The sequence below is a fragment of the Micromonospora sp. NPDC049004 genome (assembly GCF_040649315.1).
Classification (GTDB): domain Bacteria; phylum Actinomycetota; class Actinomycetes; order Mycobacteriales; family Micromonosporaceae; genus Micromonospora.
On record NZ_JBEZFG010000004.1, the window covers coordinates 1 to 57,213 of the forward strand.

Below are 57,213 nucleotides of genomic sequence, written 5' to 3' on the forward strand. Positions count from 1 at the left end.
CGGCGGGTTTGGGCGGGCCGGGCTGGGCACGGGCGCCTGCGGGCCGGGCCGGGCCGGGGTGGGGGCCGGCGCGGCAGGCGTGGGCCGGGCCGGGCCGGCCGCGAGCTCCGTCGAGGTGTCCCGCCGTGGCACGGCCGCCCGTCCGGCCGGCGTGGGCCGCTGGTGGCCGGGCCGGTCGGGTTCGGCGGCGGGGACCGGCCGGGGTTGCGGCGCGACCCCGGCCCGGGGTGCGCCGGGCTCGTCGTCGCCGGTCGGCCCGGTGGGACGCTCGTCGTGGTCCCGGGCCGCTCCTCTGCCAGTCACGACGTTCATTGCACACCGGTGGCGGAGGCAGATCGGGCAGTTGGACCGCGTGTCGACGACAAATCGGACCAATGGGCGGGGTGGTCGGTCCGGTCCGACGGCCCAGCACCCCCCATTGGTTCGCGGACGCCCCGGGCGGGTCACTAGGCTTGCTGCTCATGAGTCACGTTCTCGCGGCAGTGGCCTGGCCGTACGCCAACGGCCCCCGCCACATCGGCCACGTCTCCGGTTTCGGCGTTCCCTCCGACGTCTTCGCCCGGTACATGCGGATGGCCGGCCACGACGTGCTCATGGTCTCCGGCACCGACGAGCACGGCACCCCCATCCAGGTGCAGGCCGACGCCGACGGGGTGACCCCGCGCGAGCTGGCCGACAGGTACAACAGGGTGATCGTCGAGGACCTGCACGGCCTCGGGCTCTCCTACGACCTGTTCACCCGCACCACCACCCGCAACCACTACGCGGTGGTGCAGGAGCTGTTCGAGGGGATGTACCGCAACGGCTACATCGTGCCGAAGACCACCATGGGCGCGATCTCGCCGTCCACCGGGCGCACCCTGCCCGACCGGTACATCGAGGGCACCTGCCCGATCTGCGGGTACGACAGCGCGCGCGGCGACCAGTGCGACAACTGCGGCAACCAGCTCGACCCGATCGACCTGATCGACCCGAAGTCGCGGATCAACGGGGAGACCCCGAAGTTCGTCGAGACCGAGCACTTCTTCCTGGACCTGCCCGCCCTGGCCGACGTGCTCCGTCAGTGGCTGAACACCCGCGACGGGTGGCGGCCCAACGTGCTGCGGTTCTCCCGCAACCTGCTCGACGACCTCCAGCCCCGGGCGATCACCCGGGACCTGGAGTGGGGCGTGCCCATCCCGTTGGACGACTGGCGGGACCGGCCCGACAAGCGGATCTACGTCTGGTTCGACGCGGTGATCGGTTACCTGTCCGCCTCGATCGAGTGGGCCCGCCGCTCCGGTGACCCGGAGGCGTGGCGCAGGTGGTGGTCGACCGACGGCGAGGGCAAGGACGCCAGGTCCTACTACTTCATGGGCAAGGACAACATCGTCTTCCACTCGGTGATCTGGCCGGCGCTGCTCTCCGGCTACTCCGGCGAGGGCTCCCGCGACGGCGAGCCGGGCGAGCTGGGCCGGCTCAACCTGCCCACCGAGGTGGTCTCCAGCGAGTACCTGACCATGGAGGGGCGTAAGTTCTCCTCGTCCCGCAAGGTGGTCATCTACGTCCGTGACTTCCTGGAGCGCTACGACGCCGACGCGCTGCGCTACTTCATCGCCGCCGCCGGCCCGGAGAGCAACGACACCGACTTCACCTGGGCCGAGTTCCTGCGCCGCAACAACGACGAGCTGGTCGCCGGCTGGGGCAACCTGGTCAACAGGTGCGTCTCGATGGCCGCGAAGAACTTCGGGGCGATCCCGTCGATCGACCCGGCCGGCCTCACCGAGGCCGACGAGGCGCTGCTCGCCGTCGCCCGCGCCGGGTTCGACACGGTCGGCGACCTGATCGGCCGGCACCGGCAGAAGCAGGCCATCGGCGAGGCGATGAAGGTCGTCGCCGAGGCCAACAAGTACCTGTCCGAGCAGGCGCCGTGGAAGCTCAAGGCCGAGGCCGACAAGCCCCGCCAGGGCACCATCCTGCACGTCGCCCTCCAGGTGGTCAGCGACGCCAACACGCTGCTCACCCCGTTCCTGCCGCACTCCGCGCAGCAGGTGCACGAGCTGCTGGGCGGCACCGGCGTGCACGCGCCGATGCCGGTCATCGAGCAGGTCGACGACCTGGACGGCGGGCCGGCGTACCCGGTGCTGACCGGGGACTACACGGTGGGCGCGCGCTGGGAGTCGGTGCCACTGGAGGTCGGTCGGCCGCTGGCCGCGCCGAAGCCGGTGTTCCGCAAGCTCGACCCGTCGATCGTCGACGAGGAGCTGGCCCGACTGGCCGGCTGATCAGCGAACGGCGGGCGGTGGTGGGCGCTCCCACCGCCGCCCGCCGTCACATCACGTACCGGGTGTCCATGACCTGGTCGTTGCTCACCTCGGCGCCCGGCGCCCAGGTCTCGTAGACACCCCGGTCGTGGCACTGCGCGCCGGTGGCGACCACCGCTTCCGGGTCCGGGAAACGCAGCCGGAGCCGCAGCCAGCCGGCCTCCTCGCGCAGCACCAGGCACGACACGCCCCGCCACTGCGCGAACCGCAGCCGCCGGGCCACCGCCTCCACCGGGTAGCGGGCCGCCCGGGTCATCGCCAGCACCCGGAACCCGCCGGGCAGGTCGGCCACCGCCTCGTACTCCGTATCGCCGTAGAGGCCTACCAGCTGGGTGGAGCGCGGGGCGTCGCCGGTCGGCACGTACTCCTGGTCGGGGGAGAGGCCCGGCACCGCGGCCAGCAGGTGCCGCCACTGCGGGCCCACCATCCGCAGCCACGCGCGCTGCTCGGCCTGGTAGCTGTAGAGCACCACCTCGACGCCCTCGGCGGGGTAGGCGACAAGCGTCGCGTTCGCCGGCATGGGCAGGTCCGCGAAGTCCCGGGTGATGAACTCGGGGATGAGCTGGCCGTTGCTCGGGACGAAACCGGTGCCCAGCACCGGAGGGCCCAGCCGGTCCCGGGACGCCAGCGCCGTCAGCCCCCGGTGCGCCTCGCCCACCGGCACGTCGTAGTCGTCGGGGTCGGCGGCCCGCCAGCGTAGCGCGTACGCCACGTCCGAGCCGTCCCGGCCGACGTCGCCGTCGGTGCGCAACACGGTGGTCGTCGACGGCGTACGCAGGTGCGCCACGTCGTGCTCGCGGTAGCAGAAGCCGTGCGGCAGCCAACCCCGCACGTACCCGGCGAGCTGCCGGGCGGAGAGCACCTTGACCATCCGGGTGCCGCGCCGGATGACCGCCGACGCACGCACCGCGGCCAACACCGGGTCACCCGCCGCCGACGGCTGCTGGCTCAACTGGTGTACGTGCGACCAGCCGTGCTCCCGGTGCGCCGGCATCATCAGCGGTGTCTCCGGCTCCTCGGCCGGCACGACGGCACCGTGCACCGCGCTCACCTCGGTGACGTGCACGAACCGGCGCCACGGCAGGGCGCTGCCCGGACGGGGCGCCCACTCGAAGCCGGCCACCTCCTCGGCGCTGAACAGCTCGTACGCGGCGCCCCGGGCGATCTCCTCGGCCGGGTACACGCCGCCGCCGAACGCCACGCGCAGCCCGGTGCGCTCACTGGCGGGACTGCTGAGCTCGCTCACCCGGCGACGGTAGAGTCGCGCGGCGTAGTCGAGGTGAACGCCGGGTGGCGGGCGGATGGACGGCCCCGGTGTGTGATGCTGTCGCTGATGAGCGAGCCGACTGAAACCCGCCGCGAGCGTGCCGCCCGGCGGGCCGGAGAGTTCCCGCCCGCCCCCGAGCCGCTGCCACGGCCGGTGCTGGACAGCCACACCCACCTGGACATCACCGTCAGCGAGGCCGGCGTACCCGGCGGCGGGCCGTCCGACGACCCGATCGGCACGGCGATCACGGTGGCCGCCAAGGTGGGCGTGGACCGGCTGGTCCAGGTGGGGGTGGACGTGGCGTCCTCGCGGTGGGGCGCGGACATCGCCGAGGCGTACCCGGCCGTGCTGGCCACCGTGGCGCTGCACCCCAACGAGGCCCCCCGGCTGGCCGACCTCGACGAGGCGCTGCGGGAGATCGAGTCGCTGGCCGCCCGCGACCGGGTCCGGGGGATCGGCGAGACCGGCATGGACTTCTTCCGCACCGGCGACGAGGGGCGCGCGGCGCAGGAGACGAGCTTCCGGGCGCACATCGCCATCGCCAAGCGGTACGGCCGGACGCTTGTCATCCACGACCGGGACGCGCACGCCGACGTGCTGCGGATCCTCGACGACGAGGGCGCACCGGACACGGTGGTGCTGCACTGCTTCTCCGGCGACGCCGAGTTCGCCCGCGAGTGCGTGCGCCGGGGCTACCTGCTCAGCTTCGCCGGCACTGTCACGTTCGGCAGCGCCACCGCCCTGCGTGCGGCCGCCGCGCTCACCCCGCTGGACCAGATCCTGGTGGAGACCGACGCCCCCTACCTCACCCCGACCCCGCACCGTGGCCGGCCGAACGCGTCGTACCTCATCCCGCTCACCGTCCGGGCGCTCGCCCAGACCACCGGCAGCGACCTGGACGAGCTGTGCGCGGCCATCTCCGCCACCGGCGACCGGGCCTTCGGCCCGTGGTGAGCCCGGCCCGCCGGCCGGTCCCGACGACGCCGCTACGCTGCCAGGCATGACCGGTCTCCTCGGCCCGGCGGAGATCCGGGAGCTGGCCGCCCGGCTGGGCGTCGCGCCCACCAAGAAGCTCGGCCAGAACTTCGTGCACGACCCGAACACGGTGCGGCGGATCGTCACCGCCGCCGGCCTGACCCCCGACGACGTGGCCCTGGAGGTGGGCCCCGGCCTCGGCTCGCTCACCCTGGGGCTGCTGCCGGTCGCCGGGCACCTGCACGCCGTGGAGATCGATCCGACGCTCGCCGGTGCGCTGCCGGAGACCGTCGCCCGGCACGCCGGTGCGGACGCCGCCCGGCTCACCGTGCACCGCGCCGACGCGCTGCGGGTCAGCGCCGCCGAGCTGGGTGACCCGCCGCCGACCGCGCTCGTCGCGAACCTGCCCTACAACGTCGCCGTGCCGGTGGTGCTGCACCTGCTCGCCGAGCTGCCCAGCCTCCGGCACGGCCTGGTGATGGTGCAGAAGGAGGTCGCCGACCGGCTCGTCGCCGGTCCCGGCTCCAAGGTGTACGGCATCCCGTCGGTCAAGCTCGCCTGGTACGCCCACGCCCGGGGCGCGGGCAAGGTGCCGCCGAACGTGTTCTGGCCGGTGCCCAACGTCGACTCCGGTCTGGTCGCCTTCACCTGCCACGAGCCGCCCCGCGCCGACGTGCCGCGGGAGCGGGTCTTCGCCGTCGTGGACGCGGCGTTCGCGCAGCGCCGCAAGACCCTGCGCGCCGCGCTGGCCGGCTGGGCCGGTGGCCCGGACCGGGCCGCCGCCGCGCTGACCGCCGCCGGCGTCGACCCCGGCGCCCGGGGGGAGTCCCTGACCGTCGAGCAGTTCGCCGCCATCGCCGCGTCGGCCCCGGCCGGTACGGTGGCCGCGAAGTAGGCTGACGCCGTGTCCGCCGACTCCGCCGAGGAGCTGATTTTGAGCAAGCCGTTCGACATTCGCCTGCGCACGCGGGACCTCACCCCGTGACCGAGGCCTGGCGACCGGACGACGAGGACGAGCGACGCGGGGCCGCCGGTCCGGTGAAGGTCCGGGTGCCCGCCAAGGTGAACCTGCACCTCGGGGTGGGCCCGCTGCGCCGCGACGGCTACCACGAGCTGAACACCGTCTATCACGCCATCTCCATCTACGACGAGCTGACCGCCCGGCGGGGCGACACGCTGGCGTTGACCATGGAGGGCGAGGGCACCGGCGAGCTGGCGCTTGACGACTCCAACCTGGTGATCCGTGCCGCGCACGCCCTGGCCGGCTACGCGGGGGTGCTGCCGCACGCCCGCCTGCACCTGCGCAAGCAGATTCCGCTCGCCGGTGGGCTGGCCGGCGGCAGCGCGGACGCGGCCGCCGCGCTGGTGGCCTGTGACGCGCTGTGGGGCACCGGGCTGTCCCGCGACGAACTGGCCGGGATCGCCGCCGACCTGGGCTCCGACGTGCCGTTCCTGATCTACGGCGGCACGGCGCTGGGCACCGGCCGGGGTGAGGCGGTCAGCCCGGTGCTGGCCCGAGCCACCTCGTGGCACTGGGTCGTGGCGATCGCCGATGTCGGCCTGTCCACCCCGGCCGCGTACCGCGAGCTGGACCGGCTGCGCGACTCCGGCGCCGCCGGGGCTCCGCTGGGCAGCACCGACGCGCTGCTGGGCGCGCTGCGTCAACGTGACCCCCGGGTCCTCGCCCGAACGCTGGGCAACGACCTGCAGGACGCCGCGCTGGCCATGCGGCCCGCGCTGGCCGACACCCTCAAGGCCGGCGAGGCAGCCGGCGCGCTCACCGGCATCGTCTCCGGGTCCGGCCCGACCTGCGTCTTCCTCGCCGCGGACGCCGCCGACGCCGAGCGGATCGCCGCCGAGCTGACCAGCGCCGGTGTGTGCCGGGAGGCGCGGGTCGCGCACGGGCCCGTGGCGGGCGCCCGGGTCGGCTGAGGTCGCGTCCCGGGCGGCCCGCGCGGCGCGGGTGGCCGGGACGTCCGCGTACCCTTGGGTTCAGGCGTCCCGAGGTGCCCGCCGGCACCCGGACGCCTTGATCTTGAAGGGTGGAACGTGGCCAACATCGTCAATCTGGACCGGGTGTCCAAGGGGTACGGCGCCGCCGGGCGGCTGCTCACGGACGTCTCGCTCGGCTTGGACGACGCCGACCGGATCGGTGTGGTCGGCCTCAACGGCGCCGGCAAGTCCACCCTGCTGCGCCTGCTCACCAAGCAGGAGGACCCCGACGACGGCCGGGTCACCCACCGCCGTGACCTGCGCGTGCTCTGGCTGCCGCAGCAGCTCACCCTCGCCCCGGACGCCACAGTCCGGGACGTCGTGCTGGGCACCGCCTGGCTCGGTGAGGGCATGGGCGCCGAGCACGAGTGGGCCGGCGACGCCGGGGTCCGCAACATCCTCGACGGCCTCGGCATGCCGCACCTCGGGCTCGACCAGCCGGTCGGCCCGATGTCCGGTGGCGAACGGCGGCGGGTGGCCCTCGCCGCGTTGCTGGTCCGCGACTCGGACCTGCTGATCCTCGACGAGCCCACCAACCATCTCGACGTCGCCGGTGTCGACTGGCTGGCCCGGCACCTGGTCGGCCGCAAGGGCGCCCTCGTGGTGGTCACCCACGACAGGTGGTTCCTGGACGCGGTCTGCACCACCACCTGGGAGGTCGCCGACCAGACCGTGCGGGCGTACGAGGGTGGCTTCGCCGCCTGGATCCTCGCCCGCGCCGAGCGTGAACGTGTCGCCGCCGCCACCGAGGCCCGTCGGCAGAACCTGCTCCGCAAGGAGATCGCCTGGCTGCGCCGTGGCCCGCCGGCCCGGACCTCCAAGCCGCAGTTCCGCATCGACGCCGCGAACGCGCTGATCGCCGACGTGCCGCCGGCCCGCGACACCATGTCGTTGCAGCGCATGGCCGTGTCCCGGCTCGGCAAGCAGGTGTACGAGCTGGAGAACGTCGAGCTGCACGCCGGGCCGAAGGAGATCCTGCGGGACGCCACGTGGCTGGTCGGCCCGGGTGACCGGATCGCCATCCTCGGCGCCAACGGCGCCGGCAAGACCACTCTGTTGCGGATGCTCGCCGGCATCACCCGCCCCGACGGTGGCCGTCTCGGCACCGGCTCCACGGTGCGACCGGCGTTCCTCTCCCAGGAACTCGCCGAGCTGCCCGGGCACCTGCGGGTGCTGGAGGCCGTCGAGGAGGTCGCCCGCCGGGTCCAGCTCGGCGACCGCGAGGTCTCCGCCGCCCAGCTCGCCGAGGTCTTCGGGTTCGACGACCGCCGGCTCTGGACGCCCGTCAGCGACCTGTCCGGTGGTGAGCGTCGCCGGTTGCAGATGCTGCGGCTGCTCGCCGGCGAGCCCAACGTGCTGCTCTTCGACGAGCCCACCAACGACCTGGACACCGACACCCTGGCCGCGTTGGAGGACCTGCTCGACTCGTGGCCGGGCACGATCATCGTGGCCAGCCACGACCGTTACCTCATCGAACGGGTCACCGACACGGCGTACGGGATGTTCGGCGACGGCCGGCTCGTGCACCTGCCGGGTGGCGTCGACGAGTACCTCGCCCGGACCGCCGAGCGGGCCGGCGCCACCCGGGCGGGCGGCACCGGCCCGGTCGCGCCGGCCGGGCCCACCACGGGTGGCATGTCCGCCGCCGAGGTGCGCCAGGCCCGCAAGGAGCTGACCCGGCTGGAACGGCAGCTCGGCAAGCTCGACCAGCGCGAGGTCACCCTCCTCGACCAGCTCGCCGCCGACGCCACCGACTACGCCAAGGTCGCCGACCTGGACACCCAGCTCAAGGATCTGCGCGCGGAACGGGAACGGATCGAGGAGACCTGGATGACCCTCGCCGAGGACCTGCCCGAGAGCTGAGCGGGTCGGGCACGCCGGCGCGGGGGCCGTGTGCGGCGTCACACCGACACATGCGGGACAATCGTCGGCGACACCTCACCCTTGGAGACCCAGACATGGCCCACACCCCCATCAACCACCCCGCGCGGCCGATCTACCGGGCGATCGGCGGGCTGACCGGTCTGTACCTGGTGGTCTTCGGCGTGCTCGGCATCATCGCGGGCGCCGGCAACGAGATCCTCGCCCAGGACGACACCCGCGTCCTCGGCCAGGGCACCAACCTCGGCTTCTCGCTGCTGTGCGTGCTGCTCGGGCTCGTCGTGCTGGCCGGCACCGCGCTCGGCCGCAACATCGACGTGGCGATCAACCAGTGGCTGGCGTACGCCCTGATGGTGATCAGCCTGGCCGGTCTGGCGTTCATCCGGACGGACGCCAACTTCTTCAACTTCAGTATCTTCACCGTGATCGTCGTGATGACGGCCGCCCTGGTGCTGCTCATGGCCGGCATGTACGGCAAGGTCGGCACGGAGGATGAGGCGGAGGCGTTCCAGAAGGCTCGTCTCGTTCTCTGATCTTCTTCCGCGGTTGCGGCCGTGGGTTTTCGCCGGAGCCCGAGCTGCTCCGGGCGGTCAGGCTTGATCCCTGCGCAGCTCGGGCTCCGGCGAAAACCTGACCTGGTCCAGCCTCCGGCGGACCTCCCGCCATTGAGGTTTTCCGGACAGTCGACTCGACCCTGAGCGACAATTCCCCTGAAACGGTCAATTCAGGGGGTCTTGGTATGCCGCACTTTCCGGTGAACCATCCGGCACGGCCGCTCTACCGGGTCCTCTCCGGCCTGATCGGCGTCTACATCCTGGTCTTCGGCGTCTGGGGTGTCGCCGAGACGATCGGCGACCCGCTCTTCGCGCGGAACAGCACCTGGGCCCTCGGCCTACGGACCAACCTGGCCTTCTCGCTCGCCTCGGTGGTCTTCGGCGTCGTCCTGATCATCGGGGCGTCCCGGCGCAGCAACCTCGGCCACTACATGAACCTCACCGCCGGGGTGGTGTTCCTGGTGACCAGCATCCTCATGATGTCCGTGCTGCAGACCGACGCGAACTTCCTCAACTTCTCGATGTCGACAGTGATCGTGTCGATGCTGTTCGGCCTGATCCTGCTCGGCACCGGCCTCTACGACAAGATCGGCCCGTCGGAGCACGCCGAGGCGGAGCTGGCCCGCCGCAAACATCCGGTGGCCGACGCGCACCGGAGCTGAACCGCGGTCAGCGGCGACGGGCGGTGATCAGCGTGGGCTTCGCCTCCAGGTGCGACAACCCGTTCCACGCCATGTTGACGAGGTGCGCCGCCACCGTCTCCTTGCGCGGCTTGCGCACCTCCAGCCACCAGCGGCCGGTCAACGCGACCATGCCCACCAACGCCTGCGAGTAGAGCTCGGCCAGCTTCGGGTCGTACCCGCGGCTCTTGAACTCGGCGCCCAGGATGTGCTCGACCTGGTGGGCCACGTCGTTCATCACGCTGCTGAAGGTGGCCGTGCCGGACATCAGCGGCGACTCGCGGACCAGCACCCGGAACCCGCTGGTCTCCTCCTCGATGTAGCCCAGCAGGGCCATCGCGGCCTGCTCCAGCAACTCACGCGGATGCCCCGCCGTCAGCGCCGTGGTGATCCGGTCCAGCAGGGCCCGGACCTCCCGGTCGACGACTACCGCGTACAGCCCTTCCTTGCCACCGAAGTGCTCGTACACCACGGGCTTGGAGACCTTGGCGCGGGCCGCCACCTCCTCGATGGAGGTGGCGTCGAACCCTCGCTCGGCGAACAGTTGTCGGCCGATCGCGATCAACTGCTCCCGCCGCTGCGCGGCGGACATGCGTACCCGTGAGGGGGGCTTGGGTTTCGCCGCCGCAGCCGGCACTGCGCGCCGGCTGCCGGCTTCGTCACTGACCTCGGGCATGTCGCCGCCTCGCTGGCGCTCGGTGACGCCCTGCCGTCCGATGGTGCTTCCGCTGTGCCCGCTCACGTCGTCGCCTCACTGGCGGGCGGCCGGGCCGCCCTGCCGTGCCGTCCGACCGTACCCGGATCGGGCCCGGCTCCCCGTGCGCCGAGCCGTCCGGTCCCCCCGCTCCGCTCGGTCACCCGGCCATCCTGCCAGGCGACCTCTCGTGGCACCGCCCGGTTTACCGGGGTGCGACAGGCTTCACGAGCTTGGCCGCGAGGCGTTCGGGCTTCGGCCAGCGCACCTGCGACGCCGCGCCGACCTTCTCGAACAGCCAGATCACCCGGGCCGAGATGTCCACCTGACCGCGCAGCACACCGTGTCGCGCGCTGGTCGGGTCGGCGTGGTGCAGGTTGTGCCAGCTCTCACCGAACGACAGGATCGCCAGCGGCCAGAAGTTCGACGCGCGGTCGCCCTGGCGCATCGCGAACGGGCGCTCGCCGTACACGTGGCACACCGAGTTGATCGCCCAGGTGACGTGGTGCAGGAGGCCGATCCGGACCAGTCCGGCCCAGAAGAACGCGGTGAGCGCGCCCTGCCACGACCAGGTCACCAGACCGCCGATCAGCGCCGGGCCGAGCAGCGAGACGGCCACCAGCACGGGGAACAGTCGGTCCACCCGGCTGATGTCGCGGTCGGCGATCAGATCCGGTGCGAACCGCTGCCGGTTGGACAGTTCGCGGCGGAACAGCCAGCCCACGTGTGCGTGGAACAGACCCCGCGTCAGCGCCCAGAAGCTGGTGCCGAAACGCCACGGCGAGTGCGGGTCACCCTCCAGGTCGGAGAAGGCGTGGTGCCGCCGGTGGTCGGCCACCCACTGGATGATCTCGCCCTGGACCGCCAGCGAACCCGCGACCGCCAGGGTCACCCGCAGCCACCGCTTGGCCTTGAACGAGCCGTGCGTGAAGTAGCGGTGGAAGCCCACGGTGATGCCGAGCCCGGAGACCACGTACCAGACCAGGCCGATGACCACGTCGGTCCAGCCCAGCCAGCCGCCCCAGGCGACCGGCACGGCGACCAGCAGGGCCACGAAGGGGATCACGACGAAGGCCCACAGGGCGGCCAGGATCCCGGAGGACTGGCTGCCGTCGGTGAGCGGTTTCGGGCCGGGGCCGGCAGTGTTGGGTTCGAGGACGGTAGTGGACATGGCACCTCGCAGAGGGGACGGAAACGATCACTAACCTACGCCTACGTCACCGTAACTTACGGCTCGGTAGATCGCACGGGGAAGTTTGGAAAAGCTGTCGTACGTAGGTCCTAAGGACCTGGTCATCGCGGTTTTGCCCAGCGCCGTGGTGTGCCGCCGGGGCGGCCGTTCGAGCGGGTTTTCGCCGGCACCAAGGTCATGAACCACGCGCGCTGGGCGGCCAGGTGGAGGGGATCATGAAGGGCGTGAGTGCTGGCGTCGCGGCCGTCGGGCGTTAAGGTGTAGCGGCAGGATGCTCGCCCCAGCGGCGACGGTGTTCTTGACGTTGCAATCGGCCGTGGTGTAATTGGCAACACCCGGGTCTTTGGTACCCGTATTTCAGGTTCGAACCCTGGCGGCCGAGCTGTCCCTACAAGTCCGTTTCGGGTTCTGCTGGGGGTAAGAGGACGCGCTGCCGGGCTGCGTGGTTAGCATGGCCGCGAGAGTGTCCGCCGTCCCGACGGGAGCCACGTCGTGCCCCAGCCCCACCTTCGTACCGTCGTCGTGCTCGCCGCGGGTGAGGGCAAGCGGATGAAGTCGACACTGCCCAAGGTGTTGCACCCCCTGCTCGGCCGTACGCTGCTCGGCCACGTGCTGAGCGCTGCCGGGCCGCTGGCCGCCGACCGCACAGTCGTCGTGGTGGGCCACGGCGCCGACCAGGTCCGGGCCCACCTGACCGAGATCGCCCCCGACGCCACGCCCGTGCTCCAGGCCGAGCAGCTCGGCACCGGGCACGCCGTGCGGATCGCGTTGGACGCCGTGCCGGAGGGCGCCGGCACGGTCGTGGTGATCAACGGGGACGTGCCGTTGCTGCGACCGGAGACGGTGGGCGCGCTGGTGACCGCGCACGAGGAGGCCGCAGCCGCGGCCACCGTGCTGGCCGCCGAGGTGCCCGACCCGGCCGGGCTCGGGCGGATCGTCCGGGACGCCGACGGCCGGCTGGAGCAGATCGTCGAGGAACGCGACGCCGACGCGACCCAGCGCGCGATCCGGGAGATCAACGCCGGCATCTACGCGTTCGACGCGGTGCGGCTGCGCGACGCGCTGGGCAAGCTCTCCACCGACAACGACCAGGGCGAGGAGTACCTGACCGACGTGTTCGGCCTGCTCCGCTCCGTCGGCGAGCCGGTCGCGGTGCACGTGGCTGTCGACCACGTCGAGACGCTGGGCTGCAACGACCGGGTGGAGCTGGCGTCGCTGCGGCGGCTCCTGCGTGACCGGGTCAACGAGGCGTGGATGCGCACCGGGGTGAGCCTGCTCGACCCGGTGACCACCTGGATCGACGTGACGGTGGCGCTGGACCGCGACGCGGTCATCGACCAGAACACCCAGCTGCGCGGGGCCACCGTCGTCGGCGCGGGCGCGCTGGTCGGGCCGGACGTGACGCTCATCGACACGATCGTCGGCCCGGCCGCCTCGGTGGTGCGCAGCCACGCCGTGGGCGCCGAGGTGGGCGCGGGTGCCAGCGTGGGCCCGTACGCGTACCTGCGGCCGGAGGCCCGGCTGGGCGAGAAGGCGAAGGTCGGCACGTTCGTCGAGGTGAAGAAGTCCGAGATCGGGCCTGGCTCGAAGGTGCCGCACCTGACGTACGTGGGCGACGCGACGATCGGCGAGCAGACCAACATCGGCGCCGCGTCGGTCTTCGTCAACTACGACGGGGTCAACAAGCACCGCACGGTGATCGGCAGCCACGCCCGGACCGGGGCGGACAACATGTTCGTCGCGCCGGTCGAGGTGGGTGACGGCGCGTACACGGCGGCCGGCTCGGTGATCGTGGACGACGTGCCGGCGGGCGCGATGGGTGTCGCCCGCGCGCGTCAGCGCAACATCGAGGGCTGGGTGGTGAAGCGGCGGGCCGGTACGGCGGCGGCCGAGGCCGCGCAGCGCGCCGGCGACGCGAAGGGTGCGTCGGAGATTGCCGGGACCGCAAGCGACAGTGAGGCAATGCACGGGCGGGCCGAGACGGTGGGCGGTGCGTCCGGCGCGGGAGATACTGCAACCGAATAGTCCCCGACCCACCACCACCGGGCCGGGTACCGCCGACAAACGGGAGCAGACGGGCCCATGGGCAGCATCGTCGCCGAAAACCGCAAGAGCCTGATGCTCTTCTCCGGACGGGGTTTCCCGGAGCTGGCCAAGGAGATCGGCGAGGTGCTCGGTGTGGCACCGACGCCGGCCGACGCGTACGAGTTCGCCAACGGCGAGATCTTCGTACGATTCAAGGATTCGGTACGTGGTTCGGACGCCTTCGTGGTGCAGTCCGTGACACACGGGGTGAACACCTGGGTCATGGAGACCCTGATCATGGTGGACGCGTTGAAGCGGGGGTCGGCGAAGCGGATCACCGTCGTGCTGCCGTTCTACCCGTACGCGCGGCAGGACAAGAAGCACCGGGGTCGGGAGCCGATCTCGGCCCGGCTGGTGGCGGATCTGCTGAAGACCGCCGGTGCGAACCGGATCCTCACTGTCGACCTGCACACCGCGCAGATCCAGGGCTTCTTCGACGGGCCGGTGGACCACCTCTTCGCGATGGACATCCTCGCCGAGTACGTGGAGCACAAGTACGCGGGCCGGCCGATGACAGTGGTCGCCCCGGACTCGGGTCGGGTGCGGGTGGCCGAGCGCTGGACCGACCGCCTCGGCGGGTGCCCGCTGGCGTTCATCCACAAGACCCGCGACCCGATGAAGCCGAACCAGGTGGTCGCGAACCGGGTGGTCGGTGAGGTGGAGGGTCGGGTCTGCCTGATCGTCGACGACATGATCGACACCGGTGGCACGATCTCCAAGGCCGCCGACATCCTCAAGGAGTCCGGTGCGGCGGAGATCGTGGTGGCCTCCACCCACGCGCTCCTGTCGGATCCGGCCACCGAGCGGTTGAAGAACAGCCCGATCAGCGAGGTGGTGGTCACCAACACGCTGCCGTTGCCGCCGGAGAAGCAGCTGGACAAGCTGACCGTGCTGTCGATCGCGCCGCTGCTGGCGAGGGCGATCCGGGAGGTGTTCGACGACGGCTCGGTGACCACCCTCTTCGGTGGCCTGAGCTGAAGGTGGCCGAGTCGGCCGGCAGGACCTGACAAACTGGTCGAAACGGGCTGGCACGCTGGCGGGAAACACCGTCGGCGTGCCGGCCTGGAGCCGTGATCGGGGACTGCCGGAAACCCGGGAAACACCTCGGGTAGACTGGTGCGGTTGCCACGGCGAGGGTGCCCGGCGGGCCGCTGAAAAGCGCCGCACGGAGGCACCGTCATCGACGCGGTGCTCCGGGCAGTCGTTCATGACGCATGAGCCCCAGCGAGCCCCTCGCCCCAGCACCGCAAGACGACAAGCCGCCGCAGCGAAAAGCATCAGGAGTTTCCCCGTGTCCGAGGTAAAGATCAGCGCCGAGCCCCGTACCGAGTTCGGCAAGGGTGGTGCCCGCCGTACCCGCCGGGCCGGCAAGGTGCCCGCCGTGCTGTACGGCCACGGCGAGAAGCCCAAGCACATCGCGCTGCCGTCGCGGGAGTTCGCCGCCGCGATCCGCAAGGGTGGTGCCAACCAGCTCTTCGCGATCGACATCACCGATGGCACCCAGGTGCTGGCGCTGCCGAAGGCGATCCAGCGTGACCCGATCCGGGACACCTTCGAGCACGTGGACCTCATCCTGGTCCGCCGGGGCGAGAAGGTCACCGTCGAGGTGCCGGTCCAGCTGACCGGCGAGGCCGCGCGGGACACCCTGATCGTGCACGACCACGACACCCTCTCGGTGACCGCCGACGCCACCAAGGTGCCGGACCACCTCGAGGCGTCGATCGAGGGCCTGGAGGCCGGCTCCTCGGTGACCGCCGGCGACGTCCAGCTGCCCAACGGTGTCGAGCTGGCCGTCGACCCGACGCTGCCGGTCGCCGCGGTGACCGCCGCGCCGACCGCCGAGCAGCTCGAGGCGACGCTGCCCGAGGTCGAGGAGGCCACCGAGGAGGCCGAGGCCGAGACCGGCGAGGTCACCGAGGGCTCCGAGGGCGCGGACACCGCCGAGGGCGCCGAGAACACCGAGGCTCGTACCGAGGCCTGATCGGTTCGTACCGTGCGGCAGGCGTCCCCGATTTTCGGGGGCGCCTGCCGGCGTATCGGGAGTCGGTGAAGACGGCGGGAGGGGCGGGTCGTGACGGACGAGGCGGGGCCGTGGCTGGTTGTCGGCCTGGGCAATCCGGGCCGGGAGTACGCCGGGAACCGGCACAACGTCGGGTTCATGGTGGCGGATCTGCTGGCGGGGCGGTTGGGCGCGCGGTTCGGTAGGCACAAGCGGGCGGTGGCCGAGGTCGCGGAAGGGCGGCTGGGGTTCGGCGGTCCGAAGCTGGTGCTGGTGAAGCCACTGACGTACATGAACCTGTCCGGTGGGCCGGTCGCGGCGCTGTCGCAGTTCTACAAGGTGCCCCCGGCACAGGTGATCGCGGTGCACGACGAGCTGGACATCGGCTTCGGCCAGGTGCGGATCAAGTGTGGCGGCGGCGAGGGCGGGCACAACGGCCTGCGGTCGATGTCCAAGTCGTTGGGCACCAAGGACTACGTCCGGGTGCGGTTCGGCGTGGGTCGGCCGCCGGGGCGGCAGGATCCGGCGGACTACGTGCTGTCGGATTTCGGCGCGGCGGAGCGCAAGGAGCTCGATTTCCTGGTGGACAGGGCCGCTGACGTGGTGGAGTCGGTGATCGTCAAGGGCGTGGAGCCGACCCAGAACCTGTATCACGGCGGTTGAGCCGGGCGGGGCGTACCGGATCGGAAACGGTTGGCCGGTAGTCTGCGCCTTTCGGCGTGCCGTGACCGGCGACGCGGGTCGCGGCCGATCGGTGCGTGCGGGCACGGGCCGCGGCGAGGCGACGGGAGCGGGCAGATGGGCAGTCCTCCGATGATCGACGGGGCGTTCGCCCGGTGGTTGGCCTCGCGGGCCGGTCAGGCGCTGCTCGACCTGCGGACGGAGTTGGGCTTCGCGGACACGGGCGCGCTGAAGTCGGCCGGGGACAAGGTGTCGCACGACCTGATCCGCACGGAGTTGGCGCGGTGGCGGCCGGGCGACGCGGTGCTCTCCGAGGAGGACGAGGGCTCGCGGTTGGCGTGGGCGGCCGAGGTGAACACCGGCGCGGTGTCCCGGCTGACCGCGGACCGCGTGTGGATCATCGATCCGTTGGACGGCACCCGGGAGTTCGCCGAGGAGGGCCGCTCGGACTGGGCGGTGCACGTCGCGCTCTGGGCGCGGAGCGCGCCGAGCCCGCACGGGCTGGTCGCCGGGGCCGTCGGGTTGCCGGCGCAGCACCGGGTGCTGGGCACCGACTACCCGCCCGCGTACCCGCCGATGACTGTCGAGGCGGCGACGGCCGGTGAGCGCAAGATCCGCCTGGCGGCGAGCCGGAGCCGACCGCCGGTGTTCCTCACCGACCTGGCCGAGGACGTCGGCGCGCACCTGGTGCCGATGGGTTCGGCCGGTGCGAAGATCGCCGCGGTGGTGACCGGCGAGGTGGACGCGTACATCCATGCGGGTGGGCAGTACGAGTGGGACTCGGCCGCCCCGGTTGCTGTGGCGACGGCCACCGGACTACACGCTTCCCGGATCGACGGTTCTGCGCTTCGATACAACGAGGCGGATCCGCGCCTGCCGGACCTGCTGGTCTGTCGCAAGGATCTCGCCAACCGGTTGCTTGCAGCGCTGCAGAGGCATTCCGGGTAGCCTGAGCGCACTTCTTGACATGTCCGACCGGAAAGGTCTGGAAATCGGATGAGCGAGCGAGTGTCATGACGTCCCCCGCGGCCTACCGGGTCTCCCACCTGGACGCCCTCGAGGCGGAGAGCATCTTCGTGATGCGCGAGGTTGTCGCCGAGATGGAACGCCCGGTGCTGCTCTTCTCCGGCGGCAAGGACTCGATCGTCATGCTGCGGTTGGCGCAGAAGGCGTTCGCTCCGGCCAACATTCCCTTCCCCGTCATGCACGTCGACACCGGGCACAACTTCCCCGAGGTGCTCGAATACCGCGACCAGCGGGTCGCCGAGCTGGGGTTGCAACTCGTGGTGGCGAGCGTGCCGGAGGCCCTGGCCAGCGGGCTGGTCCGCGAGTCGGGCGACGGGATGCGCAACCGGATCCAGACGCCGGTGCTGCTGGACGCGGTTGAGAAGCACCGCTTCGACGCGCTGTTCGGCGGCGCCCGCCGCGACGAGGAGAAGGCGCGGGCCAAGGAGCGGGTGTTCAGCTTCCGCGACGAGTTCGGCCAGTGGGATCCCAAGAACCAGCGCCCGGAGCTGTGGTCGCTCTACAACGGCCGGCACCACCCGGGCGAGTCGATCCGGGTCTTCCCGCTGTCCAACTGGACCGAGCTGGACGTGTGGCACTACATCGCCTCCGAGCGCATCCCGCTGCCGTCGATCTACTACGCGCACGAGCGCGAGGTGATCGAGCGGGACGGCATGTTCTACGCGGTCAACGAGTTCTTCCGTCCCCGCGCGGGTGAGGAACGGTTCAAGGCGCAGGTGCGCTACCGCACCGTCGGCGACGCCTCCTGCACCGCTGCGGTCCGCTCGGACGCGGACACGGTGGAGAAGGTCATCGAGGAGGTGGCGGCCACGCGGATCACCGAGCGGGGCGCGACCCGTGGTGACGACCGGGTCAGCGAGGCCGCCATGGAGGACCGCAAGCGGGAGGGGTACTTCTGATGACCACCGAGATCGTGGCCCCGGCCGCCGCCGGCACCGAGGCCACCGGTGAGGTGCGGCCGATGGACCTGCTGCGGTTCGCCACCGCCGGCAGCGTGGACGACGGCAAGTCGACACTGATCGGCCGGCTGCTCTACGACACCAAGTCGCTCTTCACCGACCAGCTGGAGGCGGTGGAGGCGGTCAGCGCGGCCCGTGGCGACGAGTACACGAACCTGGCGCTGCTCACCGACGGCCTGCGCGCCGAGCGCGAGCAGGGCATCACCATCGACGTGGCGTACCGGTACTTCGCCACGCCCCGCCGCAAGTTCATCATCGCGGACACGCCCGGGCACATCCAGTACACCCGCAACATGGTCACCGGGGCCTCGACGGCCGACCTGGCGCTGATCCTGGTGGACGCGCGCAAGGGCCTCGTCGAGCAGTCCCGCCGGCACGCGTTCCTCTGCTCGCTGCTGCGGGTGCCGCACCTGGTCCTCTGCGTCAACAAGATGGACCTGGTCGACTGGTCGCAGGAGGTCTACGAGCGGATCGCCGACGAGTTCACCGCGTTCGCCGCGAAGCTCGACGTACCCGACCTGACAGTGGTGCCGATCTCGGCGCTGCGCGGCGACAACATCGTCGCCCGGTCGGAGAACATGCCGTGGTACGAGGGTCCGTCGCTGCTGCACCACCTGGAGCGCGTGCACATCGCCAGCGACCGCAACCTGGTCGACGTCCGGTTCCCCGTGCAGTACGTGATCCGCCCCCAGTCCACGACCGTCACCGACTACCGGGGCTACGCGGGTCAGGTCGCCTCCGGTGTGCTGAAGCCGGGGGACGAGGTAATGGTGCTGCCGTCCGGCTTCACCAGCCGGATCGCCGCCGTGGAGACCGCCGACGGGCCGGTCGCGGAGGCGTTCCCGCCGATGTCGGTGACGGTACGGCTGGCCGACGAGATCGACATCTCCCGGGGCGACATGATCTGCCGGCCGAACAACGCGCCGGCGGTGGCCCAGGACATCGAGGCGATGGTCTGCTGGATGGACGAGACCACCCCGCTGCGGGTCGGCGGCCGGTACGCGATCAAGCACACCACCCGGTCGGCCCGGGCGATCGTGCGGGGGCTGCACTACCGGTTGGACATCAACTCGCTGCACCGCGACGAGTCGGCCGACGAGCTGCGACTCAACGAGATCGGCCGGGTGCGGCTGCGCACGACGGTGCCGCTGCTGGCCGACGAGTACCGCCGTAACCGCACCACCGGCGGCTTCGTCATCATCGACGAGGCCACCAACCGCACGGTCGGCGCCGCCATGATCGTCGAAGCCAGCTAACCCCCCCCCCAGCGCCCCGCGCCCCGCGCCAACAAGATCGCACCCGATCCACGAAGTAGTGGCCTCGCCCGTCGGGCGAGGCCACTACTTCCATGAACAAGCACGATCTCCCCGGCCTCCAGAGGCCCCGCCGCCCGCCGCCTCGACCGGTGATCAAGAGGTTTGCGTCAGTCCGAGCCCGGATTCTGACGCAAACCTCTTGATCAACGCAGAGGTGCGGGGGTGCGGGTGCGGGCGGGGGTGGGGTGGGTGGGTCAGGGCAGGCGGGTTGCGCCGGGGGCGGGGAGGACCGGGATCGTGGTGGGGGCGGTGAAGGCGCGTTCGGCGTACGCGGCCGTGACGGCTGCCGCCACCGCCTCGACGCGGTCGGTGTCCACCAGGGCGAGGACGCAGCCGCCGAACCCGCCGCCGGTCATCCGGGCACCGAGCGCGCCGGCCGACAGGGCCGCCTCGACCGCCGTGTCGATCTCCGGCACGGTGATCTCGAAGTCGTCGCGCATGGAGACGTGCGAGGCGGTGAGCAGCGGGCCGATGTCCCGGACCCGGCCGGCGCGCAGCAGCGCCACCGTGTCCAGCACACGCTGGTCCTCGGTGACCACGTGCCGGACGCGCCGTCGGGTCTCCTCGTCGTCGAGGTTGGCCAACGCGCCGTCGAGCTGATCGACTGCCACGTCACGCAGCGCGGCGACGCCGAGCGCCTTGGCGGCCGCCTCGCAGGACCGGCGGCGGGCGGCGTACTCCCCGTCGGCGTGCCGGTGCGGTGCGCGGCTGTCGATGACCAGCACGGCCAGCCCGGCGGCGTCCAGGTCGAACGGGATGTGCTCGACGGACTCGTCGCGGCAGTCGAGGAAGAGCGCGTGCCCTTCGCGGCAGCGGATCACCGCGGACTGGTCCATGATGCCGGTCGGCGCACCCACGTAGACGTTCTCCGCCCGCTGCGCCAGCCGCGGCTGCCGCTCGGGGGACAGGTCCAGCCCGCCGAGGTCGAGCAGGGCGGCGAGCACCGACGACTCCAGCGCGGCCGACGAGGAGAGCCCGGAACCCAGCGGTACGTCGGAGGCGATCGCCAGCCGGGCGCCGGGCACCGCGTGGCCGGCGTCGCGCAGCGCCCAGACGACCCCGGCCACGTACGCGCCCCAGCCGGTCACCCGACCGGGCTCGGCCACGTCGTCCGCGCCGAAGGTGATCGTCTCGTCGGAGAGCTCGGACCAGACCGTCCAGCGCTCGTCGTCCTGCCGGTCGGCGGCGACCACGGTACGCAGTGGCAGCGCGAAGGGCAGCACGAACCCGTCGTTGTAGTCGGTGTGCTCGCCGATCAGGTTGACCCGGCCGGGCGCGGCCCAGAGGCCGGTGGCCTGACCGCCGTACTGGTCGGTGAAGCCGGCGGCGGCCCGCTCGACGACGTCACCGGTGGGGCTGCTCATGACTGCTCCAGGACGTGCGTGCGGTAGAAGGCCCAGGCGTCGCCGACCATGTCGTGCAGGGTGGGCTTCTGCGGCACCCAGCCCAGCTCGTCCCGGGCCAGCGCGGAGGAGGCGACCAGCTCGGCGGGGTCGCCCTCGCGGCGCGGCGCCACCTCGACCGGCAGTTGGTGCCCGGTGACCTCGCGGACCACGTCGACCACCTGCCGGTTGGTGAAGCCGTTGCCGTTGCCGAGGTTGTAGATGCGGTGCTGGCCCGGCGTGGCGGCGTCCAGCGCCAACAGGTGGGCGCGGGCCAGGTCGGCGACGTGGATGTAGTCGCGGACGCAGGTGCCGTCCACAGTGGGGTAGTCGTCACCGAAGAGCTGGAGCTTCTCCCGCCGACCGGCGGCGACCTCCAGGGCGATCGGGATGAGGTGCGTCTCCGGGTCGTGCCGCTCGCCGAGCGCGATGTCACCGGTGAGGTGCGCGCCGGCGACGTTGAAGTAGCGCAGTGAGACGGCGGCCAGCCCGTGCGCGATGGCCTCGGAGGTGAGCGCCAGGTCGACGGCGAGCTTGGTGGCGCCGTACGTGTTGGTGGGCGCCTTGACCGCGGTCTCGGTGATCGGCAGTTCGGTGGGGTTGCCGTAGACGGCGGCGGTGGAGGAGAAGACCATCCGGGGCACCCCGGCGGCGCGGACGGCGTTGATCAGGGCGAGCGAGCCGACGGTGTTGGTCTGCCAGTACAGCTCCGGCTTCACCATCGACTCGCCGGCGGCGATGAGGGCGGCGAAGTGCAGCACGCCGTCGAAGCCGGCGTCGGGGGTGAGGATCTGGGCGGCGTCGTGAATGGACGCCTCGACGTGGGTCGCGTCGGGAGCGAGCGCCTCGCGGTGACCGGTGCGCAGGTCGTCCAGGACGACGACCTGGTGGCCCGCGTCGAGCAGCATCCGGGTCACCACGCTGCCGATGAACCCGGCGCCCCCGGTGACGAGCAGTTTCACGTCGTTGCCTCCTGCCTGGCCCGCCGGGACGTGGCCTTTGGTGATCACCCTACGGCGGCGGATGGGACCGGAGTCGAGCACGCCGCCAACCCATTCCATCATAATCTCTCACGTTTAAACAGAGCCGCACATCGCCGGTGACTCGGCGCGATCCCCGGTGCGGCGGGCACCCGGTGTCTACCATCTCTGTCATGCGGGAAGCGGCCCGTTCCGGGCTCCGGCGACGCGTGCGGCGCAAGCCCCGCCGCGACCCCGGCCCGCTCGCCCGAGCCCTCGCCCGGATCCTGGTCCGCACGGCCGACGGCGCCACCCGCCTCGTCACCGACCTGCTCGGGGCCGGCCCGGCGGCCGGGCGGGAACGCATCTCCGAGGCCGAGCTACGGGACCTGCTCGCGGTGAACACGGTGCTCGACCCGGACGAGCGGCGGATCATCGACGAGGTGCTGGTGGCCGGCGCGCGTCTCGTCCGCGAGGTGATGATGCCCCGCACCGAGGTGGTCTTCCTGCCGGCCCGGCTGACCATCGCCGAGGCCGCCCGGTTGGTGCGGGCCGAGACGCACACCCGTTACCCGGTGACCGACGGCACCCAGGACGACGTGGTCGGGTTCGTGCACCTGCGGGACGTCCTGCTGCGTCCGGACGCCGACCCGTGCGTCACGGTCGGTGAGCTGACCCGTGAGGTCAAGCAGGTGCCGGGCAGCAAGCCGGTCCTGGCCGCGCTGACCGAGATGCGCCGGGAGGGTCACCACCTGGCGGTCGTGATCGACGAGTACGGCGGGACCGCCGGCATCGTCACCCTGGAGGACCTGATCGAGGAACTCGTCGGCGAGATCCACGACGAGTACGACACGAACCCCGACCCGCCGTACGCCGGCCTGCCGGCGGTGGTCGACGGCCGGCTCAACCTCGCCGACTTCGCCGAGCGGACCGGCGTGACGCTGCCCGCCGGACCGTACGAGACGGTCGGCGGGTACGTGATGGCGGTGCTGGGCCGGCTGCCGCTGCCCGGGGACGAGGTGCCCGTGCCCGCCGAGCCGCCCGACGACGGCGGTCCCGATCCGGTGGACCCGGCGGACGGGTGGCTGCTGCGGGTGCTGGCCCTGGACGGCCGCCGGGTCGCCCGGCTCGCGGTGTCGGCGCTCCGCGTGCCGGAGCAGCGGCGCGCGGGCTTGCCACTCGAGGTCAGCGCCCCGACACCGGCCGGCCGTGGCCGACGCGCCGGCCCGTCATGACGGCCCCGCCCGCTTGCTGACAGAATTATCGCCATGCCCGACGTTTCCGAGCGACCCCGCGTCTTCTCCGGCATCCAGCCGACGGCCGACTCGTTCCACCTCGGCAACTACCTGGGAGCCGTGCGGCACTGGGTGGCCCTGCAGGACACCCACGACGCGTTCTACTGCGTGGTGGACCTGCACGCCATCACCGCCGGTCACGATCCGGCGCTGCTGCGCCAGCGGACCAGGGTGGCGGCGGCCCAGCTCTTCGCGGTCGGTCTCGACCCGGAGCGCAGCACCCTGTTCGTGCAGTCGCAGGTGCCCGAGCATCCGCAGCTGGCCTGGGTGCTCGGCTGCATCACCGGCTTCGGCGAGGCCAGCCGGATGACCCAGTTCAAGGACAAGTCGCAGAAGCAGGGCAACGAGCGGGCCAGCGTCGGGCTCTTCACCTACCCCGTTCTGCAGGCCGCCGACATCCTGCTCTACCAGGCCAACGCGGTGCCGGTCGGCGAGGACCAGCGTCAGCACCTGGAGCTCTCCCGCGACCTGGCCCAGCGGTTCAACTCGCTGTTCGGCGCGACGTTCACGGTGCCCGCGCCGCACATCGTCAAGGACACCGCCAAGATCACCGACCTGCAGGACCCGACGGCGAAGATGTCCAAGTCGTCGTCCTCGCCGGCCGGCATCATCGACCTGCTGGACGATCCGGCCCGGTCGGCGAAGAAGATCCGCTCCGCAGTGACCGACACCGGTCGGGAGATCGTCTTCGACGCCGAGACCAAGCCGGGCGTGTCCAACCTGCTGACCATCTACTCGGCGCTCAGCGGGCGGGGCATCGACGAGCTGGTGGCAGCGTTCGCCGGCCGCGGCTACGGAGACCTGAAGAAGGAGCTGGCCGAGGTCGTGGCGGAGTTCGTCCGCCCCATCCAGGAGCGCACGCGCACCTACCTCGACGACCCGGCGCAGCTGGACAAGCTGCTCGCCGCCGGCGCGGAGAAGGCCCGGTCGGTGGCCGGCACGACCCTGCGGTCCGCGTACGAGCGGATCGGTTTCTTCCCGCCGGTGCGCGGCGAATAGCGCTGCGGGACAGGTGGGCGGGTCGGTGGCCGACGTGGCGGCGCGGAGCGTGGATCGCAGTGGCGGGGTGCCGCCGTCCGGCGACACCGTCCAGATCGGCATAGCTGTGGACATCCCGGAGCCGTGGGGGGCCCAGCTCACCCGGCGACGGGTCGAGGCGGGCGATCCCCTCGCGGTGCCGGCACACGTGACGCTGCTCGGTCCGACCGAGATCCCGACCGCCGTCCTGCCGGGCGTCGAGCGGCATCTCGCCGCCGTGGCCGCCGCGCATCTGCCGTTCACGCTGCACCTGCGGGGCACCGGCACGTTCCGGCCGGTGACGCAGGTGGTGTTCGTCGCGGTGGCCGCCGGGATCAGCGAATGCGAACTGCTGGCCGCCGCGATCGCGACCGCGCCGGGCCTGCACCGCCAGACCCGCTTCCCGTACCATCCGCACGTCACCGTGGCGCAGGACGTCGCACCGGAGGCGTTGGACAAGGTGTACGAGGATCTGGCCGACTTCTCCGCGATGTTCGAGGTCGACGGGTTCACCCTCTTCTCGCACAGCGGGCAGGCCCGGTGGCAGCCCCGCCGGGACTTCCGCCTCGGCGACTGACGGTCGGCGACCCGCCGGCCGTCGAGCACTCTTGCGCCGGTTGCCACGGCGGCGGTGGGAGATCGGCGAGGATGATCGCGTGAACGTGATCGGCCGTATCGAGGCGGGCATCGACCGCTGGGTGGGTGCCGCGCGCGGCCGGTCGAACCTGTTCGACCACGTGTGGCGGGCCGGGGCGCTCTACGCCGAGGTGCTGGCCGGGCGGCTCGCCGCGGCGATCGCCTACTACGGGTTCTTCGCCGTCTTCGCGCTGGCTCTGGTCGCGTACTCCATCTTCGGCGCGATCCTGGAGGACAACGACGAGGTCTCCGCGGCGGCGGCCGGGTTCCTGAAGGAGAACCTGCCGTTCCTGGACGCGCAGCAGATCGCCAACTCCAGCGGCACGGTCGGCGTGGTCGGCCTGGTCATCCTGGTCTTCACCGGGATCGGCTGGGTGGAGGCGATCCGCTCCTCGCAGCGCCTCATGTACGCCCTCAACCAGCAGCCCGGCAACCTCGTGGTCCGGCGGCTCGTCGACCTGGGGGTGATGATCGGCGTCTTCGTGCTGCTCGGCCTCTCGGTGGCGGCGGTGGACGCGCTGGAGTCGCTGCTGCGCTTCCTGCTGCGCAGCACCGGGTCGGTCGGCCTGACCACGGTCAGCGCGGTGCTCAGTGTGCTGGTCAACGCGGTGCTCGCCACCGCGCTGCTGCTCGCGGTGCCCCGGCTGCGGATGAGCCGGTCCCGGCTGCGCCCGGTGGTGCTGCTGGTGGCGATCGGCATCACCCTGCTCAACACGGTCGGGCGGTACTACGTGGTGCGTACCGAGCGGAACCCGGCGTACACGGTGGTGGCCGGCGCGGTCGGTCTGCTGCTCTATCTCTACCTGCTCAACCAGCTGGTGCTGTTCGGGGCGGCGCTGCTCGCGACCAGCACGAGCGGGCGGGTGGTGGATCTGGCGGAGGGTGCCCCGCCGGTGGATCCCGACGAGGACACCGATCCCGGTGCGCCGGGGGGTGCGAGCTGATGGCGGAGGTGCCTGACGTGCTGATCACTGTCGACTCCGACTCGCCGGTGCCCCCGTACGAGCAGGTGCGGGTGCAGCTCGCCGAGTTGATCGGTGACGGCCGGTTGCCGGTGGGCAGCCGCCTGCCCACCGTCCGGCAGCTCGCCGCCGACCTGCGGCTGGCCGCGAACACGGTGGCGCGGGCGTACCGGGAGCTGGAGGGGGCGGGGCTGCTGGAGACCCGGGGGCGCAACGGCACGTTCGTCGCACCCGGCCGCGACGCCGCCGTCGACCGGCTGCACCGCGCCGCCGTCGAGTACGCCGCCGAGGCACGGCGGTTGGGCGTACCCCCGGAGCGTGCCCTCGCTCTCGTGCGTGCCGCCCTCGACGCCACCCGGCACGACTGAGCCGCGCAGGCCGAGGAACGTTTCCCGATGAATGTGTGACATTGACCGGTGTTGCGGCCGTGCGTACCCTGCGAGGCGGCCAGCGGTGGGTGGCGCCACCGCCGATCAGCCGTGACACGGGGAGCACGATGTGAGTGGGACCGAGCGGGAAGCCGGATCACCTCCGGCGGGTCGTGGGGCGACGTCGAGACGATGGCTCCTGCTGGCGGTGCCTGCCATGGCGCTGGTGCTGGCCGGGCTCGCGGCTGTGTCGGTGGTGCGCGACAGGGACAACCCCCCGCAGCGGTCCGCCACCCAGCAGGGAACGCGAGGGGAGCCGGGGGAGTACCCGTCCAGCTCGCCCACTCGCTCCGGACCGTTGCCGGTGTTCCCCGGCATGACACCGAGCACCGTCATGGACGCCTGGGCAGGGCGGTGGCCCGTCCCGGTGACGGTGGACGGCTCGCTGCACATCATCAAGGTGACCCTGCCCGGTAAGCAGGGCCAGTTGTCGGCCGCGGTCGGTCAGCCCTCGAAGGACCGCAAGAACGAGGTGGCCCAGGTCCTCTGCATGGTCAAACTGCGCGATGGCGTGCAGCGGCAGTTGTTGCAGACGCTTGTCGACGGGTGCATCGGCCCGGCCCTCGGGGCGAAGGAACGCAGGGCGGTGCTCAACTGGCTGATCGGCGTCGACTTTTCCGCTCCGACGTACGAGTTCCGGCGGACCTCCGGGTACGAGCTACTCGCCAACCACAACTCCGACGAGAACTTCGCGCTCAACCTGTTCGCGCGTTGACCCGGGCGACACGCCGGTCGACGGCTGACCGGTCCCCCATTGGCCGCCGGACGGGCGGTAACTGAACAGAACCGCACCGACGCTCGCGTTCGCGGACCATGATGAGCGCGTGGGCGCACTCATGACACTGGACCTGCCGGCCGACTCGCCGATGCTCGGCCTGCCGTGGATCATCACCTTCGGGCCGCTGGGCGACCTCGACGAGTGGGAGCCGGTGGTCTGCGGGCCGTACGAACGGCCGCACGCGTTGGCGTTGGCCGAGGCGGTGGTGGCCGAGGAGCAGTTGATGGCGGTTGTCGAGCCGCTGCTGCCGGCGCTGTCGGCCGACGAGATCCGCAGCGAGATCGCCGCCGCCCAGGTGGCCGCCGAGGACGAGGTCCGGCAGGTCGAGGGAGCGGACCTGTACGGAGACTTCGAGGACGTGATCGACGAGGAGTTGGACGCGGCGGCCGACGAGGCGGGCCACGGTGAGCCTGCCGAGCCGCCGGACGAGGCCGAGGTGCGTGCGGGCTTCACCCGGATCGCGGCGCTGCTCACCGCGAAGTGACGCGACCGTTCAGCGGCTCGGCGGCCCGTCCAGCACGCAGAACTCGTTGCCCTCGGGGTCGGCGAGCACGGTGAACCGCTCGTTGCCGGTCTGGCCGACGTCGACGTGCCGCGCGCCGAGGCCCACCAGCCGACGTACCTCCGCCTGCGGGTCGGTGTCCGCGACCAGATCGAGGTGGAGACGGTTCTTGCCCTGCTTGGCGGTGCCGGAGCCCTGCAACCAGATGGTGGGCGCGGCGGCGGACGGCTGCTCCGGCGGCCAGAGCTTGGCGCTGCCGTCGTCGCCCTGCTCGACCTCGTAGCCGAGGGCCGCCGACCAGAACGCGACCATCACGTCCAGGTTCTCGACATCGATCGTGTACTGCGCCATCCGTACCGCCATGGGGGTCACCTCCGTCGCGACGGCGGTACCCACGGGGGCGACGAGGCACACCACCTGTCGCACACGGACACCGGCGCCGCGCGGAGCGGACTCCGCGTGACGCCGGTGCACCTCACCCCCCACCACAAGGGGCCGGTAGCCCAGTCGCCCGTTGGCGCGGGGCACGACGGACGACCAGGTCGAGTTGGGCTTACCCGCTCAGCGCCGTTCCAACCAGGCGGACGCGTCGATGGGCAGCAGGTGATCGGTGAGCGGCGCGCTCGCGACGATGGGCTCGCCGTACCCGTCGATGGCCACTGGCGCTCCGCTGAGGTTGACGACGCAGGTCAGGGCGGTGGTGCCCGCGGTGCGGGAGAAGGCCAGCACGCCCGGTTCGGCCGGCAGCCAGGTGACCTCGCCGGCGTCGACGGCAAGCGCCGGGTGTTCGTGACGGATACGCAGGGCGGCCCGGTACAGCTCCAGCGTCGAGTCGGGCGTACCGGCCTGCGCGGCGACCGACAGGGCACGCCAGGTCGCGGGTGCGGGCAGCCAGCTCAGCTCGCTGCCGGCCGGCCCGAAGCCGTACGGCGCCAGCTCACCGCTCCACGGAATCGGCACCCGGCAGCCGTCGCGGCTCTCGCCGGTCCGCAGGAACGCCGGATCCTGACGCAGTTCGTCGGGGAGGTCGAGAACCTCGGGCAGGCCCAACTCCTCGCCCTGGTAGAGGTAGGCGCTGCCGGGGAGGGCGAGCATGAGCAGGCTGGCGGCGCGGGCCCGGCGCAGCCCCTCGGCGCCGTCGCCGTAGCGGGTGACGTGCCGCTGCTTGTCGTGGTTGGACAGCACCCAGGTGGTGGGGGCGCCGACGACTGTCGCCTCGGCGAGGGCGGTGTCGATCACCTTGCGGAACGAGTCGGCCGACCAGGTGGCGTCGAGGAAGTCGAAGCTGAACGCCTGGTGCAGCTCGTCCGGGCCGATGTAGCGGGCCAGCCGCTGCGGCGTTTCGGCCCACGCCTCGGCGACCGCCATCCGACCGCCCGGGTAGCTGTCCAGGATGGGCCGCCACGCGCGGTAGATCTCGTGCACCTCGTCCTGGTCGAAGTAGGGCAGGCGGGCCCTGCCGAGCAGGTCGACCTGGCGCTGCCCGGTCGTCGCCGTGCCGAAGCCGACGTCCGGCAGCCCTTCGGCCTTGATCATGCCGTGGGCCACGTCGACGCGGAAGCCGTCCACGCCCCGGTCCAGCCAGAACCGCAGGACGTCCTCGAACTCGGCGCGGACCTCGGGGTGGCGCCAGTTCAGGTCCGGCTGGGCCGGGTCGAACAGGTGCAGATACCACTGGCCGTCGGCGATCCGGGTCCAGGCCGGGCCGCCGAAGATGCTCTCCCAGTCGTTGGGGGGCCTGTCGCCGTGCTCGCCCAGGCCGTCGGCGAAGTGGTAGCGGGCGCGCTCGGGCGAGCCGGGGCGGGCGGCGAGGGCGTCGACGAACCAGCGGTGCGCGCTGGAGGTGTGGTTGGGCACCAGGTCGACGATGATCCGCAGGCCGAGGGCGTGCGCGTCGGTGATCATCGCGTCGAAGTCGGCGAGCGTGCCGAACATGGGGTCGACGTCCCGGTAGTCGGCGACGTCGTAACCGCCGTCGACCATGGGGGAGGTGTAGAAGGGGGTCAGCCAGAGCGCGTCCACCCCGAGGTCGCGCAGGTACGGCAGCCGCTCCCGGATACCCGCGAGGTCGCCGACGCCGTCGCCGTCACTGTCGGCGAAGCTGCGCACGTAGACCTGGTAGACGACCGCCGAGCGCCACCAGTCGTCGTCGGTGCGGGGCGCGGTGATGGTGCTGACGGCCATTGGTGATGTTTCCCCGTCTGTCTCAGGCTCGGGCGCGGCTGTCTGAGCAATATGCCGCCCGCCTCTGCAAGAGTCAAGCAGATCTTGCGTAAGGAAACCGCACGGCGGCCGGGGCGACAGCTGTCGAGCCGCGCGCGACCAGCTCGGGGCGGAACAGGTACTCCGAGTGCGGGGCGCCGTGCCCGTTGATCTCGTCCACCAGGGCCCGGACCGCGGCCACCGCCATGGCGATGACGGGCTGCCGCACGGTGGTCAGCGGCGGGTCGGTGAACGCCATCAGCGGCGAGTCGTCGTAGCCGACCACGGAGAGGTCGCCCGGAACTGTCAGACCGCGTTGCCGGGCTGCCCGCACCGCGCCGAGCGCCATCAGGTCGGAGCCGCAGACCAGGCCGGTGACGCCACGGTCGAGCAGGCGGCCGGCCGCCGCCTCGCCACCCTCCACACCGAACAGCGTCAGCTCGGCCAGCGGGCCGAGGTCGGCCTCGGCGACGCCGGCCAGGCGCGTCATCGCCGCCCGCCAGCCGGCCACCTTGCGCTGCACCGGCACGAACCGGTCCGGGCCGGTGATCAGGCCGATCCGCCGGTGCCCGAGCGCGACGAGGTGGGCCACGGCGAGTTCGGCGGCCTCCCGGTCGTCGCAGGAGACGAAGGGGGCGCCGATGCCGGGGACGTACCCGTTGATCATCACGACCGGCAGCGGCCGGGCGATCAGCGCCCGGTAGCGGTCGTGGTTGGCTGCGGTGTCGGCGTGCAGGCCGGAGACGAAGACGATCCCGGAGACCTGCCGGTCCAGCAGCATCTCCACGTATTCGTCCTCGGTCACGCCGCCGGCGGTCTGGGTGCAGAGCACCGGGGTGAACCCGCTCTGCGCCAGCGTCGACTCGATGACCTGCGCGAACGCGGGGAAGATCGGGTTGTCCAACTCGGGCACCACCAGGCCGACCAGGCCGGCGCTGCGCTTGCGCAGTCGGGCCGGTCGCTCGTAGCCGAGGACGTCGAGGGCGGTCAGGACGGCCTGTCGGGTCTCCGGGGCCACGCCGGGGCGGTCGTTGAGCACCCGCGACACCGTGGCCTCGCTGACTTCGGCCTGCTGGGCGATGTCGGACAGTCGAGCGCGCATGGCGGCACTTTAGCCCACCGGCAAGTTCTTGCGGGGCGCTCTGCAAGCCCTTCCATTATCTGCAACGTCTTGCTAACGTCCCCGCAACATAGGCGAGCAGCGGCGCAGCATCGCTGCGTCGGTTGGCAAAAACTTTCAACTTCCCACTGGCGGACCGCCCTTCCCCCGGCGGCTCCGCCATGACGACAGGAGTACCGATGCGCATCCGTACCGCGGGTGTGGTCGCCCTCTTCACCCTGGCGCTCGCCGCTTCCGGCTGCGGTGGCGACGACAAGAGCGACAAGCCAGGCGCCGGCGCCTCCCCCCAGGCCGCCGGCGGCAAGCTCGTGATCTGGGCCGACGACAAGCGGACCGCCGCCCTCAAGCCGTTCACGGACAAGTTCGGCCAGGAGAACGGCGTCACCGTCGAGGTGCAGGCCGTCCCCAACGAGGACCTCCAGAACAACTTCGTGACCGTGTCGAGCCAGGGCGGCGGCCCGGACGTGGTGATCGGCGCGCACGACTGGATCGGCAACCTGGTCCAGAACGGTGCCATCGACCCGGTGCAGCTGCCCGACGAGCAGAAGGCCACCTTCAACGAGACCGCCATCAAGGCCGTCACGTTCAACGGCCAGCTCTACGGCGTGCCGTACGCGCAGGAGAACCTCGCGCTGATCCGCAACACCGACCTGGCCCCCGAGGCGCCGAAGACGATCGAGGACCTGGTCGCCACCGGCAAGCAGCTCAAGGCGCAGAAGAAGGTCACCGAGACGCTCTGCCTGCAGGTCGGCCAGAAGGGCGACGCCTACCACATCTACCCGCTGTACGCCTCGGCCGGCGGTTACCTCTTCGGCACCACGGCGAACGGCGACTACGACCCGAAGGACCTCGGCGTGGGCAAGCCGGAGTCGATCGCCGCGTTCAAGAAGATCGCCGCGCTCGGCGAGAAGGGCGAGGGCGTGCTGAAGCGCTCGATCGCCGACACCAACTCGACAGCCACCTTCACCAGCAAGAAGTGCGCCTTCCTGGTCTCCGGACCGTGGGCCACCGCCGACGTCAAGAAGGCCGGCATCACGTACGACATCTCCGCCGTTCCCGGCTTCGCCGGTGGCAAGCCCGCCGCCCCGTTCGTCGGCGTCCAGTCCTTCTACGTCGCCGCCAAGGGCAAGAACAAGGCTCTGGCCCAGGAGTTCGTCGCCAACTACGTCGCCAAGCCGGAACTGGCCGTGGCGCTCTACCAGGCCGACCCGCGCCCGCCGGCGCTGACCGCCGCGCTGGACCAGGTCAAGGGCAGCGACCCGGACCTGGCCAAGTTCATCGAGGCCGGCAAGAACGGCCAGGTGCTCCCCGCCATCCCGGCCATGGCCGCGATCTGGGACCCGTTCGGCAAGGCGGAGGCCGCAGTCATCGGCGGCGCCGACCCGACGAGCACGGTCACCGCTGCCGGCAAGACGATCGCCGGTTCGATCAAATAATGAGTATGCCGCTGTCCGGCCCGGGGTCTGCCCAGCAGACCCCGGGCCGGGGGCCCGTGGGTAGCGGGTCCCCGCGCACGTCCCGTACCGCGCGGAACCACGCGCCGATCACCGCGGCCGGTCTCGCCGCGAAGGTGATCCTGCTCGGCCTGGTGGCCGGAATCGCGATCTGGGCGGCCTTCCCGCTCGTGGAGGCCGGGCAGTGGATCGGGCTGGCGGTGCTGGTGGTGACCACCGCCGCGCTGTTCTATTTGTACGCGGGCCGCCGGCACGTCCCGGCGAAGTACCTCGTACCGGGAACGCTCTTCCTGATCGCCTTCCAGATCGTGCCGGTGCTCTACACCGCGAGCACGGCCTTCACCAACTTCGGCGACGGCCACCGGGGCAGCAAGGACGACGCGATCGTCGCCATCGAGAGCTCCTCGGTGAAGCAGGTCCCGGGCTCCACCCAGTACCCGCTGTCCGTCGCCACCACTGGCGACCCCACCACCGGCGACCTGGTCTTCCTCATCACCGACCCGGAGACCAACACGGTCTCCGTCGGCGACACCGGTGGCCTGCGCCCGCTCGACCCCGACGCGGTCACCGTCGCCCTAGGCGGAAAGGTCACCGCGGCCGACGGCTACACCGTGCTGACCATCGGCCAGGCCAGCGCGCGCAGCAAGGACATCACCGATCTGGTGGTGCCGACCGCCGGCGGCGCGCTGCGCTCGTCCGGCCTGTCCCGGGCGTACGAGGGCAAGGCCGTGCGGGCGTACGACGCGGGCTGCGACTGCGTCCGGGACAGTGACAGCGGCCGGACCTGGACCGCGGATGGCGAGGCCGGCGCGTTCGTCGCCACCGACGGCGAGCGGCTGGCCCAGGGCTGGAAGGTGAACGTCGGGCTGTCCAACTTCACCCGGGTGCTCACCGACGAGCGGATCTCCGGGCCCTTCCTCGGAACGCTTGTCTGGAACTTCGCCTTCGCGATCGGCTCCACCGGCGGCACGTTCATCCTCGGCATGCTCATCGCGCTCGCGCTGCACTCGCCCCGGATGCGGGGCACCAACCTCTACCGGATGCTGCTGATCCTGCCGTACGCCATGCCGTCGTTCGCGATGCTGCTGGTCTGGCGGGACATGTTCAACACCGACTTCGGGCTGATCAACAACCTGTTCGGGCTCGGCGTCGACTGGTTCGGCCAGGACTGGACGGCCCGCGCCGCGGTGATCCTGGTGCAACTCTGGCTCGGCTACCCGTACATGTTCCTGGTGGCCACCGGCGCGCTCCAGGCCATCCCGCGGGAGCTGACCGAGGCCACCTCGGTCGACGGGGCCTCACCCTGGCAGTCGTTCCGGGCGGTCACCCTGCCGCTGCTGCTGGTCGCGCTCTCGCCGCTGCTGATCTCGTCGTTCGCGTTCAACTTCAACAACTTCAACGCGATCTACCTGACCACCGAGGGTGCGCCGTTCCCGGCGGACAACCCCAGCAACGGGGCCACCGACCTGCTGATCACGTACACCTACCGGCTGGCGTTCGGTGGGCAGGCCGCCCAGTTCGGCTTCGCCGCGGCGGTCTCGCTGTTCATCTTCGCCATCGTCGCGGTGGTGTCGGCGGTCAGCTTCCGGCGGACCCGGCAACAGGAGGAGGTGTACGCGTGACCACGCTCACCGGCACGAGCCGCCCGACGGCGGTCGACCGCCCGGCGCGAAGGCGGAGGAACCGCTGGTTTGCGCAGGTCGGCTGGCGGCACCTGGTCGGTCTGCTCGGCGTGCTGTTCAGCCTCTTCCCCCTCGTCTTTGTCGTCTCGGCGGCGCTCAACCCGCTCGGCACCCTCTCCTCCACCGAGCTGGTGCCGACCGGCGGGGTGTCGTTCGAGAACTTCGGGGACCTCTTCGCCCGCACCGATTTCGCCAACTGGTTCCTGAACTCGCTGCTCATCGCGGGGGGCGCGTCGTTCGCCTCGGTGTTCCTTTCGGCGCTCGCGGCGTACGCCTTCTCCCGGATGCGCTTTGCGGGGCGACGGGTGGGGTTGCTGTCGCTGCTGTTGATCCAGATGTTCCCGCAGTTCCTGGCGATCGTGGCGATCTTCCTGATCTTCGGCACGATCACCGACCTGTGGCCGGCGGTCGGCTTCAACACCCCGTGGGGTCTGCTGCTGCTCTACCTGGGTGGAGCGCTGGGCGTGAACACCTGGCTGATGAAGGGCTTCTTCGACACCCTGCCCCGGGAGCTGGACGAGTCGGCCACCATGGACGGCGCCTCGCACGCACAGGTCTTCTTCCGGATCATGCTGCCGTTGGTGGCGCCGATCCTCGCGGTGACCGGGCTGCTCGCGTTCATCAACACCATCAACGAGTTCCTGATGGCGAGCGTCTTCCTCACCGACACGGACGCCAAGACCCTCGCGGTCGGCATGCGGGGCATGCTGCAGGGCGGCGAGCGGAACACCAACTTCGGGATCTTCGCCGCCGGCACCCTGCTCACCGCGATCCCGACAGTGCTGGTGTTCCAGTTCCTCCAGCGCTTCATCGTCTCCGGCCTCACCTCCGGCGCGGTGAAGGGGTGAGCCCCCTCGACGCGCCGACCGGCCGACCCCCTACTACGAACCGTCGTTGATGGGGGAGGATGGGCGGCGTGGAAGCACTGCGACTCATTCTCCTCTATGTCCATCTGATCGGCTTCGCCCTGCTGCTCGGCGGTTCGATCGCCCAGTACGTCAGCGGGAAGCTGCGGATCAACTCCGCCATGCTCTGGGGCGCCGTGATCCAGTTGCTGACCGGCCTCGGACTCTCCGCGCCGCTGCGCGGCGGCGGTGACGACGAGCCGGACCCGGCGAAACTTGTGACGAAGTTGGTGATCGCGCTGCTGATCTTCGTCATGGTCTTCTTCTCGCGGAAGCGGGACGTGGTCAACCGTGGCCACTTCCTCGCGATCGTCGGCCTGACCCTGGTCAACGCGGCGGTCGCGGTCTTTTGGCGGTAGCGTCCGGGGAGGGGATGACCTCCGCCGAACCGGACGTTCGGGACGCCTTGATGCTCGGCTACCAGCACGAAGAGTGACTTGCCCCACCCAAGGGTTACACCCGGGTAACAGGCGCTCAACAGTCGTGCACGATTGTCGGCCGGTGGGTGGGCGCGGGCGTACGCTCCCGTCCGTAACGTGGGACAGCCGGCGGCACACCCGCAGGTCGGCTGATGGGCTGCCACCGCACTAGGCGCGGTGTGCAATGGGAAGGAGACGTCTTGCGCTCGGTGCGTGGGATGCGGATCGCCTCGATCTTCGCGGTAGGTGGGCTCGTGCTCAGCGCCGCCGCGTGTGGCGAGGCCCCCGATGATGACAAGAACGCCGGCAGTGGCGCCAAGAAGTTCAGCGCCTGCATGGTGACCGACGTCGGCGGCATCGACGACAAGTCGTTCAACACCTCGGCCTGGAAGGGCCTGCAGGAGGCCAAGGCCGCCAACGACAACATCGACATCAAGTACGTCGCGTCGAAGGCCGAGGCCGACTACGAGCCGAACCTGACGCAGTACGTCAACCAGAAGTGCGACTTCATCCTGGCCGTCGGTGGCCTGATGGCCAACGCGACCTCGAAGATCGCCAAGGCGAACCCGAACCAGCAGTTCGGCATCGTGGACGCCAACCCGGGTGACGCCAACGTCTACCCGATGCAGTTCGACACCGCCCAGGCCGCGTTCCAGGCCGGCTACCTGGCCGCCGGGATGAGCAAGAGCGGCAAGGTGGGCACCTACGGTGGTCTGCCGATCCCGCCGGTGACGATCTTCATGGACGGCTTCGTCGACGGCGTGGCGCACTACAACAAGACCAAGGGCAAGAACGTCCAGGCGCTCGGCTGGAACAAGGAGACCCAGAAGGGCTCCTTCACCAACGACTTCGCCAAGCAGGACGAGGGCAAGAAGGTCTCCGACGCGCTGGTCGCCCAGGGCGCGGACATCATCATGCCGGTCGCCGGCGGCTCCGGCCTCGGCACCACCTCGGCGGCGAAGGCCTCGGGCGGCAAGTACAACACCATCTGGGTGGACGTCGACGGCTGCGAGAGCACCCCGGACTGCGCCGCGATCATCACCACCGTGGTCAAGAACATCCCGGAGGCCGTCAAGGAGGCCGTGGTGAAGGCCGCCGGTGGCGAGAAGCTGCAGGCCAACCCGGGCTTCGTCGGCACCCTGGCCAACACCGGTGTCTCGATCGCCCCGTACCACGACTTCGACAGCAAGGTTCCGGCCGAGCTGAAGGCCGAGGTCGACAAGATCAAGGCGGACATCGCCGCCGGCACCATCACCGTCACCTCGAAGGCCCAGCCGACCAAGTGACAACCGACCGGCCGCTCCGGTGAGATCATCGCAGGAGCGGCGGGGTACAGGTACGACCGATCCGGCCGCTCCGGCCCGCGGGTGACCACCCGTGGGGCCGGAGCGGCCGATCGCGCGCCACGGTGACCGGCCTGGTCCGGCCCGGTCGACCAGCAGCTACGCTGCACCATCGCTCGCACTCCAGGAGGTTGCGCTGAGACTCGAACTGCGCGGCATCACCAAGCGGTTCGGTGATCTGGTCGCCAACGACCACATCGACCTGACGGTGGAGCCTGGAGAGATTCACGCCCTGCTCGGCGAGAACGGCGCGGGCAAGTCGACCCTGATGAACGTGCTCTACGGGCTCTACCAGCCCGACGAGGGCGAGATCCTGGTCGACGGCACGCCGCTGAAGCTGAAGGGCCCGTCCGATGCCATCGCGGCCGGGATCGGCATGGTGCACCAGCACTTCATGCTGGTGCCGGTCTTCACGGTGGCCGAGAACATCATGCTCGGCGCCGAGCAGGTCCGGGGCGGCATCGCCGGCTTCCTGGACCGGCGGCGGGCCCGGCGCGAGGTCACCGAGGTGTCCGAGCGCTACAACCTGCGGGTCGACCCCGATGCGGTGATCGAGGATCTGCCGGTCGGCATCCAGCAGCGCGTGGAGATCGTCAAGGCGCTCACCCGCGACGTCGACCTGCTCATCCTGGACGAGCCGACCGCGGTGCTCACGCCCCAGGAGACCGAGGAGCTGTTGACGGTCATGCGGTCGCTGAAGGCGGCCGGCAAGTCGATCGTCTTCATCACCCACAAGCTCGGCGAGGTCAAGGCGATCGCCGACCGGATCACGGTGATCCGGCGCGGAAAGACCGTCGGTACCGCCTCGCCGGAGACGAGCCGGGACGAGCTGGCCGCGCTGATGGTCGGCCGCAGCGTCCGGCTCACCGTGGAGAAGTCGCCTGCCACCCCGGGCGAGCCGGTGCTGGAGGTGGCCGGGCTGGTCGTCGACGACGACCGGCAGATCCGGGCGGTCGACGGCGTGGACCTGACCGTACGCGCGGGCGAGGTGCTCGGCGTGGCGGGCGTGCAGGGCAACGGCCAGACGGAGCTGATCGAGGCGATCATGGGCCTGCGCCCGGTGCTCGCCGGCACGGTCAGCCTGAGCGGCGACCGGATCGACGGCTGGAAGACCAAGAAGGTGCTCCGCGCCGGCGTCGGCTACGTCCCCGAGGACCGCAGCGTTGACGGCCTGGTCAAGGAGTTCAGCGTCGCCGAGAACCTGGTGCTGGACATCTACGACCGGCCGCCGTTCGGTGCCGGGCTCGCCCTCAAGCCGGACGCCATCGCGTCCTCGGCCCGGGAACGGATCGAGCAGTTCGACGTCCGTACCTCATCTGCGGACGCGGCGGTGGGCACCCTCTCCGGCGGTAACCAGCAGAAGGTGATCGTGGCCCGGGAGCTGTCCCGGCCGCTGAAGCTCTTCATCGCCGCCCAACCGACCCGTGGCGTGGACGTCGGGTCGATCGAGTTCATCCACAGCCAGATCATTCACGAGCGGGACATCGGCACGGCCGTCATGGTGGTCTCCAGCGAGCTTGACGAGGTGGTCGGGCTGGCCGACCGGATCGCGGTGATGTACCGCGGACGGATCATCGGCATCGTCGGTCCGGACACCCCCCGCGAGGAGATCGGCCTCCTGATGGCCGGCATTCGCCCGGACGCCGCTGCCGGCTCCGGCACCCCGGCCGAGCCCGACGCGGCCCCCGCTGCCGCCGGGACCGGCACGACTCCCGCCGCCAGCGAGACCGGCGTGGCCGACGGGAGCCCGGCGAGCGACGCAGGCTCCGCGAACGAGGACGAGGCATGAGCGACAGCAATCCGCAGTCGGGTTCCCCGGACAAGGAGCCGGCGAGCGAGGCGCAGGCGGCGCAGAACGCGCTCGGCAACACCGAGCGGGCCGGCACGACGACCACGCCCGAGGCCCCCGGGTCGCAGCCGAAGCCGTCCCTGGGCCGGCTCTTCCTGGACAACCTCTGGGCGGCCAACACCTTCACGGTGACCCTGCTGTCGCTGGTGCTGGCGATCGTCGTCGGCGCGGTGCTGATGATCGTCTCCGACCCGGACGTGCTGCACACCTACACCTACATCACCGCCCGTCCCGCCGATGCGCTCAACTCGAGTTGGACGCTGGTGAGCGAGGCGTACGCGAACTTGTTCAAGGGCTCGATCTTCGACCCCGAGGCGTTCTCCGGCTGGGTGAACGGCAGCAACGGCTGGCAGGCGGTGCTCGCGCCGATCTCCGAGACGCTGACGTACGCCGCGCCGTTGGTCTTCACCGGCCTGGCGGTGGCGCTGGCCTTCCGTGGCGGCCTGTTCAACATCGGCGCGCAGGGCCAGGCCACCATCGGCGTGATCCTGGCCGCGCTGGCCGGCTTCCTGCTGCCGTTGCCGCCCGGCCTGCACCTGCTGGTGGCGGTGCTGGCCGGCGCGTTGGGCGGGGCGATCTGGGGCTTCATCCCGGGCATCCTCAAGGCTCGCGCCGGTGCCCACGAGGTGATCAACACGATCATGCTCAACTACGTCGCCACGTACTTCCTGACCTGGCTCATCGTGCAGAACGGCGTGCAGGACCCGACCCGGACCGACGCGATCAGCAAGGCGGTGGACACCTCCGCCCAGCTGCCGCGCCTGCTCGGCGACAACCTGCGGGTGCACGCCGGCATCCTGCTCGCCGTGCTGGCCACCTGGGCGGTCGCCTGGCTGCTGAACCGGTCGACGCTCGGCTTCGAGCTGCGCGCGGTCGGCGCCAACCCGGACGCCGCGCGGACGGCGGGCATCAGCGTCACCCGGACTTACATCCTGATCATGGTCTTCTCCGGGATCCTGGCCGGCCTGGGCGGCTCGAACATGGTGCTCGGCTCGACGGCCAGCGCGTTGACCCCGCTGGTGGTCGCGCAGATCGGCTTCGACGGCATCCTGGTGGCGCTGCTCGGCCGGGTGAAGCCGTGGGGGGTGCTGCTCGCGGCGCTGCTGTTCGGCGCGCTCCAGGCCGGAGGCAACCGGATGCAGTCGTACTCCGGTATCTCGCTGGAGCTGGTGACCGTGCTTCAGGCGCTGATCGTCATCTTCATCGCCGCGCCGGCCCTGGTGAAGGCGATCTTCCAGCTCCGGGCCGCACGGGCCGCCCGGTTGCAGACGAGCCTGGCGAAGGGCTGGTAACGCATGTCCACCATGGCTGTCCCCGACGTCGCGGTCGCCGCGGTCGACGAGGGCTTCTGGACCCGGACCCGCAAGGTCGGTCTCACGCTGCTGGCGCTCGGTCTGCTGTCGGCGGTGCTCTTCGGGGCGCTCGCCACCGATCAGCAGGCCCGGTTCACGCTCAGCGATGACGCTGCCGGCGCCGCACTGGAGATCAACGGCACGATCGGGGCGATCCTGTTCGGGATCATCGCGATCGCCGCCGGCGCGGCGCTGCTCGCCGGTGTGCCGAAGCGCTGGTTCCTGCCCGTGCTCGCCGTCGGGTTGGTCGGCTTCGTGCTCTCCTTCCTCTGCTGGCAGGTCTCCGCCGCGCCGGCCGGGCAGAACTTCATGCCGCTGGTCAACATCATCCGGGGCACGTTCATCCTGGCCCTGCCGCTGATCTTCGGCGCGCTCGCCGGGGTGCTCTGCGAGCGGTCCGGCGTGGTCAACGTGGCCATCGAGGGTCAGCTGCTGATGGGCGCGTTCAGCGGGGCCCTGTTCGGCAGCATCTCCGGCAACGTCTGGGTGGGTCTGGTCGCCGCCGCCATCGGTGGCGCGTTCATCTCGCTGCTGCTGGCCGTCTTCGCCATCCGCTACCTGGTCGACCAGGTCGTCATGGGCATCGTGCTGAACCTGCTCGCGGTCGGTGTCACCGGCTTCCTCTACGAGCGGTTGATGCAGACCGACGCGGAGAAGTACAACAGCGCGCCGCGCTTCAGCAACTGGGAGATCCCCCTGCTCAAGGACATCCCGGTGCTCGGGCCGGCGCTGTTCCGCGGCAACATCTTCCTCTACGTCGGCCTGCTCCTGGTGCTGGTGATCCACATCGGGCTGTTCCGCACCCGGTGGGGCCTGCGTACCCGGTCGGTCGGCGAGCACCCGATCGCCGCCGACACGCTCGGGGTCAAGGTGCTGCGGGTGCGCTACCGCAACGTGCTGCTGGCCGGCGTGGTGGCGGGCATCGGCGGCGCGTCGTACACGCTGGCGCTCTACTCGTTCACCAAGAACATGATCGGCGGCAAGGGCTTCATCGCGCTGGCCGCGCTGATCTTCGGCCGGTGGAACCCGACCGGGGCGCTGCTCGCCGCGCTCTTCTTCGGCTTCGCCGACCAGCTCGCCACCTATCTGGGCGCGATCAACAGCTCGATCCCCAGCCAGTTCCTGGCCATGCTGCCCTACCTGGCGACCATCCTGGCGGTCGCCGGTCTGGTCGGCCGGGTCCGGGCACCGGCCGCCGACGGCAAGCCGTACATCAAGGGCTGACTCCCCACCCTCCACCCTGTTGACCAAGAGGTTCGCGTCAGGATCGGCGACTTTCCTGACGCGAACCTCTTGATCACCGTGCCGGGGCGCGGCGGGGTGGGTGCGTTCCCCGCCCTGCCTGCTTCTGACCTGGGCTGCTTCGGCAGAATGATGGGATGACCGACATTGACTGGGCGCGGTTGCGCGCCGCCGCCACCGAGGCGATGCGGCACGCGTACGCGCCGTACTCGACGTTCCCGGTCGGCGCGGCCGCGCTGGTCGACGACGGCCGCGTGGTGGTCGGCTGCAACGTGGAGAACGCCGCGTACGGCGTGACGCTCTGCGCCGAGTGCGGAGTGGTGTCCAGCCTGCACGCCACCGGTGGTGGTCGCCTCGTCGCGCTCTCCTGTGTCGACGCGACAGGTGAGCCGCTGATGCCGTGCGGCAGGTGCCGGCAACTGCTCTGGGAGAACGGCGGGCCGGAGTGCCTGATCGAGACGAAGGGCCGCCCGCTGCGGATGGCGGAACTGCTGCCGCACGCCTTCGGTGTGGAGGACCTGGAGGCGGTGACCGGCGAGACCCCGGTGCCGGTGGTCCCGGAGCGGCTGGCCGCCTGGCGTGGACGGGGCACCGTCTTCGTGCACCCGGACCTCTCGGACGGGCAGCAGGTCTGGACGGCGTACTGGGAGCGCTCGGCGGGAGACGACGCGAGCGCCGAGACCGGCGTGCTGGAGGAGGCTCCGAGCTGGGACGACCCGGACGAGGCGATCACCTGGGGGATGGCGCGCACGCCCCGGGTTGTCGTTGTCGACGAGACCGGGACGATCTTCTGGGCCGGCGAGGGGGAGCCGCCTGCGGAGATCCCGGTGCGGTGGGCTGGTGGCTGAGCTTGGGGGGCGGGGGCCGACCGTGCCCGGCTCCGGGCGGTCAGGCTTGATCCCTGCGCCGGGCACGGTCGGCCCCCGCCCCGACGTGGTCACGGGCCGTCGTGGGCGGGATCTGCAACAGACGAGGAAAGATCATTCTGATGAGTAGTGGTTTTGCTGCTGTTGACGTCATTCGGGTCAAGCGGGACGGGGGTGTGCTGTCGGACGCGCAGATCGACTGGGTGCTGGACGCGTACACCCGGGGAGCTGTCGCCGACGAGCAGATGTCGGCGCTGGCCATGGCGATCCTGCTCAACGGCATGACCGGGCCGGAGATCGCCAGGTGGACCGCCGCGATGATCGCCAGCGGTGAGCGGCTCGACCTCTCGGCGGTCCGTCGCCCGACCGTCGACAAGCACTCCACCGGCGGTGTCGGTGACAAGATCACCCTGCCGCTCACCCCGCTGGTGGCCGCGTGCGGCGCCGCCGTTCCGCAGCTCAGCGGGCGCGGCCTCGGGCACACCGGCGGCACGCTGGACAAGCTGGAGTCCATCCCGGGCTGGCGGGCCTCGCTGAGCAACGACGAGTTCATCGCCCAGCTCGGAGAGGTCGGCGCGGTGATCTGCGCGGCCGGCGCCGGGCTCGCGCCCGCCGACCGCAAGCTGTACGCGCTGCGCGACGTCACCGGCACCGTGGAGGCGATCCCGCTGATCGCCAGCTCGATCATGAGCAAGAAGATCGCCGAGGGCACCGGTGCGCTGGTCCTGGACGTCAAGGTCGGCTCGGGCGCCTTCATGAAGTCCGTCGACCAGGCCCGTGAGCTGGCCCGCACGATGGTCGAGCTGGGTGGTGCGCACGGCGTGCGGACGGTCGCCCTGCTCACCGACATGTCCACCCCGCTCGGCCTGGCCATCGGCAATGCGGTGGAGGTGACCGAGTCGGTGGAGGTGCTGGCCGGGGGCGGGCCGGCCGACGTGGTGGAGCTGACGCTGGCCCTGGCCCGGGAGATGCTCGACGCCGCCGGCCTGCCGGACGCCGACCCCGCGGCGGCGCTGCGCGACGGGCGGGCGATGGACTCCTGGCGGGCGATGATCCGCGCGCAGGGCGGCGACCCGGACGCGCCGATGCCGACCGCGCCGGAGGTCGAGGTGGTCCGTGCCGAGCAGGACGGGCACGTCGCGGCCGTCGACGCGTACGCCATGGGGGTTGCGGCCTGGCGGCTCGGCGCGGGCCGGGCCCGCAAGGAGGACCCGGTGAGCGTTCCGGCCGGTGTGGTGTTGCACAAGCGGCCGGGCGATGTGGTGCGGGCCGGGGACGCTCTCTACGAGCTGCGGGCCCAGGATCCGTCGCGGATTCCGGCGGCCCTGGCGGAGGCAAGTCGCGCGGTGCACATTGCACCTAGCGCGCCACGAGCGACGCCCCTGGTCATCGAACGGATCGGCTGACCGGGGCGGCGTGGTGCCCGTCACCTGGGAGCGCTATTGTCGCAGGCCAAAGGCGTGGCGTGCAGACAGGAAGTTGCCCCGTGACCGTACCTGCCCCCGACCCGCGCGAGGTGCGCGAGGCGAGTCTGGACGAGCTGTCCCGGCTCGGCCTGCCGCTGCCGCCGGCCCAGTTCCCGCTCGTGTGGGAGCCGGGTGATGCGATCGAGCTGCGACCCAGGGCGGAGATAGAGGCGCGGATCGCCGTGCTGCACCTCATCCTGGCGCGCTGCTTCGGGATGCCCCCACAGGCGGCGATGAGCTGGCTGCTCGGCTCGCACCTGGTCGAGATGGTCACCCCGCCGGAGTGGCAGTTCGTGATGGGCGGCAAGGGCGACCACCGGTCGTTCGTGCTGCACCACGACGCGCTCTTCGCGCTGGCCTGGGTGCTGGGGTTGAGCAAGCAGCTCGACCCCACCCTGGCGGTGGACGAGCGGTTGGTCGAGCGGCTGCCGCACATCGCCGAGGGGGAGACCTTCGGCCGCTGGCAGTCCCGGATCCTCGCCGCGCCGCAGCACCCGGCCGACGCGGCGGCCCTGCTCGACCTGCACTACTGCCTGGACTGGGCCTACCTGGAGACCGAGCGCGACGGCCGGCGGGCGCCGGGGCTGGTCGACGCCAACGCGATCGGGCAGCGACGCTGGGCGCTGGAGTGGGCGGTGATCCTGCGCGGGCCGTACCACGACGAGCCGCCGGGCTGGGAAGAGGTAGACCTCTCCACCTGAGCCCTCAGCGGCGTCGGTAGGCGTCCAGCCGGACCGCCACGCGCACCCGGACCGGCTCGGCCAGCGCGGCCAGCCGCTCGGCGAGGGCGGTCGGGTCGGTGTGCCAGGCGCTCGGGCCCATCTGGACCAGCGTGGCGACCTCCGGCCGGGTCAGCGCCAGCTCCGCGCGGTGCACGGTCGAGCTGACCGGCGTGAAGTGCCCGCCCAGGCTGGCGGCGACCCGGTCGGCCTTGTCCGGGTCCACCCGCAGCAGGTCGAGGGCGTCCACCAGTTCGGTGAGATGGTCGGCGGCGGGCGTCACCACGAGCAGCGTGCCGGCCGGGTCGAGCACCCGGTGGAACTCCGCGCCGTTGCGCGGGGCGAACACGTTCAGCAGCACGGCCGTCGAGCCGTCCGCGAGGGGCAGCCGCTGCCAGGTGTCGGCGAGCGCCGCGGCGGCGCGGGGGTGTGCCCGGGCGGCGCGGCGCAGCGCCGGCTTGGAGACGTCCAGGGCCAGACCCACGGCGTCCGGCAGCGCCGCCAGCACCGCGCCGAGGTATCGGCCGGTGCCCGCGCCGACATCCACCACCAGGGGGTACGCCTCAGAGCCAGTCGCCGGCTGTCCGGTCCGTACCCCTGCGGTTGCGTCCTTTGCTCTGCTTCCCTCCGTGCGACAGTGCGCTGCGGTAAGTGTTGCGTCGGTGGAAGCAGAGCAAAGGGCGGACGGAGGGGGTGCGGGGGGCGTCGCGCCGAGTCGCGCGACCGCCTCCGTCGCCGCGGCGGCGAGCGCGGCCGAGATCACGTCGTAGTGACCGGCGGCCTGGAACTCCGCTCGCGCGGCAATCATCTCGGCGCTGTCGCCGACGTGCGGCGCCCGGCCGGTGAGCAGGTTCACGTAGCCCTGCCGCGCGATGTCGAAGGTGTGCCGGCGCCCACAGCGCAGCGCCCGAGCGGTGCCGACGGTCGTCTCGACCAGGGATTGGCCGCAGACCGGGCAGCTCAGCCGGTCGAGGATGCGCGGATCCACGTCAGGCCGCCAAATCGTGTGGTGCGCGCATACCGGGCAGCCTAACGAGCCGCCCCGCTCCGGCCGCCCACGCCCGCTGACTAGGGTCTGAGCATGGTCGCAACTATCCGGTACGAGGACATCGTCAAGGTCCCGAAGGCGCTGCTGCACGACCACCTCGACGGCGGGCTGCGGCCGGCGACGATCGTCGAGCTGGCCGCGGAGGTGGGACACGAGCTGCCCACCACCGACCCGGAGGCGCTCGGACGCTGGTTCGTCGACGCCGCCGACTCCGGGTCGCTGGAGCGTTACCTGGAGACGTTCGCGCACACCGTGGCGGTCATGCAGACCGGGCCGGCGCTGCGCCGGGTGGCGCGGGAGTGCGCGCTGGACCTGGCCGCCGACGGGGTCGTCTACGCCGAGGTGCGCTTCGCCCCCGAGCAGCACCTGGAACAGGACCTGAGCCTGGACGAGGTGGTCGAGGCCGTGCTGGCCGGGTTCGCCGAGGGCACCGCGCAGGCCGTCGAGGCGGGCCTGACCATCCGGGTGGGCACCCTGCTCACCGCCATGCGGCACGCGGCGCGCTCCCAGGAGATCGCCGAGCTGGCGGTGCGGCACCGCGACGCCGGGGTGGTCGGCTTCGACATCGCCGGCGCCGAGGCGGGCTTCCCGCCCACCCGACACCTGGACGCCTTCGAATACCTGCAACGAGAGAACTTCCACTTCACCATCCACGCCGGTGAGGCGTTCGGTCTGCCGTCGATCTGGCAGGCGATCCAGTGGTGCGGCGCGGACCGGCTCGGTCACGGCGTACGGATCGTGGACGACATCGCCGCCGACGGCGCTCTGGGCCGGCTGGCCGCGTACGTGCGGGACAAGCGGATCCCGCTGGAGCTCTGCCCCTCGTCGAACGTGCAGACCGGTGCGGTGGCCTCGATCGCCGACCACCCGATCGGGCTCCTGCGCGACCTGCGGTTCCGGGCCACCGTCAACACCGACAACCGGCTGATGAGCGGCACCTCCATGTCGCGGGAGATGTCGCTGCTGGTGGAGACGTTCGGCTACGGCTGGCGCGAGCTGCAGTGGTTCACCATCAACGCGATGAAGAGCGCCTTCATCCCGTTCGACGAGCGACTGCGGATCATCGACGAGGTGATCAAGCCGGCGTACGCCAAGCTGCTGCCCTGATCCTCGTCAGCCGTGCGGGTGGCCGGCGAGCAGGCCGGCCACCCGGCGCAGCACCTCCCGGGCCCGGGCCGCCTCGGCGCCCAGCCCCATCTGCCGGCGCAGCACGGCGGGCTCCGCCCGCAGCAGGGCCACGCCGCGCCGGACCAGCACCCGGGGCGCCTTGCGCTGCTCGGACAGGTCGCGGGCCAGCCGGCGCAGGAAGGTCGCCCCGCGCGGACGGCGCAGCGCGTACGCCCCGGCGAGCAGCCCACGGCGGCGGCACTCCTCGACGATCTCGGCGGCGAAAATCCCTTCGGCGACGAAAAGTGGCGATCCGTCGACATCAAATGGCCGGGTGGCCACCCGTCGATCCGCGCCGATCGCATAAACCGGCACATCGGCACGGCCCTCGCGGGCAAGTCGAGCAATCGTTTCGACGGCGGTCAACGCGTCCCAGGACTGCGGCGATTCCCAATCGACCTGGCCGTTTCGTCGCGGCAACGTAGGGTCATCGCCGTCTTTGTAGAAGTCGTCCAAACACAGCACCGGCAGGCCGGTTTGCTGCGCTATGTACGACTTTCCGGAGCCTGAGGGGCCGGCGAGCAGGACAACGCGGTGGGGATGTTCCATTACCTTCAGTTACTCCGGCCAGACGGACTGCTATCAAATCGCATCAACATCTCATCACACCTTCGGCCGGGGACAACCTGGGCTTTCTTCTTGCCGACCGGCGTGATGGAATCTCGGGGGTCCGACCCGCCGGGTCGGTCGCTGGGCGTTGCCCGGGGCAACGCGTTCAAGCTGTAATCGCGAGGGCGGTGACGTGAGCAAACGGCCAAAGACGGCGGGCTCCTTCCTGTCGCGGCTGCGCCGGCCGGCCAGCCGGCTCCGGGACATGCCGATCTGGTCCAAGCTCGGTCTCATCATGATCGTGCCGACCATCGCCACGGTCGTGGTGGGTACCAGTGGTCTCGTCGACCACCTGGAGACGCTCAACAATGCCAACCGAGCCGGCGACCTGGCCAACCTGTCGAGCTATTCGGGTGACCTGGTCGACAAACTCCAGGACGAGCGGACCTCCGCCGTGCTGCTGTTGCAGGCCACCGGGACGCAGCCGAAGGCGCAGTACCAGGAGGCCTACAACCGGGCGAACACCCGGGTCGACCAGGCGACGAGCCCCTACCGGCAGCAGCGGGGCGACGTGGAGGACCTGCCGAGCAGCCTTGAGGGCCTGCTCGGCGGCATCGACCAGAACCTGCAGGAGCTGCCGGGCGTCCGCAGTCAGGTGTTCAACGGCAAGCTGAAGCTCGCCGAGGCCGTCCAGGCGTACGAGGGTCTGATCAACGACCTGCTCGCCATCCGGGACTCGGCCACCCAGCTCGCCGGCAACAACGAGCTCAGCGACCGGATGCGGGCCGCGGCAGCGGTCGCCCGGGAGAAGGAGTTCCTCTCGCTCCGACGGGTCGTCGTGCACCGCGCGCTCGGCGTGCAGGGTGGGCGCCGACTGACCCCGGCGCTGCGCACCGACTACATCGCCAGCGGCACCGGCCAGCAGCAGGCGCTGCAGAGCTTCAAGGCGGTAGCCAGCCCCGACGAGGCGAAGTTCCACGACCAGACCGTCGCCGGCGGCGACCGGCGCGAGGCGCAGAACTACACCGGCTGGATCGACGGCAACACCACAGGCGACATGAGCAACGCCCCGTTCGGCACCGACCAGTGGGAATCGGCCATGACGGCCAACGCCAAGCTGATCCGCGCCGTCGAGACGAAGCTCGACGGTGACGTGGTCGCCGAGGCCGACAACCTCCGGTCGGACGTCCAGCGCCAGGTGTTCCTGGAGACCGGCCTGCTGCTCAGCATGCTGCTGCTGGCCATCCTCTTCGCGTACCTGGTCGCCCGGTCGATGGCCCGCTCGCTGCGTGAGCTGCGCCAGGGCGCCCTCTCCGTCGCCCAGTACGGGCTGCCGCAGGCGGTGGCCCGACTCCGCGACCCGCAGGTCGTCGGGCAGCTCTCCCCGGTGCAGCTGGCCAACCAGATCGCCGAGCCGCTGCCCGTCCGCAGCAAGGACGAGTTCGGCCAGGTGACCGAGGCGTTCAACGCCGTCCACCTGGAAGCCGTCCGGACGGCCGCCGAGCAGGCGGCACTGCGCGCCTCCGTCGCGACGATGTTCGTCAACCTGGCCCGCCGTTCGCAGATCCTGGTCGACCGCCTCATCGGGCACCTCGACCGGCTGGAGCGCGGCGAGGAGGACCCGGACCGGCTGGCCGAGCTGTTCCAGCTCGACCACCTGGCCACCCGGATGCGCCGCAACGACGAGAACCTGCTCGTCCTCGCGGGCGCCGACTCCACGCGCGTGCAGCGCGAGCCGGCCGCGCTCATCGACGTGCTGCGCGCCGCGCAGTCCGAGGTCGAGCACTACACCCGGATCGAGTTCGGGGTCATCGACCGCGACATCGAGGTCGCCGCGCACGCGGTCAACGACCTGGTGCACCTCGTCGCCGAGCTGTTCGACAACGCCACCGCGTTCTCCCCTCCGGACTCGCAGGTCATGGTCGAGGCCCGTCGGGTCGGTGACCGCGCCTCGCTGTACGTGGAGGACCGCGGCATCGGCATCAGCCGCGAGCAGCTGCACGAGCTCAACGACAAGCTCGCGACGCCGCCGCAGGTGGACGTGGCCGTCTCCCGGATGATGGGCCTGGTCGTGGTCGCCCGCCTGGCGTCGCGGCACGGCGTTCGCGTCGAGCTGCGCCCGGGCGCCGACCGCGGCACGGTCGCCGACGTGACCCTGCCCACTTCGGTGCTGGTGCCCCGCGCGCTCTCCGGCCGGGTGCAGCAGCCGCCGGCCCTGCCCGCGGCCGGCCCGCAGCACAACGGGCCCGCGCCGGTCCTCGGCGCGCTGCCCGCGCTGGGCAACGGCCCGCGCCCCGGCGAGTCCGGCAACCAGGTCACCCTGGGCGGTCGGCCGTTCGACCCGGCATCGCGCAACGGCGCCGGCACGCCCGCCAACACCGGTGCGTACCGCTCGATGCCCGCCTGGTCGGACCTGACCGGCGCGAGCGCGAGCAACGGGGTCAACGGCGGCGACGGGTTCACGCCCCGGACGGCCAACGGCCAGACCATCGACCCGCTGCCGCAGCGGCGGGCCGGCGACGAGCCGACCACCACCGGCCAGCAGCCGACCATCCCCCGGCAGTTGCCCAGCAGCCCGGAGGCGCACCCGTACTCCGCGCCGCCGGTCTCCGCGCAGCCGTACCCCGGTGCGCCGGTCTCCGCCTCGCCGGCGTCCGGTCAGCCGTACTCCGGTCAGCCCTACTCGGGTGCGCCGTACGGCAGCCCGCCGGTGTCCGCCGCTCCGGCCTCCGGCCAGCCGTACGCCGGTCCGCCGGTGTCCGCGTCGCCGGTCTCGGCCTCCCCGGCGTCCGGCCAGCCGTACTCGGCGCCGCCGGCCTCCGGCCAGTCGTTCAGCGGCTTCACGCCCCGGTCCGCCCCGCCCGCCCCGGCGTCCAGCGCTCCGGCGCCGCCGGCCTGGCCGCCGGTGCCCGGTGGCGAGCGGGACACGCAGACCCCGCCGGTGCCCGAGCGGCTCGCCGCCGCCCTGGACATGACGACGGAGCTGCCCCGGGTGCCGCGCCCCGGCGACCAGCCGAGCACCGCGGCCCAGCAGTCGGCTCCGGCGCCTCAGGCTCAGCCGACCCGAGCCCCGCAGCCCCAGGCCCCGCAGGCCCGAGGCCCGCAGGCTCAGGCCCCGCAGGCCCAGGCGTCGCCGCCGCCGGCGCAGACCCGCCCGGCGCCGCAGCAGCCGCAGGCCCAGAACCGCCAGCGGTACGCGGACGAGACCATGGAGCTGCCGATCTTCCGGGAGCTCGAGTCCGCCTGGTTCCGTACCCGCCGTCCGGGTGCGGAGGAGGCCGCGGCCGGCGACAAGCCGGCGGCGAACGGCGGTGGCGGTGACGCGACCCAGCAGTTCGCGGCGGTCGAGGCCAACGGTGGGGCAGTCCACAAGACATCACCCGGGACGACAGGTAACACGCCGATGGCAGACACTCCGACGGCCGGAGGAGCGCCGCGGGACAACGGGTCGACAGCGAACGGGGGCGCTCGCCCCGGCCTCGCCGAGAGCCTGCCGAACCGCCGGCCCCAATCGCAGACCAACGGCTGGCAGACCGCCGCCGACGACGGCTGGCGTGCCGCCTCGGCAGCGGCCACCGCGGTGCCGGTGAACGAGACCACCACGACCGGTCTGCCGAAGCGCAAGCCGATGGCGCAGCTGGTGCCGGGCGCGGTGGAGAAGCCCGCCACCTCGGTCCAGCGACGTTCCCCGGAGGCGGTCCGTGGCCTGCTCTCCGCCTACCACCGGGGCGTGCAGCGAGGGCGTAGCACCTCGGACAACCCGACCAGCCCGGAGGCGACTCCGGGAGGGCAGCAATCCTCGCAGTCTGGCTCAGGCCCAGCGGCCGGGAGCGGGCAGAAGGAGCAAGAAGGATGACAACTACGCAGGATCTTGGTTGGCTGCTGGCCAACTTCGCCGACCGGGTGCCCGGTGTCGCACATGCGGTCGCCGTCTCGGCGGACGGCCTGCTCCTCGCGTCGTCACGGGACCTGCCGCGGGACCGGGCAGACCAGCTCGCCGCGATCGCGTCCGGTCTGGTCAGCCTGACCCAGGGGGCGGCCCGCTGCTTCGAGGGAGGCGCGGTGCTCCAGACCGTCGTGGAGATGGACAATGGCTTCCTGTTCCTGATGTCCATCTCGGATGGTTCGTCCTTCGCCGTGCTGGCGGCCCGCAGCTCCGACGTCGGGCAGGTCGGCTACGAGATGGCACTACTGGTCGACCGGGTGGGCGACGCCCTGACCCCGCAGCCGCGCGCGGCCGCGGGCATGCTGGGCTGACGCCTCGCCGATCGTGCGGTCGGCGCAACTGAAACGACAAGAACGACGAGTTCCACCGGTGGGAGCCGGTACGGGGTGCGAAGGAGGTGAGCGGCGACATGGCCGATCGTGACGAACCGACCGGAGCGTTGGTCCGTCCATACGCCGTGACCCGTGGTCGAACCCGTCCCCGGCTCGACATCGCGCTGGAGGCGCTCGTCGAGACGACGGTGCGCGGCCGCACCACTGCCAATGGCAACGGTGGTGGCCGCGAACACCAGTACATCGCCGCGCTGTGTGACGGACGCGTGCAATCGCTCGCCGAGATCGCGGCGCGGATGCAGCTCCCGCTCGGTGTGGCCCGGGTGCTCATCGCCGACATGGCGACGGACGGCCTGGTCGCGGTCCACGAGCCGACCATCCTGGACGACTCCGACGACGCGGTGGGCACTGAACTGCTGGAGAGGGTGCTGAGTGGACTTCGCAGGCTCTGACATGTCGCACCGCCCACCGAACCCGAGTGGGCGCGTGACGTCGGCGAAGATCGTTATCGCCGGTGGATTCGGCGTCGGTAAGACGACGCTGGTCGGCTCGGTCTCGGAGATCACGCCGCTGACCACCGAGGCCATCATGACCTCCGCTGGCGTGGGCGTCGACGATACCCGGCAGGTGCCGGGCAAGACGACGACCACGGTGGCCATGGACTTCGGCCGGATCTCGATCGACCGTGACCTGATCCTGTACCTGTTCGGTACGCCGGGTCAGACCCGATTCTGGTTCATGTGGGACGAACTGGTGCGGGGCGCGATCGGTGCGGTCGTGCTGGTGGACACCCGCCGGCTGGCCGACTGCTTCGCGGCGATCGACTTCTTCGAGCACCGGCGGCTGCCGTACCTGGTGGCCATCAACTGCTTCGACGGGATGCAGTACCACGACCCGCAGGACGTCCGGGACGCCTTGGCGATCTCGAGCGACGTGCCGGTGGTGGCCTGCGACGCCCGTAACCGGGAGTCGACGAAGCACGTGCTGATCTCGCTTGTCGAGTACGTGCTCACCATGCGCCGTACGCGCGCCGTCGCCCCGGCCTGATCGGGACGCTCTCGCGCCCGGTGGTGGCCCTGGCCGCCACCGGGCGCTGAATGCTGCCCGGGGCGCGAACGGCTCGCCCAAAAGAGATCTTGGAAGGTGTCGCCCCGGTCTGGGGGCGGCTCCCTCCAAGATCTCTTGCGTTGGTGGGCCGTCCCTCGGGCCGCCCCGCCCGTGTGTGCCCCGGGCCGCTCTGGTTGGCCCCTGAACGCACTTCCGCCCCCAGCCGGTGTCGGACTGGGGGCGGAAGGAACGCGTACGTGAGAGAGACGCTCAGGACTGGTAGCCGGCGGAGCGGTACTCGTACTCCCGGTCGTCGTCGCGGTCCCCGTGGTCGCGGCTGAAGTCCCAGCCACCGGCCGCCTCGCGGCCTGGCCGGCCGCCCACCGCGAACCCGCCGATCTCCTGCCCGCGACGCCAGCCGCGGAAGTAGCCGGTGGTGTTCTCCGCGAGGCTCGCCGCGTCCCGCACTATCCGCAGTGGACGCTCCTCGCGCAGCGGGGAACCCGGGACCAGATTTGCCTGCGGGACGCGCTTCGGCAGCCCGGCGTTGGTCTCGGCGCCCACCGCGGGACGGGCTGCCTGCTCGGCGGCCTGCCACCCGGTGTCGGCAGTGGTCGACCAGTCCAGGTCGGACTCTTCTTCGGTGTGCCCGACGAACCACGCCGACTTGGCCTGGGCGAAGATCAGCAGATCCCCGTCGCCCTCGTCGGCCACCGGCGGCGGCCGGTGCTCGACCGGGGGAGGCCGGTGTTCGACCGGGGGCGGCGGCCGGTGCTCGGCGGCCCGCTCGACGCGGGGCGCCTGACGGTTGTTGCGGGCGGCCTGCTCCCGGTCGACGAGCCGCAGCGGCGGCGTCTCCAGGCGGGGGTCACCGGCGGGCGGGTTGAGCCCTTCCCGCAGTGCCCGGTCCGCCAGCGGCGGCGGCTCGACCAGCCGCAGCATGGGCGGCTCCTGGGGCAGGTCGTCGGCCAGCCAGGGCGGCGTGACCCGACCGTCGGCCCGGCCCGGGTCGGTCGGGGCGTCGACGCGGTTGCTGCCGTACGGGTAGGCGACCGGGTTGTTCGGCGAGCTGTCGGCCGGGTCCTCCGGGTTGTTGACCAGGGGCCAGTTCGCCCGGGAACCCGGGGGCGCCGTCGGCTCCTGACCCGGCCGGGGAGCGGGCACCGGGATGCTGAGGTCGGTGGCGCTGAACCCGCCGGTGGGCGGCTCCTCGACCGGCCGCTGCACGTGGCTCTGCCGCTCGCCGTTGGTCTTCGGGCGGGGCGGAATGACCGTACGCTGCCGCTCGGCCCGCGCGTGGTTGATCGCGGCGGTGGTGAGGGTCGGCCGGAACGGCTCGCCAGCCTCGGCGGGCGGCACGGTGCCCCGCTGGGTCGGCGCGATGGGGGTGATCCCCGGCGGCGGGGGCGGCGGCGACGAGACCGGCCGGTTGGTCGGGCCGTCGATCCGGCTCGGCATGGGCTCGGCCCGCCCGGGAGGTGCCGACACCGGCGGTCCGGCGACCGCTGCCGGTGCGATCGGCGCGGGCGCGACCGGCGGAGGGGTGACCGGAGCAGGGGCGACCGGCGGCGGCCCGAGAGGACGCGGCGACGCCAGCGGGGCGCTGCCCGGCGCCGGCTCGGGTCGGCTGCGTCGGCCGGTGACCGGCGTGGGCTCGGCGGCGGCCGGCGTCGGCCGGACCGTGCGCATGCCGGCGAGGCCGGTCAGCTCGCCGACCGACTCGCCACGACGGGCTGCGGCCCGTCGGCCGGGGGCCGGGGCGGGCGTGCTGACCCGCGCGCTGAGCGCGCTGACGAGGGCCTCGCAGCCGGCGTCGCAGGCCCGTACGGAGGCGACGGCCTGCCGGACGGTCTCGGCCACGGCGGAGGTGAGTGCCCGGTTGACGGCGGCGCGGCGGGGTGTCTCCGAGATGGCGACCCGCAGCGCGGTGACCGCCTCGTTGATCTCCTCGGCGTCGGCGACCCCGTCCGCCGCGAGATGCGCGGCGATGGCGTCCGCGGCGACGGACACCTCACGGCCACGGGCGATGGTGCCGCCGAGCATGCCCGGCTCGGGCAGCGCGTCCAGCACGGCCAGGGACACCGGCTCGGCCGGATCCGGATAGGCGCGCAGCGCCGCCGGGTAGAGCTCCCGCAGCACCTCGCGCAGCGCCACGGCGGCGGAGTGCCGGCCGCTGGCCAGGGCGGCGTGCGCGGCGAGCACCTGCTTGTAGCCGGCGAGGTCCCGGGGAGCCGGCAGCGTGACGGCGGAGAGCGCACCGGCCTGCAACGCGCGGGCCAGACCGACGGCCCGACGCTCGGCCGGGGGTGACTGCATCTCCTCCAGGGAGTCGTCGTCGGCGAACCGCTCGGCGAAGTCGTCCACCGAGTCGTCGTCGGCGATCGCCAGGGGCCGACCCGCCGCGCTCAACAGCGAGGTGACCGTGTGGTCGTCGCTGTCGGCGGCGATGGCCGCACCGCTCGGCCCGCCCGACCGCTCCACGAGCAGGGCGACGAGCTGGGCGTAACCAGCCGCGTCGTCGCCGATCTCGCAGACATGCAGCAGACGGCCTGCGTCGTCGACCACAGCGGACGTCAGCGTCGAACCGGCCGAGGCCGGTCGGTCAGCCGGATCCGCCGAGGCCAGACCGCAGTACACGCGCACGAGCGCCACGGCGTCGTCCTCCTCCCGGGACAGGTCTTCCTACTGCCAGCAACTGATGCTCCCCGGTACGGGTCAGTCGCGCCAGTCCACCACCGCAGAGATCTTGCCGACAATGGTGCGCCAACCCAAACTCGCGGTCTGTGCCCCGATCTTCTTCAACCGTCGCCGGCCCATGAAGGCGCCGATCCCGCCGTTGGCCGTGGCCCGCAGCGCCTCGTCCAGGTCGTCGAGGCTGGAGCCGGCGGAGAGCATGTCCAGTACCGCAGGCAGGCGCAACGCGTACGACAGGTCGCGGGCGACCTCGCCGGCCTCGATCAGCAGGGTCGAATCCCAGCTGTCGTGACCGCCGCGCAGGTTCTCCACGACGAGGTCGAGTTCGTAGGTGTCCTCGTCGAGCGGCGCGATGTCGGCCGGCTCCACCCGTTCGGACAATTCATTCCAGCTGTCCAGTTGGGACAGATCGTTGGGTGCGCCGGAGCGGATGAAACTGACAAGCGATTCGGGGGTCTTGAACAGCAGCAGCTTGCCGCGGTGGCTGAGGAAGACCGGCACCTCCTCGTCGTCCGCCTCGTCGGCGACGTCCTCGGCCTCGGCCTCGGCTTCGGTCTCGTCGTCCTCGGCGGTCGCGTCGGCGTCCGTGGCGCTGTCGCGGCGACGGCGGGACGGCTCGTCCTCGTCGCTGTCGGCGAACTCCTCGGCCAGCTCCTCGTCGAGGATGACGACGGTCTCGTCGTCCTCCTCCTCGATCACCTGACGGCGGGCGAGGAACGGGTCGTCCTGGTCGCGCTCGGTCACGTCGGTAGGGGTCAGTGACCCCGCCGGCCGGTACGCCCGCAGCGTGAAACCGGTGCCGGCGGGCAGGGCGATCTCCACCGGGTCGATCCGCAGCTCGTCCCAGAGCGACCGGTCGGCCGACGCGCGGGGGGTGTCGTCGGCCTCGTCGGCCTCGTCTGACTCGGCCGGGCCGGTGGTGTCGTCGAGCTCGGGCTCGTCGGCGTCGGGCCGTTGGGGCGACTGGCGGGCCACGCTGACCTCCGTGTGCTTCGGGTTGCCCACCCGCCGGCGTCTCCGACCGGCGAGTGACTCTGGGCACATACCCTAGTCGGCGGCTCGGGAAGCCCGGAGCCCGCACCCCGTCGGCCGGCCGAGAAACCTGTCGGGCCTGCGCGTGCGTGACGGTGGCGATCCGGACGTTCGACAAGTAGCGTAGCTACGCATGAAGGCCCAGGCGCTGCACGGCCACCTCGACGCCCTTCTGCTCGCCGTTCTCGAACAGGGCGCGCTGCACGGGTACGCCATCATCGAGTCCCTGCGGGCGCGCAGTGACGGCAGTCTCGACCTGCCCACCGGCACGATCTATCCGGCGCTGCGCCGGTTGGAACGCGCGGGTCACGTGGCGAGCACCTGGAGCACTGTCAACGGTCGCGAGCGGCGGACGTACCAGCTCACCGACTCCGGCCGCCGCGCGCTGGCGGGCGAGCGCGCCGGATGGCAGGAGTTCCGCGTGACTGTCGGCCGTTTCCTCGATCCCGGCAGCCCGCCCGTCACCCCCGCCTGAGCCGCCCGGGGGTGGGCCAGGGCGTCGGCGGCCGTCAGCGGGCGGCGGCCCGCAGCCAGCCGCGCGCGGCGCGGGTCAGCGAGAAGTGCGCCGCGCCCATCACGACCATGCCGACGATCATCGGTGGCCACGTCAGCGCCGCGTCCCACATATCGATCGACCAGGCGAAGAGTGCCCCGCCGGCCACGATGCCGAGGACCAGCGTGCCGATCAGGGCGGCGCCCACCGCGCGCTGCGCCGCCGCCAGGCCCGGTCGTGCGGACCGGGCGCTCGCCCGCACCACCAGCAGGCCGGTCACGGCCAGCAGCAGCGCGCCGAGCCAGATCCAGTCGACCGAGGCGGAGAGCAGCCGGTAGAGCGCCGGCGGCGGCGGACCCGCGCTCCAGCTCGACCCGCGCCACGTCAGGTCGCCGGCGGCCACCAGGATCCCGGCCACGGCCAGCATCCGCAGGGACAGGCCGCGCAGGGCGGCCACCGCCAGCTCCGCCTGCCAGGAGGGCAGCAGCTGCGCCGGTGAGCCGAACTCGGCCACCGCCCGCAGCTGCGCCTCCGTGGGCGGCACACCGCTCTCGCGGTACGCGTCGACGGAGTCCTGCAGGTCGTGCCGCGCCTCGGTGAGCAGGTCGGACTTCAGCCGCGCCGGCCCCTGCAACCGGGACGCCAGCGCCCGCAGGTGCTCCTCGACCAGGAAGTCGTCAGCATGCCGCATGGCACCACCCTGCCACGGAGGCGAGCGCCTCC

Annotated in this window: 51 protein-coding genes, 1 tRNA gene and 1 pseudogene; 39 read left to right on the top strand and 14 right to left on the bottom strand. The window is 71.7% G+C overall.

Annotation, left to right across the window (positions count from 1 at the left end; genetic code table 11):
* Window positions 1–303 (bottom strand): annotated as a pseudogene (locus tag AB0B97_RS13340) (hypothetical protein); the annotation flags it as partial.
* A gap of 158 nt (window positions 304–461) precedes the next feature.
* Here AB0B97_RS13340 and metG point away from each other — a divergent pair.
* Window positions 462–2,264, top strand: coding sequence for a methionine--tRNA ligase (gene metG, locus AB0B97_RS13345; RefSeq protein WP_357493475.1), 1,803 nt, complete (start codon window positions 462–464; stop codon window positions 2,262–2,264).
* 46 nt (window positions 2,265–2,310) lie between these two features.
* On the opposite strand, the gene AB0B97_RS13350 is transcribed toward metG, so the two are convergent.
* Entirely contained in the window at window positions 2,311–3,549 is a 1,239-nt protein-coding gene (locus AB0B97_RS13350; RefSeq protein ID WP_357493477.1) for a hypothetical protein, read from the bottom strand.
* A gap of 75 nt (window positions 3,550–3,624) precedes the next feature.
* On the opposite strand from AB0B97_RS13350, the gene AB0B97_RS13355 reads away from it, so the two are divergent.
* From AB0B97_RS13355 to AB0B97_RS13380, 6 genes are all read left to right on the top strand, one after another.
* Window positions 3,625–4,524, top strand: coding sequence for a TatD family hydrolase (locus AB0B97_RS13355; protein ID WP_234585527.1), 900 nt, complete (start codon window positions 3,625–3,627; stop codon window positions 4,522–4,524).
* A 46-nt stretch (window positions 4,525–4,570) separates the two neighbouring features.
* A complete protein-coding gene (gene rsmA, locus AB0B97_RS13360) occupies window positions 4,571–5,440 on the top strand; it encodes a 16S rRNA (adenine(1518)-N(6)/adenine(1519)-N(6))-dimethyltransferase RsmA (RefSeq protein WP_357493479.1) in 870 nt (289 codons plus the stop codon).
* Between the two features lie 86 nt (window positions 5,441–5,526).
* Window positions 5,527–6,477 carry a 4-(cytidine 5'-diphospho)-2-C-methyl-D-erythritol kinase gene (locus AB0B97_RS13365; protein WP_234585542.1) on the top strand — a complete coding sequence of 317 codons (951 nt, stop codon included), beginning with the start codon at window positions 5,527–5,529 and terminating at the stop codon, window positions 6,475–6,477.
* 117 nt (window positions 6,478–6,594) lie between these two features.
* The gene (locus AB0B97_RS13370) at window positions 6,595–8,400 is read left to right on the top strand and encodes an ABC-F family ATP-binding cassette domain-containing protein (RefSeq protein ID WP_357493481.1); all 1,806 of its coding nucleotides are present in this window, start codon (window positions 6,595–6,597) and stop codon (window positions 8,398–8,400) included.
* A 95-nt stretch (window positions 8,401–8,495) separates the two neighbouring features.
* Window positions 8,496–8,951: a DUF4383 domain-containing protein gene (locus tag AB0B97_RS13375; protein ID WP_357493483.1), complete on the top strand. Its 456-nt coding sequence runs from the start codon at window positions 8,496–8,498 to the stop codon at window positions 8,949–8,951.
* Window positions 8,952–9,157: 206 nt separating this feature from the next.
* On the top strand, window positions 9,158–9,634 hold the full coding sequence (locus AB0B97_RS13380) for a DUF4383 domain-containing protein (RefSeq protein ID WP_234585563.1): 477 nt from the start codon (window positions 9,158–9,160) through the stop codon (window positions 9,632–9,634).
* 7 nt (window positions 9,635–9,641) lie between these two features.
* On the opposite strand, the gene AB0B97_RS13385 is transcribed toward AB0B97_RS13380, so the two are convergent.
* On the bottom strand, window positions 9,642–10,328 hold the full coding sequence (locus tag AB0B97_RS13385) for a TetR/AcrR family transcriptional regulator (RefSeq protein WP_234585795.1): 687 nt from the start codon (window positions 10,326–10,328) through the stop codon (window positions 9,642–9,644).
* 223 nt (window positions 10,329–10,551) lie between these two features.
* Window positions 10,552–11,517, bottom strand: a complete 966-nt coding sequence (locus AB0B97_RS13390; protein ID WP_357493486.1) for an acyl-CoA desaturase — start codon at window positions 11,515–11,517, stop codon at window positions 10,552–10,554.
* 331 nt (window positions 11,518–11,848) lie between these two features.
* Between AB0B97_RS13390 and AB0B97_RS13395 the strand changes: the two genes are divergently transcribed.
* From AB0B97_RS13395 to AB0B97_RS13430, 8 genes are all read left to right on the top strand, one after another.
* Window positions 11,849–11,920 (top strand) — tRNA-Gln (locus tag AB0B97_RS13395).
* A gap of 110 nt (window positions 11,921–12,030) precedes the next feature.
* Window positions 12,031–13,563 (top strand): bifunctional UDP-N-acetylglucosamine diphosphorylase/glucosamine-1-phosphate N-acetyltransferase GlmU, encoded by a 1,533-nt coding sequence (glmU, locus tag AB0B97_RS13400; RefSeq protein WP_357493488.1) that lies wholly within the window; start codon window positions 12,031–12,033, stop codon window positions 13,561–13,563.
* A 57-nt stretch (window positions 13,564–13,620) separates the two neighbouring features.
* Window positions 13,621–14,601, top strand: a complete 981-nt coding sequence (locus AB0B97_RS13405) for a ribose-phosphate diphosphokinase (protein WP_234585567.1) — start codon at window positions 13,621–13,623, stop codon at window positions 14,599–14,601.
* Between the two features lie 313 nt (window positions 14,602–14,914).
* The gene (locus AB0B97_RS13410; RefSeq protein WP_234585581.1) at window positions 14,915–15,604 is read left to right on the top strand and encodes a 50S ribosomal protein L25/general stress protein Ctc; all 690 of its coding nucleotides are present in this window, start codon (window positions 14,915–14,917) and stop codon (window positions 15,602–15,604) included.
* A 90-nt stretch (window positions 15,605–15,694) separates the two neighbouring features.
* Window positions 15,695–16,285 (top strand): aminoacyl-tRNA hydrolase, encoded by a 591-nt coding sequence (gene pth, locus AB0B97_RS13415; RefSeq protein WP_357493490.1) that lies wholly within the window; start codon window positions 15,695–15,697, stop codon window positions 16,283–16,285.
* Window positions 16,286–16,420: 135 nt separating this feature from the next.
* Window positions 16,421–17,251 (top strand): inositol monophosphatase family protein, encoded by an 831-nt coding sequence (locus tag AB0B97_RS13420; protein ID WP_357493492.1) that lies wholly within the window; start codon window positions 16,421–16,423, stop codon window positions 17,249–17,251.
* A gap of 65 nt (window positions 17,252–17,316) precedes the next feature.
* On the top strand, window positions 17,317–18,228 hold the full coding sequence (gene cysD, locus AB0B97_RS13425; RefSeq protein ID WP_357493494.1) for a sulfate adenylyltransferase subunit CysD: 912 nt from the start codon (window positions 17,317–17,319) through the stop codon (window positions 18,226–18,228).
* Window positions 18,228–19,544 carry a GTP-binding protein gene (locus tag AB0B97_RS13430; protein ID WP_357493496.1) on the top strand — a complete coding sequence of 439 codons (1,317 nt, stop codon included), beginning with the start codon at window positions 18,228–18,230 and terminating at the stop codon, window positions 19,542–19,544. Before cysD ends, AB0B97_RS13430 begins: the two co-directional genes overlap by 1 nt.
* Window positions 19,545–19,798: 254 nt before the next feature.
* On the opposite strand, the gene galK is transcribed toward AB0B97_RS13430, so the two are convergent.
* Window positions 19,799–20,968, bottom strand: coding sequence for a galactokinase (gene galK, locus AB0B97_RS13435; RefSeq protein WP_357493498.1), 1,170 nt, complete (start codon window positions 20,966–20,968; stop codon window positions 19,799–19,801).
* Window positions 20,965–21,948 carry a UDP-glucose 4-epimerase GalE gene (gene galE / locus AB0B97_RS13440; protein WP_357493500.1) on the bottom strand — a complete coding sequence of 328 codons (984 nt, stop codon included), beginning with the start codon at window positions 21,946–21,948 and terminating at the stop codon, window positions 20,965–20,967. The genes galK and galE overlap by 4 nt, the downstream gene beginning before the upstream one ends.
* A gap of 191 nt (window positions 21,949–22,139) precedes the next feature.
* On the opposite strand from galE, the gene AB0B97_RS13445 reads away from it, so the two are divergent.
* From AB0B97_RS13445 to AB0B97_RS13475, 7 genes are all read left to right on the top strand, one after another.
* Window positions 22,140–23,180: a hemolysin family protein gene (locus tag AB0B97_RS13445; RefSeq protein WP_357493502.1), complete on the top strand. Its 1,041-nt coding sequence runs from the start codon at window positions 22,140–22,142 to the stop codon at window positions 23,178–23,180.
* Window positions 23,181–23,213: 33 nt separating this feature from the next.
* A complete protein-coding gene (gene trpS, locus AB0B97_RS13450) occupies window positions 23,214–24,239 on the top strand; it encodes a tryptophan--tRNA ligase (protein WP_234585634.1) in 1,026 nt (341 codons plus the stop codon).
* A gap of 25 nt (window positions 24,240–24,264) precedes the next feature.
* Window positions 24,265–24,834 (top strand): 2'-5' RNA ligase family protein, encoded by a 570-nt coding sequence (locus tag AB0B97_RS13455; protein WP_234585639.1) that lies wholly within the window; start codon window positions 24,265–24,267, stop codon window positions 24,832–24,834.
* 79 nt (window positions 24,835–24,913) lie between these two features.
* Entirely contained in the window at window positions 24,914–25,837 is a 924-nt protein-coding gene (locus AB0B97_RS13460; RefSeq protein WP_357493505.1) for a YhjD/YihY/BrkB family envelope integrity protein, read from the top strand.
* Window positions 25,837–26,223 carry a GntR family transcriptional regulator gene (locus AB0B97_RS13465; RefSeq protein WP_357493507.1) on the top strand — a complete coding sequence of 129 codons (387 nt, stop codon included), beginning with the start codon at window positions 25,837–25,839 and terminating at the stop codon, window positions 26,221–26,223. The genes AB0B97_RS13460 and AB0B97_RS13465 overlap by 1 nt, the downstream gene beginning before the upstream one ends.
* Window positions 26,224–26,440: 217 nt before the next feature.
* Window positions 26,441–26,998 carry a hypothetical protein gene (locus AB0B97_RS13470; protein ID WP_357493509.1) on the top strand — a complete coding sequence of 186 codons (558 nt, stop codon included), beginning with the start codon at window positions 26,441–26,443 and terminating at the stop codon, window positions 26,996–26,998.
* Window positions 26,999–27,107: 109 nt separating this feature from the next.
* On the top strand, window positions 27,108–27,545 hold the full coding sequence (locus AB0B97_RS13475; RefSeq protein ID WP_357493511.1) for a hypothetical protein: 438 nt from the start codon (window positions 27,108–27,110) through the stop codon (window positions 27,543–27,545).
* Window positions 27,546–27,554: 9 nt separating this feature from the next.
* Here AB0B97_RS13475 and AB0B97_RS13480 read toward each other — a convergent pair whose 3' ends face one another.
* The 3 genes from AB0B97_RS13480 to AB0B97_RS13490 form a co-directional block, all read right to left on the bottom strand.
* Window positions 27,555–27,926: a VOC family protein gene (locus AB0B97_RS13480; RefSeq protein ID WP_357493513.1), complete on the bottom strand. Its 372-nt coding sequence runs from the start codon at window positions 27,924–27,926 to the stop codon at window positions 27,555–27,557.
* A 198-nt stretch (window positions 27,927–28,124) separates the two neighbouring features.
* Complete coding sequence (locus AB0B97_RS13485; protein ID WP_357493515.1) at window positions 28,125–29,747, bottom strand: glycoside hydrolase family 13 protein; 1,623 nt, start codon at window positions 29,745–29,747, stop codon at window positions 28,125–28,127.
* A 73-nt stretch (window positions 29,748–29,820) separates the two neighbouring features.
* Window positions 29,821–30,867: a LacI family DNA-binding transcriptional regulator gene (locus tag AB0B97_RS13490; RefSeq protein ID WP_234585685.1), complete on the bottom strand. Its 1,047-nt coding sequence runs from the start codon at window positions 30,865–30,867 to the stop codon at window positions 29,821–29,823.
* A gap of 197 nt (window positions 30,868–31,064) precedes the next feature.
* Between AB0B97_RS13490 and AB0B97_RS13495 the strand changes: the two genes are divergently transcribed.
* The 11 genes from AB0B97_RS13495 to AB0B97_RS13545 all read left to right on the top strand — a co-directional run bounded on the left by AB0B97_RS13495 (window position 31,065) and on the right by AB0B97_RS13545 (window position 44,164).
* Window positions 31,065–32,321, top strand: a complete 1,257-nt coding sequence (locus AB0B97_RS13495) for a maltose ABC transporter substrate-binding protein (protein ID WP_234585688.1) — start codon at window positions 31,065–31,067, stop codon at window positions 32,319–32,321.
* Window positions 32,321–33,961: an ABC transporter permease subunit gene (locus AB0B97_RS13500; protein WP_357493518.1), complete on the top strand. Its 1,641-nt coding sequence runs from the start codon at window positions 32,321–32,323 to the stop codon at window positions 33,959–33,961. The genes AB0B97_RS13495 and AB0B97_RS13500 overlap by 1 nt, the downstream gene beginning before the upstream one ends.
* Window positions 33,958–34,869, top strand: coding sequence for an ABC transporter permease subunit (locus AB0B97_RS13505; RefSeq protein ID WP_234585692.1), 912 nt, complete (start codon window positions 33,958–33,960; stop codon window positions 34,867–34,869). The genes AB0B97_RS13500 and AB0B97_RS13505 overlap by 4 nt, the downstream gene beginning before the upstream one ends.
* 68 nt (window positions 34,870–34,937) lie before the next feature.
* Window positions 34,938–35,285, top strand: a complete 348-nt coding sequence (locus AB0B97_RS13510) for a hypothetical protein (protein WP_234585695.1) — start codon at window positions 34,938–34,940, stop codon at window positions 35,283–35,285.
* A gap of 278 nt (window positions 35,286–35,563) precedes the next feature.
* A complete protein-coding gene (locus AB0B97_RS13515) occupies window positions 35,564–36,631 on the top strand; it encodes a BMP family ABC transporter substrate-binding protein (RefSeq protein WP_357494255.1) in 1,068 nt (355 codons plus the stop codon).
* Window positions 36,632–36,722: 91 nt separating this feature from the next.
* Window positions 36,723–38,477, top strand: coding sequence for an ABC transporter ATP-binding protein (locus AB0B97_RS13520; protein ID WP_308195376.1), 1,755 nt, complete (start codon window positions 36,723–36,725; stop codon window positions 38,475–38,477).
* On the top strand, window positions 38,474–39,829 hold the full coding sequence (locus AB0B97_RS13525) for an ABC transporter permease (protein WP_357493521.1): 1,356 nt from the start codon (window positions 38,474–38,476) through the stop codon (window positions 39,827–39,829). Before AB0B97_RS13520 ends, AB0B97_RS13525 begins: the two co-directional genes overlap by 4 nt.
* A 3-nt stretch (window positions 39,830–39,832) precedes the next feature.
* Window positions 39,833–41,113, top strand: coding sequence for an ABC transporter permease (locus AB0B97_RS13530; protein WP_357493523.1), 1,281 nt, complete (start codon window positions 39,833–39,835; stop codon window positions 41,111–41,113).
* 155 nt (window positions 41,114–41,268) lie between these two features.
* Complete coding sequence (locus tag AB0B97_RS13535; protein ID WP_357493525.1) at window positions 41,269–41,979, top strand: cytidine deaminase; 711 nt, start codon at window positions 41,269–41,271, stop codon at window positions 41,977–41,979.
* Between the two features lie 140 nt (window positions 41,980–42,119).
* Window positions 42,120–43,403 carry a thymidine phosphorylase gene (locus tag AB0B97_RS13540; protein ID WP_357493527.1) on the top strand — a complete coding sequence of 428 codons (1,284 nt, stop codon included), beginning with the start codon at window positions 42,120–42,122 and terminating at the stop codon, window positions 43,401–43,403.
* Window positions 43,404–43,483: 80 nt separating this feature from the next.
* Window positions 43,484–44,164 (top strand): DUF4272 domain-containing protein, encoded by a 681-nt coding sequence (locus AB0B97_RS13545; protein ID WP_234585754.1) that lies wholly within the window; start codon window positions 43,484–43,486, stop codon window positions 44,162–44,164.
* 4 nt (window positions 44,165–44,168) lie between these two features.
* On the opposite strand, the gene AB0B97_RS13550 is transcribed toward AB0B97_RS13545, so the two are convergent.
* Window positions 44,169–45,170: a putative RNA methyltransferase gene (locus AB0B97_RS13550; RefSeq protein ID WP_357493530.1), complete on the bottom strand. Its 1,002-nt coding sequence runs from the start codon at window positions 45,168–45,170 to the stop codon at window positions 44,169–44,171.
* Window positions 45,171–45,263: 93 nt separating this feature from the next.
* Here AB0B97_RS13550 and AB0B97_RS13555 point away from each other — a divergent pair, with 93 nt between their 5' ends.
* Window positions 45,264–46,337: an adenosine deaminase gene (locus AB0B97_RS13555; RefSeq protein ID WP_234585768.1), complete on the top strand. Its 1,074-nt coding sequence runs from the start codon at window positions 45,264–45,266 to the stop codon at window positions 46,335–46,337.
* Window positions 46,338–46,343: 6 nt separating this feature from the next.
* Here AB0B97_RS13555 and AB0B97_RS13560 read toward each other — a convergent pair whose 3' ends face one another.
* Complete coding sequence (locus AB0B97_RS13560; protein ID WP_357493532.1) at window positions 46,344–46,679, bottom strand: hypothetical protein; 336 nt, start codon at window positions 46,677–46,679, stop codon at window positions 46,344–46,346.
* Between the two features lie 460 nt (window positions 46,680–47,139).
* On the opposite strand from AB0B97_RS13560, the gene AB0B97_RS13565 reads away from it, so the two are divergent.
* From AB0B97_RS13565 to AB0B97_RS13580, 4 genes are all read left to right on the top strand, one after another.
* Window positions 47,140–50,802, top strand: coding sequence for a nitrate- and nitrite sensing domain-containing protein (locus AB0B97_RS13565; RefSeq protein WP_357493534.1), 3,663 nt, complete (start codon window positions 47,140–47,142; stop codon window positions 50,800–50,802).
* The gene (locus tag AB0B97_RS13570) at window positions 50,799–51,203 is read left to right on the top strand and encodes a roadblock/LC7 domain-containing protein (protein ID WP_007455462.1); all 405 of its coding nucleotides are present in this window, start codon (window positions 50,799–50,801) and stop codon (window positions 51,201–51,203) included. Before AB0B97_RS13565 ends, AB0B97_RS13570 begins: the two co-directional genes overlap by 4 nt.
* A 98-nt stretch (window positions 51,204–51,301) precedes the next feature.
* Complete coding sequence (locus AB0B97_RS13575) at window positions 51,302–51,676, top strand: DUF742 domain-containing protein (protein ID WP_234591600.1); 375 nt, start codon at window positions 51,302–51,304, stop codon at window positions 51,674–51,676.
* A gap of 1 nt (window position 51,677) precedes the next feature.
* Window positions 51,678–52,271, top strand: coding sequence for an ATP/GTP-binding protein (locus AB0B97_RS13580; protein WP_007455465.1), 594 nt, complete (start codon window positions 51,678–51,680; stop codon window positions 52,269–52,271).
* 270 nt (window positions 52,272–52,541) lie between these two features.
* On the opposite strand, the gene AB0B97_RS13585 is transcribed toward AB0B97_RS13580, so the two are convergent.
* Entirely contained in the window at window positions 52,542–54,947 is a 2,406-nt protein-coding gene (locus tag AB0B97_RS13585; protein ID WP_357494257.1) for a transposase, read from the bottom strand.
* 39 nt (window positions 54,948–54,986) lie between these two features.
* Window positions 54,987–55,970 carry a DNA primase gene (locus AB0B97_RS13590; RefSeq protein ID WP_357493537.1) on the bottom strand — a complete coding sequence of 328 codons (984 nt, stop codon included), beginning with the start codon at window positions 55,968–55,970 and terminating at the stop codon, window positions 54,987–54,989.
* Window positions 55,971–56,130: 160 nt separating this feature from the next.
* Here AB0B97_RS13590 and AB0B97_RS13595 point away from each other — a divergent pair, with 160 nt between their 5' ends.
* Window positions 56,131–56,472, top strand: a complete 342-nt coding sequence (locus AB0B97_RS13595) for a helix-turn-helix transcriptional regulator (protein WP_007455469.1) — start codon at window positions 56,131–56,133, stop codon at window positions 56,470–56,472.
* Between the two features lie 34 nt (window positions 56,473–56,506).
* On the opposite strand, the gene AB0B97_RS13600 is transcribed toward AB0B97_RS13595, so the two are convergent.
* Window positions 56,507–57,181, bottom strand: coding sequence for a permease prefix domain 1-containing protein (locus tag AB0B97_RS13600; RefSeq protein WP_357493539.1), 675 nt, complete (start codon window positions 57,179–57,181; stop codon window positions 56,507–56,509).
* Window positions 57,182–57,213: the final 32 nt, after the last annotated feature.

Excerpts from the sequence above, each read along its gene's own strand:
- AB0B97_RS13390 (WP_357493486.1), bottom strand. The coding sequence starts at position 11,517 with ATGTCCACTACCGTCCTCGAACCCAACACTGCCGGCCCCGGCCCGAAA.
- AB0B97_RS13385 (WP_234585795.1), bottom strand. The coding sequence starts at position 10,328 with ATGCCCGAGGTCAGTGACGAAGCCGGCAGCCGGCGCGCAGTGCCGGCT.
- AB0B97_RS13465 (WP_357493507.1), top strand. The coding sequence starts at position 25,837 with ATGGCGGAGGTGCCTGACGTGCTGATCACTGTCGACTCCGACTCGCCG.
- AB0B97_RS13575 (WP_234591600.1), top strand. The coding sequence starts at position 51,302 with ATGGCCGATCGTGACGAACCGACCGGAGCGTTGGTCCGTCCATACGCC.
- metG (WP_357493475.1), top strand. The coding sequence starts at position 462 with ATGAGTCACGTTCTCGCGGCAGTGGCCTGGCCGTACGCCAACGGCCCC.
- AB0B97_RS13380 (WP_234585563.1), top strand. The coding sequence starts at position 9,158 with ATGCCGCACTTTCCGGTGAACCATCCGGCACGGCCGCTCTACCGGGTC.
- AB0B97_RS13530 (WP_357493523.1), top strand. The coding sequence starts at position 39,833 with ATGTCCACCATGGCTGTCCCCGACGTCGCGGTCGCCGCGGTCGACGAG.
- AB0B97_RS13540 (WP_357493527.1), top strand. The coding sequence starts at position 42,120 with ATGAGTAGTGGTTTTGCTGCTGTTGACGTCATTCGGGTCAAGCGGGAC.
- AB0B97_RS13500 (WP_357493518.1), top strand. The coding sequence starts at position 32,321 with ATGAGTATGCCGCTGTCCGGCCCGGGGTCTGCCCAGCAGACCCCGGGC.
- rsmA (WP_357493479.1), top strand. The coding sequence starts at position 4,571 with ATGACCGGTCTCCTCGGCCCGGCGGAGATCCGGGAGCTGGCCGCCCGG.
- AB0B97_RS13495 (WP_234585688.1), top strand. The coding sequence starts at position 31,065 with ATGCGCATCCGTACCGCGGGTGTGGTCGCCCTCTTCACCCTGGCGCTC.
- AB0B97_RS13485 (WP_357493515.1), bottom strand. The coding sequence starts at position 29,747 with ATGGCCGTCAGCACCATCACCGCGCCCCGCACCGACGACGACTGGTGG.
- AB0B97_RS13445 (WP_357493502.1), top strand. The coding sequence starts at position 22,140 with ATGCGGGAAGCGGCCCGTTCCGGGCTCCGGCGACGCGTGCGGCGCAAG.
- AB0B97_RS13580 (WP_007455465.1), top strand. The coding sequence starts at position 51,678 with ATGTCGCACCGCCCACCGAACCCGAGTGGGCGCGTGACGTCGGCGAAG.
- AB0B97_RS13355 (WP_234585527.1), top strand. The coding sequence starts at position 3,625 with ATGCTGTCGCTGATGAGCGAGCCGACTGAAACCCGCCGCGAGCGTGCC.
- AB0B97_RS13420 (WP_357493492.1), top strand. The coding sequence starts at position 16,421 with ATGGGCAGTCCTCCGATGATCGACGGGGCGTTCGCCCGGTGGTTGGCC.
- AB0B97_RS13375 (WP_357493483.1), top strand. The coding sequence starts at position 8,496 with ATGGCCCACACCCCCATCAACCACCCCGCGCGGCCGATCTACCGGGCG.
- AB0B97_RS13595 (WP_007455469.1), top strand. The coding sequence starts at position 56,131 with ATGAAGGCCCAGGCGCTGCACGGCCACCTCGACGCCCTTCTGCTCGCC.
- AB0B97_RS13535 (WP_357493525.1), top strand. The coding sequence starts at position 41,269 with ATGACCGACATTGACTGGGCGCGGTTGCGCGCCGCCGCCACCGAGGCG.
- galK (WP_357493498.1), bottom strand. The coding sequence starts at position 20,968 with ATGAGCAGCCCCACCGGTGACGTCGTCGAGCGGGCCGCCGCCGGCTTC.
- AB0B97_RS13600 (WP_357493539.1), bottom strand. The coding sequence starts at position 57,181 with ATGCGGCATGCTGACGACTTCCTGGTCGAGGAGCACCTGCGGGCGCTG.
- AB0B97_RS13555 (WP_234585768.1), top strand. The coding sequence starts at position 45,264 with ATGGTCGCAACTATCCGGTACGAGGACATCGTCAAGGTCCCGAAGGCG.
- AB0B97_RS13490 (WP_234585685.1), bottom strand. The coding sequence starts at position 30,867 with ATGCGCGCTCGACTGTCCGACATCGCCCAGCAGGCCGAAGTCAGCGAG.
- AB0B97_RS13515 (WP_357494255.1), top strand. The coding sequence starts at position 35,564 with ATGCGGATCGCCTCGATCTTCGCGGTAGGTGGGCTCGTGCTCAGCGCC.
- AB0B97_RS13570 (WP_007455462.1), top strand. The coding sequence starts at position 50,799 with ATGACAACTACGCAGGATCTTGGTTGGCTGCTGGCCAACTTCGCCGAC.
- AB0B97_RS13525 (WP_357493521.1), top strand. The coding sequence starts at position 38,474 with ATGAGCGACAGCAATCCGCAGTCGGGTTCCCCGGACAAGGAGCCGGCG.
- AB0B97_RS13430 (WP_357493496.1), top strand. The coding sequence starts at position 18,228 with ATGACCACCGAGATCGTGGCCCCGGCCGCCGCCGGCACCGAGGCCACC.
- AB0B97_RS13470 (WP_357493509.1), top strand. The coding sequence starts at position 26,441 with ATGGCGCTGGTGCTGGCCGGGCTCGCGGCTGTGTCGGTGGTGCGCGAC.
- AB0B97_RS13480 (WP_357493513.1), bottom strand. The coding sequence starts at position 27,926 with ATGGCGGTACGGATGGCGCAGTACACGATCGATGTCGAGAACCTGGAC.
- trpS (WP_234585634.1), top strand. The coding sequence starts at position 23,214 with ATGCCCGACGTTTCCGAGCGACCCCGCGTCTTCTCCGGCATCCAGCCG.
- AB0B97_RS13405 (WP_234585567.1), top strand. The coding sequence starts at position 13,621 with ATGGGCAGCATCGTCGCCGAAAACCGCAAGAGCCTGATGCTCTTCTCC.
- cysD (WP_357493494.1), top strand. The coding sequence starts at position 17,317 with ATGACGTCCCCCGCGGCCTACCGGGTCTCCCACCTGGACGCCCTCGAG.